This is a genomic window from Elizabethkingia occulta (assembly GCF_002023715.1).
In the GTDB taxonomy this organism is placed as follows: domain Bacteria; phylum Bacteroidota; class Bacteroidia; order Flavobacteriales; family Weeksellaceae; genus Elizabethkingia; species Elizabethkingia occulta.
This window is the reverse complement of the sequence record NZ_MAHX01000002.1, coordinates 230,686-288,356: the sequence shown is the minus strand read 5'-3', so window position 1 is coordinate 288,356 and position 57,671 is coordinate 230,686. Positions and strand designations below refer to the sequence as shown.

At 35.6% G+C, this 57,671-nt stretch carries 62 protein-coding genes (2 of these 62 only partly in view); 44 read left to right on the top strand and 18 right to left on the bottom strand.

From position 1 onward, the window contains the following. A protein-coding gene (gene uvrA / locus BAZ10_RS01365) for an excinuclease ABC subunit UvrA (protein ID WP_078770495.1) crosses the window boundary here: on the top strand, positions 1-944 show its 3' end. It extends 1,849 nt beyond the left edge of the window; the window shows 944 of its 2,793 coding nt (coding positions 1,850-2,793); its start codon lies beyond the left edge, outside the window; its stop codon occupies positions 942-944. Between the two features lie 50 nt (positions 945-994). On the opposite strand, the gene BAZ10_RS01360 is transcribed toward uvrA, so the two are convergent. The 5 genes from BAZ10_RS01360 to BAZ10_RS01340 all read right to left on the bottom strand — a co-directional run bounded on the left by BAZ10_RS01360 (position 995) and on the right by BAZ10_RS01340 (position 4,419). Continuing rightward, the gene (locus BAZ10_RS01360) at positions 995-1,585 is read right to left on the bottom strand and encodes a porin family protein (protein WP_045180327.1); all 591 of its coding nucleotides are present in this window, start codon (positions 1,583-1,585) and stop codon (positions 995-997) included. A 15-nt stretch (positions 1,586-1,600) separates the two neighbouring features. Further along, entirely contained in the window at positions 1,601-2,119 is a 519-nt protein-coding gene (locus BAZ10_RS01355) for a hypothetical protein (RefSeq protein ID WP_078770494.1), read from the bottom strand. A gap of 146 nt (positions 2,120-2,265) precedes the next feature. Then, positions 2,266-2,769, bottom strand: a complete 504-nt coding sequence (locus tag BAZ10_RS01350) for an outer membrane beta-barrel protein (protein WP_078770493.1) — start codon at positions 2,767-2,769, stop codon at positions 2,266-2,268. A gap of 151 nt (positions 2,770-2,920) precedes the next feature. Next, positions 2,921-3,397 (bottom strand): hypothetical protein, encoded by a 477-nt coding sequence (locus BAZ10_RS01345; protein ID WP_065080673.1) that lies wholly within the window; start codon positions 3,395-3,397, stop codon positions 2,921-2,923. 62 nt (positions 3,398-3,459) lie between these two features. Further along, on the bottom strand, positions 3,460-4,419 hold the full coding sequence (locus BAZ10_RS01340; protein WP_078770492.1) for a PhoH family protein: 960 nt from the start codon (positions 4,417-4,419) through the stop codon (positions 3,460-3,462). A gap of 114 nt (positions 4,420-4,533) precedes the next feature. On the opposite strand from BAZ10_RS01340, the gene BAZ10_RS01335 reads away from it, so the two are divergent. From BAZ10_RS01335 to BAZ10_RS01320, 4 genes are read left to right on the top strand one after another with little or no spacing between them, the layout of a single operon-like run. After that, positions 4,534-5,361: an SAM hydrolase/SAM-dependent halogenase family protein gene (locus BAZ10_RS01335; protein ID WP_078404666.1), complete on the top strand. Its 828-nt coding sequence runs from the start codon at positions 4,534-4,536 to the stop codon at positions 5,359-5,361. A 40-nt stretch (positions 5,362-5,401) separates the two neighbouring features. Next, a complete protein-coding gene (locus BAZ10_RS01330; RefSeq protein WP_059324023.1) occupies positions 5,402-5,947 on the top strand; it encodes a CopD family protein in 546 nt (181 codons plus the stop codon). Positions 5,948-5,950: 3 nt separating this feature from the next. Beyond that, positions 5,951-6,754 (top strand): class I SAM-dependent methyltransferase, encoded by an 804-nt coding sequence (locus tag BAZ10_RS01325; RefSeq protein ID WP_078770491.1) that lies wholly within the window; start codon positions 5,951-5,953, stop codon positions 6,752-6,754. A 33-nt stretch (positions 6,755-6,787) separates the two neighbouring features. After that, entirely contained in the window at positions 6,788-7,870 is a 1,083-nt protein-coding gene (locus BAZ10_RS01320) for a serine hydrolase domain-containing protein (protein ID WP_078770490.1), read from the top strand. Between the two features lie 11 nt (positions 7,871-7,881). Here BAZ10_RS01320 and BAZ10_RS01315 read toward each other — a convergent pair whose 3' ends face one another. Beyond that, positions 7,882-8,403, bottom strand: coding sequence for a hypothetical protein (locus BAZ10_RS01315; RefSeq protein ID WP_078770489.1), 522 nt, complete (start codon positions 8,401-8,403; stop codon positions 7,882-7,884). A 138-nt stretch (positions 8,404-8,541) separates the two neighbouring features. Here BAZ10_RS01315 and BAZ10_RS01310 point away from each other — a divergent pair, with 138 nt between their 5' ends. From BAZ10_RS01310 to hisIE, 17 genes are all read left to right on the top strand, one after another. Next, positions 8,542-8,892: a hypothetical protein gene (locus BAZ10_RS01310; protein WP_059324027.1), complete on the top strand. Its 351-nt coding sequence runs from the start codon at positions 8,542-8,544 to the stop codon at positions 8,890-8,892. 51 nt (positions 8,893-8,943) lie between these two features. Beyond that, positions 8,944-9,819 (top strand): pirin family protein, encoded by an 876-nt coding sequence (locus BAZ10_RS01305; protein ID WP_078770488.1) that lies wholly within the window; start codon positions 8,944-8,946, stop codon positions 9,817-9,819. A gap of 235 nt (positions 9,820-10,054) precedes the next feature. After that, positions 10,055-10,357 carry a GNAT family N-acetyltransferase gene (locus BAZ10_RS01300; RefSeq protein ID WP_078770487.1) on the top strand — a complete coding sequence of 101 codons (303 nt, stop codon included), beginning with the start codon at positions 10,055-10,057 and terminating at the stop codon, positions 10,355-10,357. Between the two features lie 18 nt (positions 10,358-10,375). Next, positions 10,376-11,260, top strand: a complete 885-nt coding sequence (locus BAZ10_RS01295) for a pirin family protein (RefSeq protein ID WP_078770486.1) — start codon at positions 10,376-10,378, stop codon at positions 11,258-11,260. Positions 11,261-11,378: 118 nt separating this feature from the next. Beyond that, positions 11,379-12,617, top strand: coding sequence for a beta-ketoacyl-ACP synthase II (gene fabF, locus BAZ10_RS01290; protein WP_078770543.1), 1,239 nt, complete (start codon positions 11,379-11,381; stop codon positions 12,615-12,617). 72 nt (positions 12,618-12,689) lie between these two features. After that, positions 12,690-14,099, top strand: a complete 1,410-nt coding sequence (locus BAZ10_RS01285; RefSeq protein WP_078770485.1) for a DHA2 family efflux MFS transporter permease subunit — start codon at positions 12,690-12,692, stop codon at positions 14,097-14,099. A 231-nt stretch (positions 14,100-14,330) separates the two neighbouring features. Further along, positions 14,331-15,185, top strand: a complete 855-nt coding sequence (gene hisG, locus BAZ10_RS01280) for an ATP phosphoribosyltransferase (protein ID WP_165690083.1) — start codon at positions 14,331-14,333, stop codon at positions 15,183-15,185. A gap of 113 nt (positions 15,186-15,298) precedes the next feature. Then, positions 15,299-16,618 (top strand): histidinol dehydrogenase, encoded by a 1,320-nt coding sequence (hisD, locus tag BAZ10_RS01275; RefSeq protein WP_078770483.1) that lies wholly within the window; start codon positions 15,299-15,301, stop codon positions 16,616-16,618. Then, positions 16,605-17,633, top strand: a complete 1,029-nt coding sequence (gene hisC / locus BAZ10_RS01270) for a histidinol-phosphate transaminase (protein ID WP_078770482.1) — start codon at positions 16,605-16,607, stop codon at positions 17,631-17,633. Before hisD ends, hisC begins: the two co-directional genes overlap by 14 nt. Positions 17,634-17,661: 28 nt before the next feature. After that, the gene (gene hisB / locus BAZ10_RS01265; RefSeq protein ID WP_078770481.1) at positions 17,662-18,795 is read left to right on the top strand and encodes a bifunctional histidinol-phosphatase/imidazoleglycerol-phosphate dehydratase HisB; all 1,134 of its coding nucleotides are present in this window, start codon (positions 17,662-17,664) and stop codon (positions 18,793-18,795) included. A gap of 86 nt (positions 18,796-18,881) precedes the next feature. After that, entirely contained in the window at positions 18,882-19,235 is a 354-nt protein-coding gene (locus tag BAZ10_RS01260; protein ID WP_078770480.1) for a four helix bundle protein, read from the top strand. Between the two features lie 91 nt (positions 19,236-19,326). Beyond that, positions 19,327-19,905 carry an imidazole glycerol phosphate synthase subunit HisH gene (gene hisH / locus BAZ10_RS01255; RefSeq protein ID WP_078770479.1) on the top strand — a complete coding sequence of 193 codons (579 nt, stop codon included), beginning with the start codon at positions 19,327-19,329 and terminating at the stop codon, positions 19,903-19,905. 15 nt (positions 19,906-19,920) lie between these two features. Next, positions 19,921-23,118 (top strand): S41 family peptidase, encoded by a 3,198-nt coding sequence (locus tag BAZ10_RS01250; protein ID WP_078770478.1) that lies wholly within the window; start codon positions 19,921-19,923, stop codon positions 23,116-23,118. Between the two features lie 9 nt (positions 23,119-23,127). Next, positions 23,128-23,844, top strand: a complete 717-nt coding sequence (hisA, locus tag BAZ10_RS01245; RefSeq protein WP_078770477.1) for a 1-(5-phosphoribosyl)-5-[(5-phosphoribosylamino)methylideneamino]imidazole-4-carboxamide isomerase — start codon at positions 23,128-23,130, stop codon at positions 23,842-23,844. Positions 23,845-23,874: 30 nt separating this feature from the next. Continuing rightward, complete coding sequence (locus BAZ10_RS01240) at positions 23,875-24,531, top strand: N-acetylmuramoyl-L-alanine amidase (RefSeq protein WP_078770476.1); 657 nt, start codon at positions 23,875-23,877, stop codon at positions 24,529-24,531. 76 nt (positions 24,532-24,607) lie between these two features. Beyond that, positions 24,608-25,366 carry an imidazole glycerol phosphate synthase subunit HisF gene (gene hisF, locus BAZ10_RS01235; RefSeq protein WP_078770475.1) on the top strand — a complete coding sequence of 253 codons (759 nt, stop codon included), beginning with the start codon at positions 24,608-24,610 and terminating at the stop codon, positions 25,364-25,366. Continuing rightward, the gene (hisIE, locus tag BAZ10_RS01230; protein WP_078770474.1) at positions 25,357-25,944 is read left to right on the top strand and encodes a bifunctional phosphoribosyl-AMP cyclohydrolase/phosphoribosyl-ATP diphosphatase HisIE; all 588 of its coding nucleotides are present in this window, start codon (positions 25,357-25,359) and stop codon (positions 25,942-25,944) included. The genes hisF and hisIE overlap by 10 nt, the downstream gene beginning before the upstream one ends. Before the next feature lie 252 nt (positions 25,945-26,196). On the opposite strand, the gene BAZ10_RS01225 is transcribed toward hisIE, so the two are convergent. The 5 genes from BAZ10_RS01225 to BAZ10_RS01205 form a co-directional block, all read right to left on the bottom strand. Beyond that, positions 26,197-26,670, bottom strand: a complete 474-nt coding sequence (locus BAZ10_RS01225) for a GNAT family N-acetyltransferase (RefSeq protein ID WP_078770473.1) — start codon at positions 26,668-26,670, stop codon at positions 26,197-26,199. Between the two features lie 13 nt (positions 26,671-26,683). Next, positions 26,684-27,043, bottom strand: coding sequence for a hypothetical protein (locus BAZ10_RS01220; RefSeq protein WP_078770472.1), 360 nt, complete (start codon positions 27,041-27,043; stop codon positions 26,684-26,686). A 22-nt stretch (positions 27,044-27,065) separates the two neighbouring features. Further along, positions 27,066-27,743, bottom strand: a complete 678-nt coding sequence (locus BAZ10_RS01215; RefSeq protein ID WP_078770471.1) for a TIGR02117 family protein — start codon at positions 27,741-27,743, stop codon at positions 27,066-27,068. Between the two features lie 201 nt (positions 27,744-27,944). After that, positions 27,945-29,468 carry a hypothetical protein gene (locus tag BAZ10_RS01210; RefSeq protein ID WP_078770470.1) on the bottom strand — a complete coding sequence of 508 codons (1,524 nt, stop codon included), beginning with the start codon at positions 29,466-29,468 and terminating at the stop codon, positions 27,945-27,947. Positions 29,469-29,517: 49 nt separating this feature from the next. After that, positions 29,518-29,706 (bottom strand): hypothetical protein, encoded by a 189-nt coding sequence (locus BAZ10_RS01205; RefSeq protein ID WP_236709580.1) that lies wholly within the window; start codon positions 29,704-29,706, stop codon positions 29,518-29,520. A 446-nt stretch (positions 29,707-30,152) separates the two neighbouring features. Between BAZ10_RS01205 and BAZ10_RS01200 the strand changes: the two genes are divergently transcribed. From BAZ10_RS01200 to BAZ10_RS01140, 13 genes are all read left to right on the top strand, one after another. Next, positions 30,153-31,055 (top strand): sulfite exporter TauE/SafE family protein, encoded by a 903-nt coding sequence (locus tag BAZ10_RS01200; protein WP_245803713.1) that lies wholly within the window; start codon positions 30,153-30,155, stop codon positions 31,053-31,055. 367 nt (positions 31,056-31,422) lie between these two features. Then, complete coding sequence (locus BAZ10_RS01195) at positions 31,423-32,082, top strand: hypothetical protein (RefSeq protein ID WP_078770468.1); 660 nt, start codon at positions 31,423-31,425, stop codon at positions 32,080-32,082. 66 nt (positions 32,083-32,148) lie between these two features. Next, on the top strand, positions 32,149-32,883 hold the full coding sequence (locus BAZ10_RS01190; protein ID WP_078770467.1) for a DsbA family oxidoreductase: 735 nt from the start codon (positions 32,149-32,151) through the stop codon (positions 32,881-32,883). Positions 32,884-33,035: 152 nt separating this feature from the next. Continuing rightward, a complete protein-coding gene (locus tag BAZ10_RS01185) occupies positions 33,036-36,530 on the top strand; it encodes a glycosyltransferase family 117 protein (protein WP_078770466.1) in 3,495 nt (1,164 codons plus the stop codon). Between the two features lie 416 nt (positions 36,531-36,946). Beyond that, positions 36,947-37,471 (top strand): DinB family protein, encoded by a 525-nt coding sequence (locus BAZ10_RS01180; RefSeq protein ID WP_078770465.1) that lies wholly within the window; start codon positions 36,947-36,949, stop codon positions 37,469-37,471. Between the two features lie 60 nt (positions 37,472-37,531). Further along, positions 37,532-38,377 (top strand): methylated-DNA--[protein]-cysteine S-methyltransferase, encoded by an 846-nt coding sequence (locus BAZ10_RS01175; protein WP_078404604.1) that lies wholly within the window; start codon positions 37,532-37,534, stop codon positions 38,375-38,377. Between the two features lie 10 nt (positions 38,378-38,387). Next, positions 38,388-39,101, top strand: a complete 714-nt coding sequence (locus BAZ10_RS01170; RefSeq protein WP_078770464.1) for a 2OG-Fe(II) oxygenase — start codon at positions 38,388-38,390, stop codon at positions 39,099-39,101. A 1-nt stretch (position 39,102) separates the two neighbouring features. Next, positions 39,103-39,348, top strand: coding sequence for an Ada metal-binding domain-containing protein (locus tag BAZ10_RS01165; protein WP_078770463.1), 246 nt, complete (start codon positions 39,103-39,105; stop codon positions 39,346-39,348). After that, entirely contained in the window at positions 39,335-39,943 is a 609-nt protein-coding gene (locus tag BAZ10_RS01160) for an alpha-ketoglutarate-dependent dioxygenase AlkB family protein (protein WP_078770462.1), read from the top strand. The genes BAZ10_RS01165 and BAZ10_RS01160 overlap by 14 nt, the downstream gene beginning before the upstream one ends. Positions 39,944-39,982: 39 nt before the next feature. Next, positions 39,983-40,558, top strand: a complete 576-nt coding sequence (locus BAZ10_RS01155) for a DUF1572 family protein (RefSeq protein ID WP_078770461.1) — start codon at positions 39,983-39,985, stop codon at positions 40,556-40,558. Then, positions 40,558-40,902: a tRNA-binding protein gene (locus BAZ10_RS01150; RefSeq protein ID WP_078770460.1), complete on the top strand. Its 345-nt coding sequence runs from the start codon at positions 40,558-40,560 to the stop codon at positions 40,900-40,902. The genes BAZ10_RS01155 and BAZ10_RS01150 overlap by 1 nt, the downstream gene beginning before the upstream one ends. Positions 40,903-40,973: 71 nt before the next feature. Next, positions 40,974-41,792 carry a 4,5-DOPA-extradiol-dioxygenase gene (gene ygiD / locus BAZ10_RS01145; protein ID WP_078770459.1) on the top strand — a complete coding sequence of 273 codons (819 nt, stop codon included), beginning with the start codon at positions 40,974-40,976 and terminating at the stop codon, positions 41,790-41,792. A gap of 44 nt (positions 41,793-41,836) precedes the next feature. Continuing rightward, positions 41,837-42,355, top strand: coding sequence for a YceI family protein (locus tag BAZ10_RS01140; RefSeq protein ID WP_078770458.1), 519 nt, complete (start codon positions 41,837-41,839; stop codon positions 42,353-42,355). A gap of 85 nt (positions 42,356-42,440) precedes the next feature. On the opposite strand, the gene BAZ10_RS01135 is transcribed toward BAZ10_RS01140, so the two are convergent. Continuing rightward, positions 42,441-42,851 carry a hypothetical protein gene (locus BAZ10_RS01135; protein ID WP_078770457.1) on the bottom strand — a complete coding sequence of 137 codons (411 nt, stop codon included), beginning with the start codon at positions 42,849-42,851 and terminating at the stop codon, positions 42,441-42,443. Positions 42,852-43,068: 217 nt separating this feature from the next. On the opposite strand from BAZ10_RS01135, the gene BAZ10_RS01130 reads away from it, so the two are divergent. After that, the gene (locus BAZ10_RS01130) at positions 43,069-43,467 is read left to right on the top strand and encodes a hypothetical protein (RefSeq protein ID WP_078770456.1); all 399 of its coding nucleotides are present in this window, start codon (positions 43,069-43,071) and stop codon (positions 43,465-43,467) included. A 4-nt stretch (positions 43,468-43,471) separates the two neighbouring features. Further along, a complete protein-coding gene (locus tag BAZ10_RS01125) occupies positions 43,472-44,413 on the top strand; it encodes an MBL fold metallo-hydrolase (protein ID WP_078770455.1) in 942 nt (313 codons plus the stop codon). 114 nt (positions 44,414-44,527) lie between these two features. Here BAZ10_RS01125 and BAZ10_RS01120 read toward each other — a convergent pair whose 3' ends face one another. Beyond that, the gene (locus BAZ10_RS01120) at positions 44,528-45,697 is read right to left on the bottom strand and encodes an MFS transporter (RefSeq protein ID WP_078770454.1); all 1,170 of its coding nucleotides are present in this window, start codon (positions 45,695-45,697) and stop codon (positions 44,528-44,530) included. Positions 45,698-45,855: 158 nt separating this feature from the next. On the opposite strand from BAZ10_RS01120, the gene BAZ10_RS01115 reads away from it, so the two are divergent. From BAZ10_RS01115 to BAZ10_RS01105, 3 genes are read left to right on the top strand one after another with little or no spacing between them, the layout of a single operon-like run. Continuing rightward, a complete protein-coding gene (locus tag BAZ10_RS01115) occupies positions 45,856-46,728 on the top strand; it encodes a bestrophin family protein (RefSeq protein ID WP_078770453.1) in 873 nt (290 codons plus the stop codon). Between the two features lie 24 nt (positions 46,729-46,752). Further along, complete coding sequence (locus tag BAZ10_RS01110; protein ID WP_236709582.1) at positions 46,753-47,406, top strand: DUF1345 domain-containing protein; 654 nt, start codon at positions 46,753-46,755, stop codon at positions 47,404-47,406. A 9-nt stretch (positions 47,407-47,415) separates the two neighbouring features. Then, positions 47,416-48,396 carry a helix-turn-helix transcriptional regulator gene (locus BAZ10_RS01105; RefSeq protein ID WP_078770452.1) on the top strand — a complete coding sequence of 327 codons (981 nt, stop codon included), beginning with the start codon at positions 47,416-47,418 and terminating at the stop codon, positions 48,394-48,396. Positions 48,397-48,423: 27 nt separating this feature from the next. Here the strand turns inward: BAZ10_RS01105 and BAZ10_RS01100 are convergent, their stop codons facing one another. Further along, entirely contained in the window at positions 48,424-48,912 is a 489-nt protein-coding gene (locus BAZ10_RS01100) for a DinB family protein (protein ID WP_059324066.1), read from the bottom strand. A 140-nt stretch (positions 48,913-49,052) separates the two neighbouring features. Here BAZ10_RS01100 and BAZ10_RS01095 point away from each other — a divergent pair, with 140 nt between their 5' ends. Continuing rightward, on the top strand, positions 49,053-50,372 hold the full coding sequence (locus tag BAZ10_RS01095; protein ID WP_078770451.1) for a M16 family metallopeptidase: 1,320 nt from the start codon (positions 49,053-49,055) through the stop codon (positions 50,370-50,372). 4 nt (positions 50,373-50,376) lie between these two features. After that, positions 50,377-52,422 carry a M16 family metallopeptidase gene (locus BAZ10_RS01090; protein ID WP_078770450.1) on the top strand — a complete coding sequence of 682 codons (2,046 nt, stop codon included), beginning with the start codon at positions 50,377-50,379 and terminating at the stop codon, positions 52,420-52,422. A gap of 218 nt (positions 52,423-52,640) precedes the next feature. Here BAZ10_RS01090 and queG read toward each other — a convergent pair whose 3' ends face one another. Beyond that, positions 52,641-53,576 (bottom strand): tRNA epoxyqueuosine(34) reductase QueG, encoded by a 936-nt coding sequence (gene queG / locus BAZ10_RS01085; RefSeq protein WP_078770449.1) that lies wholly within the window; start codon positions 53,574-53,576, stop codon positions 52,641-52,643. Between the two features lie 85 nt (positions 53,577-53,661). Here queG and BAZ10_RS01080 point away from each other — a divergent pair, with 85 nt between their 5' ends. Together BAZ10_RS01080 and BAZ10_RS01075 are read left to right on the top strand one after the other, a co-directional pair. After that, positions 53,662-54,465 carry a 5'-nucleotidase, lipoprotein e(P4) family gene (locus BAZ10_RS01080; RefSeq protein WP_078770448.1) on the top strand — a complete coding sequence of 268 codons (804 nt, stop codon included), beginning with the start codon at positions 53,662-53,664 and terminating at the stop codon, positions 54,463-54,465. Positions 54,466-54,478: 13 nt separating this feature from the next. Further along, on the top strand, positions 54,479-54,766 hold the full coding sequence (locus BAZ10_RS01075) for a rhodanese-like domain-containing protein (RefSeq protein WP_078770447.1): 288 nt from the start codon (positions 54,479-54,481) through the stop codon (positions 54,764-54,766). A gap of 80 nt (positions 54,767-54,846) precedes the next feature. On the opposite strand, the gene BAZ10_RS01070 is transcribed toward BAZ10_RS01075, so the two are convergent. From BAZ10_RS01070 to BAZ10_RS01065, 3 genes are all read right to left on the bottom strand, one after another. Next, a complete protein-coding gene (locus BAZ10_RS01070; RefSeq protein ID WP_078770446.1) occupies positions 54,847-56,337 on the bottom strand; it encodes a hypothetical protein in 1,491 nt (496 codons plus the stop codon). Between the two features lie 32 nt (positions 56,338-56,369). Next, a complete protein-coding gene (locus tag BAZ10_RS18915; protein ID WP_165689634.1) occupies positions 56,370-56,546 on the bottom strand; it encodes a hypothetical protein in 177 nt (58 codons plus the stop codon). 338 nt (positions 56,547-56,884) lie between these two features. Continuing rightward, positions 56,885-57,671, bottom strand: the 3' end of a protein-coding gene (locus BAZ10_RS01065) for a fimbrillin family protein (protein WP_078770542.1). Its footprint extends 791 nt past the window's final position; only the last 787 of its 1,578 coding nucleotides appear in the window; its start codon lies off the right edge, out of view; its stop codon occupies positions 56,885-56,887.

Below are 57,671 nucleotides of genomic sequence, written 5' to 3'. Positions count from 1 at the left end.
TCCCATTAGAAAGCTTAGTTGTAGTAACAGGTGTTTCAGGAAGTGGAAAATCTACATTAATGAAAGATGTTCTGGCACAAGCTGTTCAGATAGAACTTGAATTAGGAGGTAAAAAAGCGGATTTTGATTCGATAACATTCCCGAAAAAGCTGATTCAGAATATCGAAATGATTGATCAGAACCCAATCGGAAAATCATCCCGCTCCAACCCCGTGACTTATCTGAAAGCTTACGATGATATACGTGATCTTTTTGCTAAGCAAAAAATGTCCAAGCATATGGGACTGAAAGCGAAACATTTCTCTTTCAATGTAGATGGTGGCCGTTGTGACGAATGTAAAGGTGAAGGTGTAATTACCGTTTCCATGCAGTTTATGGCAGATATTGAACTACAATGTGAAACCTGCCATGGCACCCGTTTTAAAGATGAAATTCTGGATGTAAAATTCGACGAAAAGAATATCTCAGACATCCTTAATCTTACGGTAAACGAAGCTTTGGATTTCTTTAGAGACAATCATCAGGATAAAATTGTTCAGAAACTAAAACCGCTTCAGGATGTAGGATTAGGCTACCTTCAATTAGGCCAGTCCTCTTCTACTCTTTCCGGAGGTGAAGCGCAAAGGGTAAAACTGGCATCTTTCCTTGTAAAAGGCACAAGTCACGACAAGACTTTATTTATATTCGATGAGCCTTCTACGGGTCTTCATTTCCATGATATCAACAAGTTAATGATTTCATTACAGGCATTGGTTAATCTTGGTCATTCTGTTATTGTTATTGAGCATCAGCCGGATATTATTAAATGTGCAGACTATATTATCGATATAGGTCCGGAAGCAGGTAAATATGGTGGTGAAATTGTATTTGCAGGAACTCCTGAAGAACTGATAAAAAACAAAACCTCACATACCGCAAGGTTTATAGAGGAGAAACTAAAATAAATATAAAAGCCTGCAATGCAGGCTTTTATATATTTGTTGTAATATATTTCCTATTTAAAGAATACAGATAAACCAACTCCTACTCCAAAGGAATTTACATTTGTTGTAACACCACTGTTCTTACTTGAAAACTGAGAATAAGATAATCCTAAATCAGCTGCAATACTTGGTGTAAAGAAATATACAAAACCTCCTTTTACTTTCCATGCAAAACCATCAAATGTGGTTTCATTTGTTCTTCCTCTGTATTCTTCCTTTTCAGTTATAGAAGAATAACCAATACCCGCACCTAAATAAGGCTTGATTACAGTGTTATCTGTAAAGTAATAGGTGGCAGTAGGTAAGATAGCAAATGTGTTATTTGTACTCTTAGCATCATCATATTTTGTAGTCGTACTTGTAAAGCCTAAATCTAAACCAACAGATAGCTTATCAATTACAAAATAACCAGCAGAAGGTGTAATTGTAAATGAATTAACCTTCGGGCCATCCATAGAAACGTTATTGCCTTTAAATTTAGTTGTTACATTGTTGAATCCTAAAGTAGTAGATCCCCCTACAACCCAACTTCCTTTTTCTGTTTGTGCACTTGCAGCAAATCCTAATAATGCAAATGCACCAATTAATAAATTTTTCTTCATATTATAGTATTAATTTTATTTAAATGTATAGGCGTATCCAAGGTTTACAGAACCAATTGTAGTTCCTTCTTTGCTCATTCCCTTATAAGAGATATAGAGTTCATTATTTTTCAATTGATATCCTAATCTAGGTTGAAAGTAAAAAGCACCTGTTGTACCTTCACCTCCAACTACAAAAAATGCATACCCTAAGTCCGCACCAATAAAAAAGTTAGGTTCGAAATTATACTTTGCTGTTGCTGCTACAGGGATAATTGCTATATCTTCTGGTTGAAGTGTAAATTTTCCTCCAGAATACTCTATTGTATAATCTTTGACAAAATAATGGGAATATCCTGTGGTAAATCCAGCTTTAAAGTTTGTATCAATATTAAACAAGTAAGCCATATCAATACCAACATTAAAACTCGCTACATCTGCTAAATTGCCAGTTGGAACTCCTATATGAGTACCTAATTTAAAATTCCCTTTAGTTTGTGCATTTGCTGCAAATCCTAATAATGCAAATACACCAATAAATAAATTTTTCTTCACAATTGTTTAAATTATTATTTCACCGCGCGAAGATATAAAATATAATTAATCCTTTTGTGATACTTTATAATTTAGAATCCTTCTTTACTAAAAACAAAAACCCTCCGCTTTTCAGCGGAGGGTGAATATCTATATTAAAATGTAATTTACTTCAGTTTAAAGTTAAATCCTAAATTTACGGATCCAATATTTCCACCATCAACAGAAATACCTTTATAACCTAAATAAAGCTCCCAGTTTGGCTGCTGATAACCAATTTTTGGCTGATAATAAAATCCTCCTTTAGTAACATCAGAATTAGTAGAAATCCCATATCCTAGATCTGCACCAATAAAAAATTTAGGGTCAATAGAATATTGTGCAGATGCTGCAACTGGAATGAATCCAAAGTCTTTTACTTTTACATCATATCCCATAATGCTAATATTTTTCCCAAAAAAATGATGATATCCGGTTGCAATACCTAAATCAAAATTTTCAGCTACTCTCCATTGGTAAGCTGCATCTAGTCCTAAAGTAAAATTAGAAACATCCGAAGCGTCACCAACAGGGATACCTACGTTAGCTCCAATTTTGAATTGTCCAGTAGTTTGTGCACTTGCAGCAAATCCTAATAGTGCAAAAGCACCCAGCAATAATGTTTTTTTCATAATAGTTTAAAATTTTATTTCACCGCACGAAGATATAAAAATATTTTATAAGTTAAAATATCTTAATATTTTGTTATCATTGTGTGCTATGATATAAAACAAAAAACCTTCGTTTTTCAACGAAGGTTTTATTTATAGTAAGTGATTTTACTTATCTAAATTTAAAGTTAAATCCAAGGTTAACAGAACTGATACTTCCATTATCAGATACTCCCTTGTATCCTAAATATAATTCCCAATCAGATTGCTGATAACCAACTTTTGGCTGGTAATAAAATCCTCCACCTGATGATCCCTTACCTGTAAGAAATCCATAACCAAGATCTGCTCCGATAAAAAACTTCGGATCAATAGAATATTGTGCAGATGCTGCTAATGGAATAAATCCACCATCAGACCAACCACTCTTACCAAAAAAATGCTGATAACCCGTTGCAATACCTAAGTCAAAATTCTCTGCCAGTCTCCACTGATAAGCCGCGTCCAATCCCATAGTAAAACTTGATACATTGGATACGTCACCAACAGGGATACCAATATTAGCTCCAATTTTCAATTGTCCGGTAGTTTGTGCACTTGCAGCAAACCCTAACAGTGCAAAAGCACCTAACAATAATGATTTTTTCATAATATTAATTTTATAACTGTAGGTTATCAATTACAAATACTATGCTAAAATATGTTAAAATTTTATTTTTCCTGCATTCTACCTTCTTCACTGCTATAAGCCTGAATAATTTTTCTCACTACCGGGTGTCTTACCACATCTTCATCAGTCAGATGTATAAAGCCTATTTCATCAATATTTTTAAGAATAAACATCGCTTCTTTTAATCCGGATTGTTGATTTTTTGGTAAGTCTATCTGGCTAGGGTCTCCTGTAATAATAAATTTGGCATTCATCCCCATACGGGTAAGAAACATCTTCATCTGAGAATGTGTTGTATTTTGTGCTTCATCCAAAATTACAAAAGCATCATCCAGTGTTCGCCCACGCATAAAAGCCAAAGGAGCAATTTCTATTACCTTTTTCTCGATATAACCTTCCAGCTTTTCAAAAGGAATCATATCCCTCAAAGCATCATATAAGGGTTGCATATATGGATCAAGCTTCTCTTTCATATCTCCGGGAAGAAAGCCCAGGCTCTCACCTGCTTCTACTGCCGGACGCGTTAAGATAATTCGCTTAACCTGCTTATCTCTAAGAGCTCTTACTGCCAATGCTACACTTGTATAGGTCTTACCTGTTCCTGCAGGTCCTATAGCAAAGACCATATCCTTTTTCTCGGAAACTTTAACCAGCTTTTTAAGGTTAGTTGTCTTAGCCTTGATAATTTTTCCGCCAACGCCCTTTAGTAGAATATCACTGTCAAAAACAAGTTGTTTCTCATTTTCATCCTTTATTTTCAGGATGCTTTCTACATCTTTTAGCTCGATGCTGTTATTATTTGATATAAAAGAAACAATGTCGTCCAGCTTTTCTTGCAGCACTTTTAGCGCTTCACTATTTCCCATAGCAAAGATAAAATTGTCTCTTCCGGTAACTTTTAATGTTGGAAATGAGGACTTAATCAGATTGAAATACTGATTCTGCACCCCATAAAACTGCTTGGTATCTATATCCTTCAGTTCATAATTTAATTCATACATCCAATACTTGTTTTTACGTGTGTAACTAAACAAATATAACGATTCCGAAAAAAATACAGATAAAAGAATTGTTAATTTATCAGGACTGCTCTGTATTTTCTATCTTTGCAGTATATGCCGATTATTACACTAACTTCTGATTACGGAACACTCGATTACCGGGTTGCTGCTATTAAGGGTAGTATATACAATGAACTGGCGACTATAAACATAGTCGACATTACTCATCAGATACAGGCATATAACCTTCAGCAGACAGCTTATATCATCCGAAGTTCTTACAAATATTATCCAAAAGGAACAATACACATCATTAGTGTGGATTCTTTTTACCATAAAGACCGGAAGAATATTATTGCCAAAGTAGATGATCATTACTTTATTTGCGCTGACAATGGACTTCTAAGCTTAATGTTTTTCGACATTAATCCGGATGATATCTATGAAATAACACTTGGAAGCCGTTTTGATGATCAGGTAAGCTTTACCTCAACAGATATTTTCGTTCCTGTTGCTGCACATTTGGCAAAAGGCGGAATCCCGGAAGTTGTTGGTAAAAAGACAGGTGAAATAAAGGAAAATTCCTTCCCAAGAGCTATTCTAAATGAGACTGAAGGTATTATCGTAGGGGAAATCATGTATATCGATAATTTTGGGAATGCTATTTCTAACGTCAGCAGAAATTTCTTCAACAATACCTTAAAATCTTACGATAGTTTTGAATTGAAGTTCAGGAACTTTGTCATGTCTAAAGTAAACAACCATTACACCGATGTTGTAGAAGACTGGGAAAACGAACCTCAGTACCATGGAAGTGTTTCTGCTATCTTCAATGAAAGTGATCTTCTGGAAGTTGCCATTTATAAAGGCAGCAGCATAAACGGAGCCTCCAGCCTACTTGGGCTTAGTGTTGGTGAACGTATCTTTATAGAGTTCAGCTAAGTGTTTGTATCATTCATAACCAATAATTTATTATTCTAAAATGGCCTACCTCATTATCAAAGCATTACACATTATCTTCATGGTAAGTTATTTCGCAGGGCTTTTCTATACTGTACGATTATTTGTTTACTATAAAGATACCGACGCATTCGACAATCCTAAAAGAGATATTCTTCGTGAGCAATATGCCTTTATGGCCAGTAGGTTATGGAATATTATTACTGTGCCAGGTGGTACTCTCATGCTGATTTTTGGTATTACAATGATCTGTATGAATCCGGCATTATTCAAGATGCCATGGTTTCATTTAAAGCTTACAGCATTAGTAGGTCTGGCTATTTATCATTATTGGTGCTGGAAGAAAGTAATCCAGTTGAAGAAACTTAATAATGCAACACTACCTTCCAAAAATATTGCACTAAGACAGGCTAATGAAATTGCTACATTCATTCTCTTTTTTGTAGTGTTTACTGTTATTTTAAAATACGCATTACTTGAGTACTGGTGGCAGCTGGCTTTAGGATTTGTAGGACTTGTTATTTTTATTACTTTAGTGGTTAAGTTAGTTAACCGCAAAAGAAAGTAATAAATGAACCCTGAAGATAAGTATTTAGAAGTCAATAAAGAATCCTGGAACCAAAGAGTAGACACTCATTTCGATTCTGAATTTTATGACGTAGAAGGTTTTCTTAAAGGAAATACTTCCCTCAATAGTATAGAATTGGATCTGCTTGGAGATATCACCGGAAAAAAAGTACTACACCTTCAATGCCACTTCGGACAGGACAGTATTTCTCTTTCACGGATGGGTGGAGAGGTTACAGGAATTGACTTTTCTGATAAGGCTATTGAAAAAGCAAGAGAATTGGCTTTGCAAGCAGGTACTGACACCAAGTTCATCTGTAGTGATGTCTACAATCTTCCTAATGTTTTACACGAACAATTCGATATTGTATTTACCAGTTATGGTACCATAGGCTGGCTACCCGATTTAGATGAATGGGCCAGTATTATTAATCACTTTCTGAAACCCGGCGGGCAATTTGTTTTTGCAGAATTTCATCCGGTAGTATGGATGTTTGATGATGATTTTAAAGGAATTGGTTACAATTACTTTAAAAGTGATGCTATTGTGGAAACCAATACAGGTACTTACGCAGAGAAAAAAGCAGAAATGCAACTCAAAAGTATTTCATGGAATCATAGTTTATCTGAAGTTTTCACAAGCCTTATGGGGAATAAAATGCAAATTCAGGCATTCAATGAATTCAATTATTCTCCTTATAATTGCTTTAGCCACACAGAAGAATTTGAACCTAAAAAATTCAGAATAAAACATCTGGGCAACAATATTCCTATGGTCTATTCTCTTTTAGCAATAAAACCAGAGTAAGCGTAAAACATTAAAATCATAAATATTTATCTAATGAAAAAACGATTATCTTTTTCATTTCTGTTACTAATTCTAAATCTTAGTGCTCAACAGCGTTTAGAAAAAACTGCTGATAGTATTATCAAGGCTAACCACATCCCGGAAATGGCTTATGCAGTTGTAACACCTGATAAAATATTGATACAAAAGGTAATCGGCCATCACCGGATTGAGCAAATCAATGAAAAGCCAAATGCCAACATCAATGATTTTTTTCATTTAGGATCCAACACAAAGGCTATTACAGGCTTTATTGCTGGTTATTTAACCGAACAAAATAAGATTAATTGGGACACAAAATTTTTCGATTTGTTTCCTGAACTAAAAGATAAGAGTAATCCTCAATATCAAAACATTACACTTAGTCAACTTCTGGAACATAAAGCCAAAATACAGGCTTATACATCAGGAGCCGAATACCAGAAACTTCCTGAATTTAACGGAAACAAAGTTGAAAAAAGGCAGGCTTTCGCTAAATATGTCCTAACACTCCCTCCGGTAGAAAACGATAAACCCTACAATTATTCTAATGCAGGTTATAGTGTTGCTGCCCTAATGCTGGAAAAAGCCAGTGGAAAAACATGGGAGCAATTGGTTCAGGACGTTTTAAAGGACAAATTAAAATTACAATATAACCTGGGGTGGCCCAACAGAACTAACATCAATCAGCCATGGGGACATTGGATAGATACTAAACTGGTTAGTATCCCTCCGGAAACCAAATATGATCTTAGTCTGGCAGAACCTGCCGGAGATATCAGCATGAATATTATCAATTATTCAAAATTCATCCAACTCAATTTACAGGGACTGGCAGGAAAGGATAACTTTTTGAAAGCGAAAACCTATCAGTATTTATTCAATTCATCCGACCACTATAGTATAGGCTGGGGAAATTTTATTCAAAATAAGACTAAATATTCAGAGCACTTAGGCACGGACGGAACTTTCTTTGCTTATACACATATAAACAGATCGGAACCAAAAGCTTATATTATTTTAATCAATAATGGTAGTGCGCAAGCTCAGGATGGTTTATTTAAATTTTTAAAACTTCTTAGGAAGCAATATCCTTAAAAGAAACAGCTTTACTTTAATCTCCCCAAAACATCTGAAAAGCTTTTTTCGCTATTTTCCGGAGAAAAAAGCTTTTTCTTTACCTCATCTAAATTTATTTTCTTCAAATAAACGGGTAGTACATATTTTCGGATTACTTTTTCAATCTTATTCCAGTCAGCGATATTTATTCTATGATCAAGCAGTTCCATTACTTCTTTTACATCATAATACTCAGGAAGTTTTTTATATTTTTCAATAATTAGCATCCAGTCACCATAAGTGAATAAACGATCTTCTTTTTTCTGAAGTTCAAGTGCTTTTAGCTTCATCATATTAAAATTAAGCAACACAGGTATTACAGCATCTATTTCTATACACTTCCCTATTCTGGCATAATCTTTTGGAAATTCTTCAATCGCTTCATCTTCTATTAGTTTGCAAAAACGTGGTATTTCTCCTCGCAGAGAATCACAATATTTCTGTTGTCCTTTTACAGAAACAGCAGCTATCATAACAAGCAAGAATAAGCTTAGCCCTATATACTTCTTCATAAGGTAAATATACTGTAGTTTTTATTTAATAGAAAACAGCTATCGTTCCCTTCTATTAGAAAACCTGCACATCTTATCCTACATCAATTCATTCGCTTTTCTGTCATTATATCTTTGTACTACAAAATGAGAGTTATTATGAAAACTTTAGAAATGCTTTTGGTAACCAACCAACAAATCGATTTCAGCCAGTTCAACAACTGGAAAATCACATTAGTAGACAATATAGAAACTGCTATTGAAAAAATTCAGAGCATTGATTTCAATCTCATTGCTTTGGAAAACAATTTTGACAAAGATTCAGTTTCTAAATTACAGAAAATAGCAGGCTTTCAGCAAAGCGATGTACTTGTATTTTCTTTTTCATCTGCTGCAGATATTATTGAGAAAAGTAATCAGATTGCAGAAGATTTAAAAATACAAAAACAGCAAAACTATTCTTTTACAGATAATATGTTTGCCAGCCATCCTCTGTATTGCAGCAACTAATTCAGCAATTGGCAAAATTAATTCACAATCACAACTTATAAATCAGACATCATGAACACTAAAAAAATAGAAGCAGTAATAGCACCACAAGGAACACATTTCGTAGGAGATGGATTCCGTGTGCATAACTTTATCCCTGGCGTATCAGGACTTAGTATGCAACGTATGAGCCCGTTTATTATGTTGGATTACAACTCAAAATTTGTCTTCCCGCCTAGTGAACATTTAAAAGGTGTTGGCGTGCATCCACACAAAGGATTTGAAACCGTTACTATAGCTTATAAGGGGCGTGTTGCACACCATGACAGCAGTGGTGGTGGCGGAGTTATTGGTGAGGGAGATGTACAATGGATGACAGCTGCCTCCGGTATATTACACAAAGAATACCATGAAGAAAACTTCAACCGTACTGGTGGTGAGTTTCAGATGGTACAATTGTGGGTAAATCTTCCTGCAAAAGATAAAACATCAGCTCCTAAATATCAGGCAATCACAAATGCCAATATGACAAAAGTTGATCTTCCTGATCAGGCTGGAAGTATTGAGATTATCGCCGGAAATTATAATGAACACAAAGGCCCGGCCTTTACATTTACTCCGGTAAACTTAATGAATGCTAAGTTGAATGCAGGTGGAAAAGCAAGCTTTAGTTTCCCTGCAAATTACAACACTGCAGCATTGGTTATTGAAGGAAGTGTAAAAGTAAACGGGATCGATGCGCCAACCGATAACTTTATACTTTTTGAAAACAATGGTGAAGATTTCACTATTGAAGCAACAGAAAATGCAATTGTTCTAATTATGAGCGGGGAACCTATCAATGAGCCCATTTTTGCTCATGGTCCGTTTGTAATGAATACCCGTGAAGAAATTATTCAAGCTTTTGATGATTTTAACAGAGGAAAATTCGGAACTTTACAAGACTAATATTTTATAAACCACAAAAGAAACAAAAAGAATAAGATTCATTTTAAATTTTAATTTAAACAAATGTTGGCTTCGATATTTCGCCAGGTTCACTATAAACTCAGCTCAGCCTGACACCTCAAAATAAAAGGAAGATACTTTCGAAGCTTAATATTTTCAGAAAAACTTTTGTTTCTTTTGCGGTTAAAATAAACTATTACATGAATATCGCTAAACATATCTAAAAACAAATATTATGAAACCAGAATTTGAAAACATCCCGTTGATTAAAGCACCTCAACAATACGAAATTGAAATAGATGGCAGTAAAGCCTTTATTACTTACAGGGAAAGCAACAGCACTATTACCCTTCTTCATACCGAAGTAGAACCTGCATTACAGGGAATGGGTGCATCTACAGCTGTAATCGAGAAAACATTGGCAGCAATAGAAGAAAGCGGCAAAAAGCTCAACCCACTTTGTCCTTTGGTAGTTGCTTATATCAAGAGACATCCGGAATGGAAAAGAATCGTAGCCGATAATGTAACTTCTTTATAAAAATTAAAACAAACAAACATGTCAAATATAGGAATCATCATCCCGGAAAGGGCAGCAGATATTGGTAATTTTATGGTAGGAAGACTCCTTCCTTTTATTGAAAAAAGATCAGTAGGACCATTCGTTTTTATCGACCATATGGGGCCTGCAAACTTAAAAGATTATCAAAATCTGGATGTACCGCCACACCCACACATTGGCCTTTCTACATTAACTTATTTATTTGAAGGTTCAATATTCCATCGTGACAGTATAGGCTCTGCAGTAGAAATTCAACCTGGCGCTGTTAACTGGATGACTGCAGGGAAAGGTGTTGTACATTCAGAAAGAACTCCTGAATATCTTCGTCATACCGATAAAAGATTACATGGATTGCAAATCTGGGTTGCTCTTCCAAAGCATCTTGAAGGTAGTGAGCCTAGCTTTCATCATATAGAAGCATCTGATATACCTACATGGGAAACAGATGGGGTACACTATAAACTAATCGCAGGTGAAGCTTTTGGTAAAACATCACCTGTTCCTGTACACAGCAAATTATACTTCGTAGAGATTAAAACCGGAGACAAACCTGCTAAAATCAGCATAGGAAATGATCTTTATGGTGAAAGTGCATTGTACATTCTGGAAGGTAATATCAAAAGTGAGGGCAATACTTATGAACCAAAATTCATTTTAATAGCAAAAGATGCAAAATTATGTGAATTTGAAATGGATGCGAATACCACTGTTTATATTTTCGGTGGAGAACCTTTTCCGGAAGAAAGATATATTCACTGGAACTTCGTAAGCTCTGACAAACAAATAATTGAACAGGCAAAACATGACTGGAAAGATCAAAAATTCCCTAAAGTACCAGGAGAGACAGAGTTTGTACCTCTACCTGCAACATCTTTAAAATAAAACTTTTTATAAAGCTTTTTTAGCGCAATATATATTATCTATAGCATAGTTTATGCTTCTTGCCGTATATTTGCATTTCGTTTTTTTAAAAGCCCAGATTTATTATATAAAGTTTACAATGAAAAGAGTTGTTGTTACAGGATTAGGAACTATAAATCCTTTAGGAAGTAACGTTGAAGAATTCTGGAGTAATATTACCGCCGGAAAAAGTGCAGGAAATAAAGTAACACATTTTGATTCTACCCGTTTCAGAACTCAGGTAGCATGCGAAGTAAAAGGTTTTGACCCGCTAAAATATCTAGATAAAAATGAGATCAAACGTAGTGATCTCTTTACACAATATGCATTATACAGTGCTGCTCAGGCTATGGAAGATGCCAATTTTGATCTGTCCAAAATGGATCCGTTCGATTTTGGTGTAATCTGGGGAACAGGACAAGGCGGAATGCAAACCTTTGAAAATGAAGTTGAGAATTATATAAATGGAGACAAAAATCCACGTTTCAATCCTTTCTTTATTCCAAAATTATTAGTCAATATGGCTTCAGGCCTTATTTCTATGAAATTTGGTTTACAGGGAATCAACTATACTCCTGTATCCGCATGTGCTACAGGAAACAGTGCTATTATGGATGCTTTTAACTACATCCGTATTGGTAAAGCAAAGGCTTTTATCACCGGAGGATCAGAAGCTGGAATTACTCCGGCTTCTTTCGGAGGTTTTGCTGCATTAAAAGCGATGACTGCCCGAAATAATGATCCACAAACTGCCAGCAGACCTTTTGATAAAGACCGAGATGGTTTTGTTATGGGAGAAGGTGGAGCTGCTTTGATATTAGAAGAATATGAGCATGCAAAGGCAAGAGGTGCAAAAATATATGCTGAGGTAGTAGGTGCTGCAATGACTGCAGATGCTTATCATATTACCTCTCCACATCCACAAGGTTTGGGTGCTTCTAAATCTATGCAACTGGCTTTGGAAGAAGCGGGAGTAAAACCTGAAGAGCTTGACTATCTGAACCTTCACGCAACATCTACTCCAATTGGTGATATTGCAGAAGTTAATGCTGTGAAAACAGTATTCGGAGGATCAAAAAACCTTCATGTAAGCTCTACAAAATCCATGACTGGACACCTGCTTGGTGCTGCAGGAGCTATTGAAGCTATTATTTCTATTAAAGCAATTAATGATAATATTGTTCCGCCTACAATCAATATGACAGAACCGGATCCTGAGATTCCGGAAGAAATACAGATTGTATTTAATGAATCATTACACAAAGAAGTGAAAACAGCGATGAGTAATGCATTTGGTTTCGGAGGACATAACAGTACAGTAGTATTTAAAGAGCTTTAATTAAAGCTCTTTTTTTATTATTAAATTTGAGAGAAAGAGACGTTTAACAATACAAGAGTAATCTAAAACACGATGAATGCTCAGAATAAAGATTTAAACAATACTTATAAATTTCTGCCCTGGATAGCTGCTCTGGCAATTTTCATGCAGTCGCTGGACGGAACCATTCTTAATACCGCACTACCTTCCATTGCGCAAGACATGAACCGTTCTCCCCTTACCATGCAATCCATTATCATTTCTTATGTCTTAATCCTTGCCCTACTAATACCGCTTAGTGGTTGGTTATCGGATAGATTTGGTTCCAAAAAAATATTTATATGGGCTGTCGGAATATTCACTGTAGGCTCATTACTCTGTGCCCTCTCCACGAATTTAGGTTTTCTTATACTCTCCCGAATTATTCAGGCGATTGGAGGCTCCATGATGGTTCCGGTTTCCCGTCTGGCAATCTTATATACTTACTCCAAGGACAAACTATTGGGAGTTATTAATTTTATTACAATTCCCGGACTGGTTGGTCCTATTATCGGTCCTACACTAGGTGGCTGGCTCGTGGATGTTGCCAGCTGGCACTGGAATTTTCTGATCAATATTCCTATCGGAATCGCCGGAATACTTTTTGCCCGAAAATATATGCCTGATTACGTAAATAAAGGCAAAAAATTTGATCTTACCGGAATGCTACTGTTTAGCGGCTCTCTACTACTCCTGACAGTTGCTATAGAGCTTGGCTCCGAAAAAGTGATCAATGGCTGGTGGCTTATTTTGGTATTTGCTACAGGTATTCTTTTAATGAATATGTATTACCGCCATTTCAAAAAAGTAGATAACCCTCTCATAGATCTTAATCTGATAAAAATAAGAACATTAAGAATTGGTGTTTTTGGAAACCTTCTTACCCGACTGGGAATTGGCGGAATGCCACTACTTTTACCTCTTTTATTTCAGGTTGGCTTTAAACATACAGCCATTATATCGGGGATGATGCTTATCCCGTCAGCTATTACAACTATTATGGTAAAACCATGGGTTGTTCCTATTGTAAAAAAACTTGGGTATAAAAAAACATTGATTATCAATACCATTCTCATTGCTGTTATTATTTCATTATTTGCTATACCAGATCAAAATACACCATTGCCATTACTGATTCCACTCTTGGTTATATACGGAGCTGTAAACTCTATTCAGCTGGCAACGATGAATACACTTTCCTTGTCGGATCTGGATAATAAAAATGCCAGTAATGGCAATAGCCTCCTAATGGTTATGCAGCAATTATCCATGAGTCTGGGAATATCAGTTGGTGCTTACCTTCTGAATAAATATGGTGATCTGCCTTGGGTAGATCATTCAAATTCTATAACCGTGTTTCGCTATACTTTCCTTACCATGGGCGTATTAACGGCATTAGCCAGCCTTATATTCTTTCGCCTAAAAAGCTCCGATGGCGATAGTTTGACTGGTGTAAAGCACTAATTAAAAAAAATTATCTAAAATATTTTGCAGTTCAAAAATAAGTTATAGATTTGCATAGTAGAAAAACAAAAAATGAAATTCAACGCTGTACATCATCACCATCATCATTCTTGCAACAGGCGAGTTGATTAGTTGTGTGTACACCTAAGATATATAAAACCCGTCTGAGCAGTCATGACGGGTTTTTATTTTTCTGCATTGCTGCTCAGATCCAAACATCAAAAATTAGACATGAATCTGAAAATTGCAATCCAGAAAAAAGGACGACTTAGCGAAACTTCACTTAAACTGCTTGAAGAATGTGGCATCAATATTTCCAACGGAAGCAGAATCCTAAAGGCCACAGCAAAAAATTTCCCAATCGAAATCTTATTTCTTCGTGACGACGATATCCCTCAATATGTAGAACAGGGAGTTGTAGACATAGGTATACTTGGTGAAAACGAGGTACTGGAAAAAGATAAAAATATAGATATTATTTCCAGACTGGGTTTTGCAGCCTGCAATCTTTGCCTGGCTATTCCTAAAGATGAAGAATACAGCGGAATCAGCTATTTCGAAGACAAAAAAATTGCTACTTCATATCCTAAAATCCTGACTAAATTCTTTCAAGAACAAAACATCAATGTACAGATTGAAGAAATTGGCGGCAGTGTAGAAATAGCACCAAGCATAGGGCTGGCCAATGCAATATTCGATATTGTAAGTACAGGTTCTACCCTGCTGACGAACGGATTAAAGCAAGTAGAAACAGTAATGAAAAGTGAGGCTGTTCTGGTAGCAGGTAAAAATCTTCCGGAAGCACAGCAAAAAATTCTCGACCGTTTATTATTCAGAATAAAAGCCGTTCAGAACTCTGCAGAAAACAAATATATTCTACTGAATGCCCCCAGTGATAAACTACAGGAAATCATAGATGTTTTACCCGGAATGAAAGCACCTACCGTACTCCCATTGGCCACAGCGGGATGGTCCTCGGTACACTCTGTAATTAAAGAAGATACATTCTGGGAAATTATAGAACAGCTAAAGGATCTCGGTGCGGAAGGTATTCTGGTATTGGAAATTGAAAAGATGATACTCTGATAAAGTACGAAGTTAGAAGTACGAAATACGAAGTATAAAATTTACTAATTCACCTATTGACACATTGATTTTATAAAATCAGATAACTACACCCCTTATAACTTACACCTCTCATGCAAACTTATATAAATCCGCCTCTTTCAGAATGGAAAAATCTTATTCAGCGCCCTGTACAAAAGACTGAAGACTTGCAGAATATTGTACTGACAGTTTTTGAAGATATCAAAAATGAAAAGGACAAGGCACTAATTGATTACACTAAAAAATTTGATAAAGCAGATCTAACTAATATCAGAGTAACAGCTGATGAAATAGAAACGGCAATAGCTTCAGTTTCTGAAGAACTCAAGCAGGCCATTCAGATCGCAGCTTCTAATATTGAGAAGTTTCACGCTTCACAAAAAGAGAGTAAAAATATTATTGAAACCACTGAAGGTGTAAACTGCTGGCGAGAGGCAAGACCAATTGAAAACATAGGTATTTATATTCCCGGAGGAAGTGCTCCACTATTTTCAACGGTTCTTATGCTGGGAATTCCAGCTCGGTTAGCAGGTTGTAAAAGCATTACATTGTGCACCCCACCTGATAAAAATGGAAATATAAATCCGGCTATACTTTATACAGCCTACCTTATCGGAATTAAAAACATCTATAAAGTTGGTGGTATTCAGGCCATAGGAGCTATGACTTTCGGAACGGAGACTATTGAAAAAGCGGATAAAATATTTGGTCCCGGAAATCAATATGTAACTGCAGCAAAGCAGGTTGCTCAGAACTTTGGTGTGGCAATAGATATGCCTGCCGGTCCGAGTGAAGTTCTGATAATAGCAGACACTACATCCAATCCGGAATTTGTAGCTGCAGATTTACTATCCCAAGCAGAACACGGCAGTGATTCTCAAGTCATACTCCTGACAACAGATGAAAATATTCTCCAGCAAACTCTTTCTCAGATAGAAAACCAACTTACTCAGTTACCACGAAAATCAATAGCATCTCAGGCACTTTTACAGAGTCGTGGTGCTGTATTGAATAGTATTGAAGAATGTATAGCATTCTCTAACCTCTATGCGCCGGAACACTTGATTCTTGCTATGGAAAGTGCCGAAAACTACACCGATAGCATTACTTCCGCAGGATCAGTATTTCTGGGGAATTTCTCGTGCGAGAGCGCCGGAGATTATGCATCAGGAACCAATCACACCTTACCAACTAACGGATATGCCCGAAATTACAGCGGCGTATCACTGGATAGTTTTGTTAAAAAAATCACATTTCAGAAAGTTACCGAAAAAGGGATTCAGAATATAGGACCAAGTATTGAAAAGATGGCTGAAGCAGAAGAACTGTTTGCACACAAAAATGCAGTTTCTGTTCGCCTGAAATCGTTTAATTCCCAAAACAACACAATTATAAAAGATGAAAAATTTTAATTTAGAAAGCCTGATTCGTCCCAATATCCTGAAACTAAAACCCTACTCTTCCGCAAGAGACGAGTATAATGGTGATACGGGTATTTTTCTGGATGCCAATGAAAACCCTTTCGGTACTCTTAACCGTTACCCCGATCCCTATCAGAAAGAAGTAAAGGAAAAGCTAAGTGCTTTGAAAAACATTCCTGTATCTCAAATTTTTCTGGGTAATGGTAGTGATGAAGTCATAGATCTGGTGTTCAGAATTTTCTGTACACCAGGTAATGACAAGGCTTTGGTATTTACTCCTACTTATGGAATGTATGAAGTATCGGCAAATATCAATGATACTGAACTTTTACAATTACCTCTCAATCACAACTTTCAAATTGACAGAGAAGCAGTTATCCCATTTCTGAAAGATGAAAATCTAAAGCTTATTTTTATATGCTCTCCCAATAATCCTACAGGAAACAGTATAGAAAATGTAGATTTTATCCTCGAAAATTTCAACGGAATCGTATTTGTAGATGAGGCTTATATAGATTTTAGTTCTCAAAAAAGCTGGACCGAAAAACTTGAGCAATATCCTAATCTTATTATTAGTCAAACTTTTAGTAAAGCTCGCGGATTAGCTGCTGTACGTGTTGGTATTGCTTATAGCTCTCCGGAAATCATTTCTCTGTTAAATAAAACAAAACCACCCTATAATGTAAGTCAACTCAATCAGGAAGCTGCTTTGATAGCTTTGGTAGATGATGAAAAATACCAGTCGGAAATAAAAACCATTCTTGAAGAAAAAGAACGCCTGGAAAAGGCACTTTTGAAACTTGCAGTGATCAAAAAAATCTATCCGTCTGATGCCAACTTTATTTTGGCCGAAGTAAATGATGCTGATGAAATTTATAATAATTTAGTTCAGCAGAAAATTATTACTCGAAACAGAAATAGTGTAATTGCCAATTGCATAAGAATTACCATAGGAACAACAGAAGAAAACAACCAGCTGATTGCAGCCTTGAAACCTTATAACTAATAATCTTATAACTTATAGCCTTAGAAAAATGAAAAAAGTCCTATTTATAGACCGTGATGGAACTTTAGTTTTAGAACCAGAAGATTATCAGGTAGACAGTTTTACAAAATTAGAATTCTACCCTGAAGTATTTCAGTATCTTTCAAAAATTGCACGTGAGCTCGATTATGAGCTGGTAATGGTTACCAACCAGGATGGATTAGGCACTGATGTTCACCCTGAAGAAAACTTCTGGCCGGTACACCAGTTTATTATCAAAGCTCTTGAAAATGAAGATATCTATTTTTCAGAGGTTCTTATTGATAAAACATTCCCTTCTGAGAATGCCCCTACCCGAAAACCAAATACCGGATTACTTACCCGCTATATTAATAACCCTGAATACGATTTACAAAACTCATTTGTTATTGGCGACAGGATTACTGATATAAAGTTGGCTAAGAATTTAGACTCAAAAGGAATTTTCATTGCTAATGATGAGAATCTGGGAGCTGAAGAAATATCAAAAGAAGAGAGTCTTGAGCAATATATTGCTCTGAAAACAACTTCATGGAAATCGATCTATGAATTCCTGAAACTGGAAGCACGTACAGCCTCGGTTGAACGAAATACCAATGAAACTAAAATAAAAATCAATCTGAATCTGGATGGTACCGGAAAATCTAATATACAAACCGGACTTGGATTCTTTGATCATATGTTGGATCAAATTGCCCGCCACGGACAAATGGACTTAGACATACAGGTGTCTGGTGACCTTGAAGTAGATGAACACCACACCATAGAAGATACCGCTATCGCATTAGGAGAAGTTTTCGCCAAAGCTTTGGGTAATAAATTAGGAATTGAACGTTATGGCTTTACCTTACCTATGGACGACTGCCTGGCTCAGGTAGCCATAGATTTCGGTGGAAGAAACTGGCTTGTATGGGATGCAGATTTTAAAAGAGAAAAAATTGGAGAGATGCCTACAGAGATGTTTTATCATTTCTTCAAGTCTTTTACCGACGGAGCAAAGGCCAATCTCAATATCAAAGCCGAAGGACAAAATGAACACCACAAAATAGAAGCTATTTTCAAGGCTTTTGCTAAAGCTATAAAATCTGCTGTAAAACGTGATCCGGAAAAAATGATACTTCCCTCTACCAAAGGAATGTTGTAAAATTAGAAGTACGAAATTAGAAGTACGAAATGTAAAATAAACGATTTAAATTAAGCTAGAAGTACGAAATAAAAAACTGATAAATTATGAAAGAGTTTGATCTAAAAATACGCACGCAGCAGTATGCTATCAATATGTTGTTTTTTCTGGAAACTCTTCCACATAAATATCCTTATACAGCTTTTACCAATCAGTTAACCCGAGCAAGCTTATCTGTAGGAGCCAATTACGGAGCTGCGCAGAGGGCAAAATCAAATGCTGATTTTATTAATAAATTAAAAATTGTAGAGGAAGAAGCTGATGAATGTTTGTATTTTCTTGAAGTACTAAAAAGTTTCAATTCAAACTACTCGGATAAAATATCTATTCTTCATCAGGAAGGAGAAGAAATTCTAAAAATAATTGTAACAATAATCAATAAAGCCAGGAATAATCAATAAATGATTTTTCACATTCATAATTCTAATCTCTTACTTCTAACTTCGTAATTCGTACTTCTAACTTTTAACTTCATAATTCTAAATTAAAAACATGATTGCTATTGTTAAATATAATGCAGGAAACGTAAAATCTGTTTACAATGCAGTAACCCGACTGGGTTACGATGCTATTATTACCGATGATCCACAGATCCTGCAAAATTCTGATAAGGTAATATTTCCCGGAGTTGGAGAAGCTAGTTCTGCCATGAAATATTTACAGGAAAGAGGACTGGATAAAATTATCATTAACCTGAAACAGCCAGTTTTAGGAATATGTCTTGGCCAGCAATTGCTTTGCAAAAATTCTGAAGAAGGGAATGTCGATTGTCTGGGTATATTCGATGCCGGAGTTCGAAAATTTCCGGCCGAAGATATAGTTCCGCACATGGGCTGGAATACTCTTACCAATCTAAATAGTGTTATTTTCAACAATATTGAAGAAAATAAAGATGTTTACTATGTACACAGCTATTATTGCGAGCTTTCCGAAGATACAGCTGCTGTAACAAACTACATTCTGCCTTTTTCCGCATCATTTCAGAAAGGAAATTTCTATACAACGCAGTTCCACCCTGAAAAATCCGCGTCAACAGGTGAAGAAATCCTAAAGAATTTTCTAAGTTTATAAAAAAATTAACTGTATATGAAAAAACTTTATGTTTCATTGTTGGCTGCCTTTGCTATTATTCAGATTTCGGCACAAGAAAAGTCTTATTTTTTATCGGGCCCTTCACTAAGTCCGGATGGAAAAACTGCTTATTTTTCTTATGATGGAGATATCTGGAAAGTAGACTCCAATGGTGGGAATGCCTCCAGAATTACCGCTCTAGAAGGAGAAGAGATAAATCCACGTATTTCCCCCGATGGAAAATGGCTTGCATTCAGCTCCAATCAGTATGGAAATTATGATGTATATGTAATGCCAGCCGAAGGCGGAACAATAAAACAGTTAACTTTCCATACCGGTAAAGACGAAATGGAAAACTGGGGATGGGATAGCAAAACCATTTATTTTACTTCAAGCAGAAATAATAATTTCGGCAGTTTTAAAACAACTATAGAAGGGAAAACTCCACAAAAGCTTTTCAATAACTATTTCAATAATACTAATGGTCTGGCAGAAACTCCTGCAGGAGAATATCTTTTCACAAGTTCTATGGAAAGTGCTAACCAGACTTACCGTAAGCGTTACAAAGGAGAAAATAACCCTGATATCCTGGGCTATAGTCCAAAGACTAACTCTTTTAAACAATATACCAACTACGAAGGAAAAGATTTCAATCCAAGTGTAGATAAAAATGGTGTTATTTATTTTATCTCTGATGAGAATAATAATGAATACAATCTTTATAAAATTGAAAATGGTAAAAAGCTCGCATTAACTCAGTTTGATACCTCTATCAAAAAACCTTTTGTTGCAGCAAACGGATCTAAGGTAATCTTCGAAAAAGACTATCAGCTTTACATATATGATGTAGCTTCAAAAAACACAAAACTTCTGAATGCCAGTCTGAATACGAATAAGACACTGGCAAAAGAGCAGAACTTTAGTGTAGACAATACTATTTCCTATTACGATGTGTCACCAGACGGTAAAAAAATGGCTTTTGTAAGCCGAGGTGTACTATTTGTTTCTGATGTTGAAGGAAAATTTACACAACAAGTTTCTGATGGCAAAGAGCGTGTAATGGAAGTAAAATGGTTAAAAGATAACCGCACATTACTTTTCAGTCAGACCGATAAAGGTTACCAAAACTGGTTTACAATTTCTGCAGACGGAAAAGGGCAACTAAAACAATTAACTCACGATGCCCGTAATAACCGAAGTATCACACTTAATAATGATCTTTCAAAAGCGGTTTATCTAAGTGGCCGTGACGAAGTCAGATTACTGGATTTAAAAACTTTTAATTCCAATACTATTGTAAAGGATGAGATTTGGGCATTCCAAAACTCGAGACCTTCTTTTTCACCGAATAATGAATATGTACTATTCTCTGCAAAAAGAAATTTTGAACTTGATATTTTTGTTTACAACATTAAGAAGGGCCAGACCATAAACCTTACCAATACCGGAGTTTCCGAAGAGGATCCTTATTGGTCTCCAAATGGCAAATATATTTACTTTGCAAGTGACAGAACCAACCCATCTTACCCTTTGGGCATGCAGAAATCCAATATTTACCGTATGGCCCTGGATTGGTTCGATGAACCCTATAAATCTGAAAAGTTTGATAAACTTTTTACAGAAGAAGTAAAAGAAACGAAGCCTGCAGACACTGCAAAAGATACAAAGAACAGTAAAGACAAAAAGGCTAAAGAAACTAAAAAGGAAGAAGTTACAGATAAAAAAGAAGAGAAAGAACCTGTAATTAAAGAATTAAAGGTTAATCCGGAATATGCCCTGGAAAGAATTGAAATGGTAACGGACAGATATGGCTATCAGGAAGATCCAACAGTTTTTGCTGATGATAAAAAAGAAATTCTGTTGTATAATTCCAATCAGGATAACGGAAAAAGACAACTCTTTAAAAAGGTTTTCATAGATTTTGAACCTGCAAAATCCGAGAAGGTATTTGACAAAGCAGCTTATTATATCACAAAAAATAATAAAAACCTTTTTGCATTAATAGAAGGCAATGTTTATAAAATGTCTTTAGCCGCTTTAAAGCCTGAAAAGGTAAACATCCAGTATACTTTCAATAAAGACCTGGCTTCGGAATTCACCCAGATGTATGATGAAACCTGGACAGGTGTTGAGGAGAACTTCTATGATGAGAAATTCCACGGCATTAACTGGAAAGCTAAAAAGGAACAGTATGCTAAATATGTTCCGTATGTAAACAACAGAAATGATCTGAGAATTTTATTGAATGATCTTTTGGGTGAACTGAACTCATCACACACAGGATTCTCTTCAGTCGGAAAAGAAGAAACAAAACAGCTGAATTACTTTACAAACGAAACAGGAATTATCTTTAAGAAAGATCAGCCTTATACAGTAGAAAGTATTGTACGTAAATCCCCGGCATTCTTATCGGGTGTTGATATTAAACCGGGAGATCAGTTAGTAGCCGTAAATGGTAAAAATATTGATACTCGTGAAAACCGTGAATCTTATTTTGCTACTCCTAAAAAACTGGATGAACTGGTTCTTACTTTCAGCCGTAGTGGAAAAAACATCACAACCAAAGTGCACCCTATTTCGAATATGGAGCTAAAAGGTCTGCTTTATGATGATTGGATTTTCACCAACCGCCAACGTGTCAACCAGCTTAGTAACAATCGCATTGCTTATTCGTACATGAAAAACATGTCTACAGATGAGCTGGACCGATTCCTTCTGGACATGGTGGAACAGGAAAACAGAAAAGATGCTGTTATTCTTGATTTGCGATATAACACAGGTGGAAACGTTCATGATAAAGTACTGAACTTCTTATCACAAAAACCTTATCTGCAATGGAAATATCGTGAAGGAAAAATGACGACACAACCAAACTTTGCTCCTTCCGGAAAACCAATAGTACTATTAATAAACGAAAGCTCTCTAAGTGATGCAGAGATGACAGCAGCCGGATTTAAAGCCCTGAAACTTGGAAAAATTATAGGTCAGGATACTTACCGCTGGATCATCTTTACTTCAGGAAAAGGTCTTGTAGACGGATCTTCTTACAGATTACCTTCTTGGGGAACTTACACTCTGGATGGGCAAAATCTTGAAAAAACAGGTGTAAAACCTGATATTTATATTAAAAATACCTTTATGGACCGGTTACAAGGAAATGATCCACAACTGGATCGGGCCATTCAGGAGATATTAAAAGACCTGAAAAAATAAAAAAACAAAATGCGAATAATCCCGGCTATAGATATTATTGAAGGAAAATGTGTGCGCCTGTCACAGGGAGATTATGACACTAAGAAAATTTATAATGAAAATCCTCTGGAGGTAGCGAAGGAGTTTGAAGATCACGGTATCCAATATTTACACCTTGTAGATCTGGACGGTGCTAAGTCCAAACAGATTGTAAACTATAAAACTCTGGAACAACTGGCATCAAAAACATCATTACAGATTGACTTCGGTGGAGGTATTAAATCCCAAAAAGATATAGATATTGCTTTTGAAAGTGGTGCTAAGCAGATTACCGGAGGAAGTATTGCGGTACAGGAACCCGATCTTTTTACGCAGTGGATTGATATTTACGGATCAGAAAAAATTATCCTGGGGGCGGACTGCAAAAACCGCAGGATTGCTACCCATGGCTGGCTGGAATCTTCAGAACTGGATGTTATAGATTTTATCCGGGATTATAAGCAAAAAGGAATTTCTTACGTTATATGTACAGATATTGCAAAGGACGGAATGCTGGAAGGAACATCCAATGAGCTGTATAAAGAGATATTAGCCGATACAGAAGTAAAACTTATTGCTTCCGGGGGTGTTTCCGGAATTGAAGATCTCTATCTTCTTAAAGAATTAGGATGTGAAGGTGCTATTCTGGGTAAGGCTATATATGAAGGAAGAATAAAACTAAAAGAACTTCGTGAGTTGATTTCATAAATGAAGTTTTGCAAATTTTAAAGTAAACGGATGAAATATATAAAACTGTTATTTATACTGCTTTTATTTTCTGCAGGGGCAAAAGCGCAAACGGAAACCATCAACATTATTCAGAGGCCAATAGAATTTAATCAGGAACGAATTGATCTTAGCCTCGATTATATGCGGACTCACTACGGTATTGTACAAAAAGTACCAACGATTACACCATCTATGATTGTTCTTCATTATACAGAAGTCGGAACATTAGAGCATAACATCCGGTATTTTAACAATACCTACCTGAACGGACGCAGGAACCTGTCCCGTGAAAGTGCGCTGAATGTTTCTTCACAATTCATTATCGATCATGATGGTAGTATCTATCAGCTTATGCCTCCTACTCAGTTTGCAAGACATACAATAGGGCTCAATTACTGTGCAATAGGCATTGAAAACATTGGTGGCAGCAAACAACCTTTAACAGAGGCTCAGGTAGAAGCCAATGCAAAACTGATACGTTATCTTACCAAAAAATACGGAATACAGTATCTTATAGGCCACTCTGAATATGGTGTTTTTAGGAATTCTCCTTTATGGAAAGAAAAAAATCCAAATTACTTTACAGTAAAGTATGATCCCGGAGCTGGTTTTATGGAAAAAGTGAGAGCCAAAATTCAGGATCTTCATCTTAAAAGTGCACCTTAATAACTGATTATAAAGTCGCAACAATAACAAAAGCTTAGAATACAGACTAATAACAAAAAGAGATAACAAAGAAAACATGCTAAAAAAAAGAATCATACCCTGCCTGGATATAAAAGACGGAAGAACCGTAAAAGGTATTAATTTCGAAGGCCTGCGCGATGCTGGCGATCCGGTAGCTTTGGCTCAAAAATATGTAGAAGAAGGTGCAGACGAATTGGTATTTCTGGATATTTCTGCTACACAGGAAAAACGCAAAACATTATCCGATCTTGTAGAAAGAATTGCGCAAGAAATTAATATTCCGTTTACTGTAGGTGGTGGAATTAATTCAGTTGAAGATGCAGCAACTATTATAAAAGCAGGTGCTGATAAAATATCTGTAAATTCTTCTGCCGTAAAAAATCCACAGCTGATAAGTGATCTTGCGGCTCGATTTGGCAGTCAGTGTGTAGTAGTTGCTATAGATACTAAAAGTATTGATGGTACAGAAAAAGTATTTGTAAGCGGGGGGAAGACAGAAACAGAATATGAAACTCTGGCTTGGGCAAAAAAAGCAGAAGAACTGGGCGCCGGAGAAATCCTGTTAACCTCAATGAATGCCGATGGCACAAAAGCAGGATTTGCATTGGATATTACACAGCAAATTTCCCAATTGGTCAATATCCCTGTCATTGCATCCGGAGGAGCCGGTAAAATGGAAGACTTCAAAGAAGTTTTTGAAAAAACCAAAGCCAGTGGTGCTTTAGCAGCCAGTATATTTCACTTCGGTGAAGTTCCGATTCCACAACTCAAACAATATTTAACCCAACAAAACATTCCGGTAAGATGGAAATAGATTTTAATAAAAACAAAGATGGTTTAGTTCCGGTTATTATCCAGAACTACCTGACCGAGCAGGTTCTTATGCTGGGTTATATGAATAACGAGGCTTATAACAAAACAGAAGAAGAAGGAAAAGTTACCTTTTTCTCCCGTTCAAAAAACAGATTATGGACTAAAGGAGAAACTTCCGGTAATTTTCTGGAAGTAAAAGAAATCTTATTAGATTGCGATCAGGATACTTTACTGATAAAAGTAAAGCCCAATGGTCCTACCTGCCATACCGGTAGTACCTCTTGCTTTGGTGACCAATCTAAAAAAGGCTTCGTTTACGAATTGCAGCAGGTCATTTCTGACAGGATAGATAATAACATCGAAAGTTCATATACCAACCAGCTGTACAGAAGAGGTATTAACAAAGTAGCTCAGAAAGTTGGAGAAGAAGCTGTAGAAGTTGTCATTGAAGCAAAAGACAATAATGATGAGCTGTTCAAAAATGAATCGGCAGATCTGCTTTACCACTATCTTATTCTTTTAAAAGCGAAAGGTTTTTCACTAGAAGATATCGAAGCGGTATTACGCGAAAGACATTAATAAGTACGAAATCAGAAGTTAGAAGTACGAAGTCGGAAGCAGGGCTAACACTTTTAACCTAGTTAATTGTCAGTGGATATAGTCTTTTATTTTCGACTTTAGGTGCCTAATAGAGATCAAATATTTATCGCATTGATAAGTACGAAGTTAGAAGTACGAATAAAAAAGAAAGAGGGACATTTAATACACATGTATTTTATATAAAATAGGATCTCTTTTCGTTAAATAGCACGGTCTTTTCCGTGCTATTTTTTATACTATTGATTTTTCCATTTTATAATTCGTCAATTCAATTCCTTTAAGCATCACATGTCGTTCTTTTATAATTTTGAACCCTATTTTTTCAAAAAAAGGTTTTGCTGTTATACTGACATCAGCTATAAGGCTTAATTGTTTTTCAGTTATTGCTTTTTCTTCTATTTCCATATATAGTTTTTTAGCAACTCCTTTGCTTTGGTAATCTTTATGGACATATAAAAAATCTATATAAAACCCGTCTTTTAAAGATATAAATCCTATAATTTCATCTTTAAACTCAGCAACCAATAAATATTGATCTGATAAATTATTATTCCATCGCTCGGTATTTTCTATACCTGATACCCACACTTTTATCTGGTCATTATTATAATCTTTCTTACATACAGCAGATATCGTGTCCGAACACATTCGCTGGATAATACTTAATTCACTATTCTCAGCTTCTCTGATCGTGATTTCAAACATATTTTATTCTTCTCTAAAACTCTTCCCATCCGCCATTTTGCGGATCATATTTTACGAACTCTTCTGTATCTGTAAATTCTGAAGCCGTCATTCCTGCTTCAAAAATAGCGTCTTGATTCCATGTTGCAATAAAGTATAGCCCTCTGTCGGTAAGCAATACATCTACCCCATGTTCGTTATTTTTATATTCCAAACCGGAATCGCCTTCTTTAATGAATTCATATCCATAGTTTACGAGTCTCTTTTTTAGTTTACCAGACTGTTCTTCTGTAAAAGGTTCAAGATTTTCTTCGTGATCGAAAAAGTTTTCATCTTTTGACAGTTGCTCCCGCTCTTTGGTTTCATTTCTGAATAACTGAATATCGTAACTCATGTTGATTACAAAGTTTTAGAAATTATTTATAATGTTGGAAAATTCCGAAATCACTTGGTGTCCATAATGCAGCTTTTTGTCCGGCAACCTTCAATCCATTATTAGCCCATGTATTGCAAGTATACAGAAAGTTATAGCTCCCTCTGGCATCATAAAAAGCATCGTCATTTCCATATACTGCATTAGTAGGTATAAATATATAGCTCCCTTGCTGGTCTTTATCAAACTTATCGTCCACAAACGTTACAAGTCTTTTGTATTGTGCTACAGTAAGCATAATCTTTTTACAATCATCCCCTTCTTTCACGCTTTTGTAATAGGTAGCGTGCATTGCAGACTGTCCCATCCAAAAAGCCGCTTTAAAAGCTGTAGAAAATTTCAGATCTGCCCATGTTGGGGTATCCAGATAAAAACCCTTATCTCCCCACCCAAAAGCAATATAATTAAAGTCTGTGCTTTTTCCTTTTGTCTGTGAAAAAGGAATCTTCTGACTCCAGTCCATTAATTCATTTTTTACCGGAACAACAAGGTCTGTATGAACACCATTGGTCATAATGTATGCCTCTATTATTTTGGGATCATCCGTTTTCTCTGCTTTTACCGGAATAAAAGGGATAAAATACCCCAATAACAAATACAAAATGACTATACCAATAATGCTACCCACCAATTTGAGCGACCATACTAAAACTTTACGCATATACTTTTATCATATTAACATCTTATAAAAATAAAATTTTAATCCGGACATTTTACATTTTTCCATTTTATTTCCAAAAACAATTCAAATTTTCTTCTCTAATTACATTTTATTTAAATAAAAATAGGTTGGAAAGTATTCCAACCTATTTTCTAATATCTGTAAATATACAGTTACAAGAATCTTATATGTAACATTAAACTATGGAGTACATGGCGTGCTTTGTATTCCTATTGCATCACCCTTTATAACAGTAGCTCCAACTCCTACTACCTGAGATACAATTGTATTAATTCCTGTAGTATTCCAAGTTACAGTATTAAAGCTATTTCCAGACGTTAACTTCAGTGGGAATAAACGACCCTGAGAGGATTTGGAACCATACATCGAGACTTTTCCATCTCTGTTTATAACAACTCTTACTACCGGCTTATCGCGGACGCCATTCATAAACCATACTTTTGGTATTCCACCCTCTTCATATTTGGAACCATCTGCAAAAACAATTCCTGTACTTGCTGCGAAATAAATCTCGTCCTGAGCTATTTTAGTACCATTGATTGTAATGTTAAATGAATCATCTAACGTATATAAATCAAATATTAAACCTAAATCTGTAGGGGGCAATGTTAAAGTTGTACTTACAGGAGATGAAGGATTCGATCCCCCAGGATAGTTCATTGCAAAACCTCTCCGGTACAATTCCTTTCTGCAAGGACCAAATTTTACAATTAGATTATATTGATTTCCTGGAGTAATATTTACGTCGGGAACTGTAAAATTATCCTGAGGTGTTCCGCCTACAATTAGTGTCCCGATATCCAATCGTGCCGGATTAACATTTTTATCATTATTGGATATAAAAAGATTAGTATCACTGCTTACTTTTTGGCTATCCATAGTTTTAAAATTAACAACCGGAGTACTGGATGCGGAAGCATTGTAGGTAAGACTTCCATCAGATAATTTTATATCTGCAGATGTTCCTACCGGGCTGATTCTCGCATTGTCCACTAAAGAAATATTCCCAACCCCTGTAGCATCTATAACAGTAGTAATCTTAGTAAACTTATGTTTTAATACAACACTTATATAGTTATTTCCATTACCGGAAACCATCATATTTTGTTTAAAATACATAAGATCCCCGCTTACGCCGCTTAGCTTGTCTGCAGTCAAGGTTCTGGGAGTATTAGCTACTGAAGGTACTGTAGAAGTACTATTAACAGAATACGCTACAAAAGTGTAGGTTTGACCACCATCTAACATAAAACCTTGCTGGTCATTTGTGTTGTTGGTTTTATAGGTAAAAGTCTTTTCATCCACAAAACTCCCATCAATTCTGTATACCGCAACTTTATATATAATATTATTACCTAGTTCTGTTATTGAAGGTGTACCAGCTACAGGGTTGATCGATGCTTGCGTTCTGGATACAGGACGCTCCGGAATTAGTGTTACCGTTGCATTAGATATACCATCAAAAGGAACCACAAACTGCTGGATACCTGTTACATTTGCTTTTGAACCTTCTATAGCAGCTGTTTTGGCTATGGAACCTTCTTCAATTTCTGCTCCTTTCAAATTCACAATTACGTTGAAAGGACCTCCGTTATTATTATTTTCATCAGTAATAGCATTATCTGTACCTCTACACGATGTTACCCATATACATAACGCTATGAATAAAACATTATATTTTCTTGTGTTTATATTTTTTGTCATTTTGTAATACTTAGTTAGTTAAAAAGAGATTTACCTTTAGTTTCTATAGCTATAACCATTCAACATCATGTATTTCGTCATCTTTTATTTCCCATTCATCTTTTACCTGACCATTTATATTTGGAGGAACAGTATATGCCGAACCAGCAGCAATTCCCTGCTCTATTTCTAAAAACTCTACTTCAATCATAGGTGGCAAATACTCCCTTTTTAAAGGAGTTACTTTTAATTCATTCATTGTAATCATTTTGTTTATGTTTTTGTGTTTTTTATTTGTGTGTATTCCAAGCTCTCTTTAAGGCATTATTTATCTTTCTCCATAATCATTACAGGGAATAATTAAAGAGGCAGAAAGAATACTAATGCTTAAATTGTATTAATCGGAAAGTTGGCATTGGAGTAATTGGTTTCTATTCAGGTAGACTATATAGACCTAAATAAACTATGCAGATTATTACCTGAAAGAGATTGTCATTTTACTGAAGATCATCATAATATTTGTTAGTGTTTTAATTTGTGCTGCAAAATTACTCTGTCTTATAAAGCAAAAAAATGACAGATATCTGTCATTTTTTTATGGTAAGCATAAATATTTAGTATAAACTCTGTATCTGTTTTTATGTCACAATTCAATGACTATTTTACTTCTAAAGCACTAATAATCGGAAAAACTTCAATCATATTTTGGAACACCAAAAATTTCTGTATTTTAGCGCCTGCTACACTAAACTACTTACAGGAGACACTTACATGACAGAAAGCTTTGTACTTTTAATGCTATTAGGATTTGGTATCGGAACTTTAGGAACATTAATCGGAGCCGGCGGCGGTTTTATTCTTGTACCTATTCTCATTCTTTTTTACCCTGATTTGTCGCCGGAAAGTATTACGGCAATCTCAATGGCAGTGGTGGCTGCTAACGCATCAGTGGGCTCTATGGCCTATATGAGAACTAAAAGAATAGATTATAAAGCCGGAATTATCTTTGCAATTGCAACTATTCCGGGATCTATACTAGGAGTTCTGACCACCAAACATATTCCGAAACATCAGTTTGATAATATTTTTGGCTTTGTGCTCATCATTCTTTCCATATTCCTTTTTCTGAAAGGCGGGAAGGAAAAGAAAAATAACCCTGAGAAGAAAGTTACTGGCCGTATTCATCAAAAAATCACCGATAAATATGGTGAAACTTATGAGTATATCTACAATATGAAATACGGAATAGCCCTAAGCATATTTGTAGGTTTCTTCTCCCCTCTTCTGGGAATCGGTGGTGGTATTATCCATGTACCGGCTATGGTAGAATGGTTACAGTTTCCGGTACATATTGCAACTGCAACTTCGCATTTCATTCTGGCGATTATGTCCACTGTTAGTGTTATTGTACACTACTTTGAAGGCAGTTACAACGATCCTAAAATCCTGAAAATGGTTGCAGCTCTTATTTTAGGAGTTATTCCGGGAGCTTTTCTTGGCGCTTATTTCTCCAGAAAGGTAAAGGGAAAATTCATTATAAAAGCCCTGGCTATTTCTCTGGCGCTCGTTGGTATCCGTATTCTGATTGCCAGTCTGCATCTCTTATAAACCTTTAAAAGTACAATACGCTACATTGTCTTTTGCATCTTTTTTTTGAGTCGTTGAGAATTCAAAAGCAATGAACGCAAAGCTTTTTATTAATTAATCCGTTTTATTAAAGAAAGCAAAGCCGCTAACGCTTAGCAATGGTCACAGAGAATATATTTTAAATATAAGTTATCATAAGTTGAAAGATCTATACCCTATACACAGTATATTGTTCAATATATATAGCACTTTTGCATTAACCTAAACGAATACTAAATTCTATTCAACTAAATTTTCCACCCTTTCGGTAAACAAAATCTTCCGGTCAGTTATTTGTTTTTGATAAGCTGAGTGTATTTGCTGAATTTTACTTCATCAAATAAAAACTATGGAAACATTTATTAAAACACTTATCTACATTCATGCATTCTTCGGAGGTATTGGGCTTATAGCAGGATTTGCAACTATTATTGTAAAAAAAGGTTCATCCAATCACAAACTCTTTGGAAAGGTATTTTCCGCAGGAATGCTTGTCAGCTCTTTACTATCTCTTATTGTTGCTCAAATGCCTCATCACAAAAATCTCTTTTTATTCCTTATCGGAATATTTACTATTTATATGATTCTTGCCGGAAATGCAGCATTAAGTTTTAAATCCAGATCAAAAGAATCTGCATCCGTTAAAGACTATGCAATATCATATATAATGCTTCTTATCGGAATTCTTATGGTTATTATGGCTGTTATCAACTGGTCAGTAAACCAACAGTTCTCTATACTATATCTTATCTTCGGCGGTCTTGGTATCCTAATGAGCAGCAGAGATATTTCATTCTATAAAAATCTGAAGAATGTCCGGAACAAATGGATTCACCATCATATCGGGAAAATGTCCGGAGCACTTATAGCATCTGTAACAGCATTTATTGTAGCAGGGCTTCATTACGGAAATATCATTGGATGGCTTGCTCCTACCGTACTGGGATCATTCTATATTTCTTATTGGATCAGGAAAACTAAAGTAAAAACAAAGACTTCTAATTATTGATTTCATAGATTAATATTATAGTTGACATTGCCCCTCTTTCGATAGTATCTTTGTATAAAAATAAATATGAGCACAGATAATAAATTACATATTGAAGTTTGGAGTGATGTGGTATGCCCTTTCTGCTTTATCGGAAAAAAACATTACGAACAGGCTTTAGCACAATTCGAGCATGCAGATGATGTTGTATTGGAATGGAAAAGTTACCAATTGGATCCTGAATTTGTACAACCTGAAGAAAGATACAATCTTGAACAAGGTCTTGCTAAAAAATACAACAGACCTGTAGAAGCAATACATGCAATGCAACAACAGATTGTCAATACAGCTAAAGAATCCGGATTGGATTTTGATTTTGAAAAAGCGGTTACCTTTAATACATTTCAGGCCCACCGAGTACTTCATAAAGCTAAAGAAAAAGGATTGGGTGATAAAGCAAAAGAAGCATTCTTTTCAGACTACTTCGAAAAAGGACAAGACCTTGGTAATACAGATGTATTGAAAGCTGAAGCACTAAGAATAGGGCTTACTGAGGACGACTTCAATGATGCCATCAGTAATGATGAGTATGCTTATAAAGTAAAACAGGATATTCAGGAAGCATATGAGCTAGGCGTAACAGGAGTACCATTCTTTGTTTTCGACCGCAAATATGCAGTATCGGGAGCACAACCTTCAGATGCATTTCTTAATACACTGAAAGCTTCCTATGACGACTGGAAAGCGAAACAAAAAACAACATCGTTTATTAACGTTTCGGAGCAAGGTGCTTCATGCGATATTAACGGAAATTGTGATTAAATAAATATGAGGCCTCACAGATATTAAATCTGTGAGGTTTTTATTACAACTACTACAACAGATAGAATTTCCTAAAAATAATTATTGAATTTTTGATTTTTCATTCGAAATATTGAGTTATTTTAGCACCAAAACTATTAATTCACTTTTTCATGAAAAATTGGACATTCAGAAAATGGAATAATTCCTTAGGCTGGCTTATATTCGGGATTGCGCTGATTACATATTTCTCTACAATGGAGCGCAAACTTAGCTTCTGGGACTGTGGCGAATATATTGCTTCCGCCATAAAGTTACAGGTAACACATGCTCCTGGTGCCGCTTTATTCCAGCTTATAGGAGCAACTCTTTCTGCTTTTGCATTCGGTAACGGGCAAAATTATGCCTTAATTATTAATGGAATGTCAGCAGTATGCAGTGCATTTACTATTCTATTTCTATTCTGGACAATTACTCATTTTGCCAAAAGCTTTTTCCAAAATCCTAATAAAGAACTTAATGCTAACCAAAAATTCAGCATCCTGTTTTCCGGGATTATCGGGGCATTAGCATTTACATTTAGCGATACTTTTTGGTTTTCTGCTGTAGAAGGAGAAGTATATGCTATGGCAAGTATGTTTATTGCACTTATTCTATGGCTTATCTGCAAATGGGAAGAAGACTTTAACCAGAAAGATAATCAACGCTGGATTATCCTGATTTTCTTTATCACAGGACTTTCATTAGGTGTTCACATGATGTGTATGCTTGCTGTTCCTGCTGTCTGTCTGATCTATTATACCAAAAAATATAAATTTACGTGGAAAGGTTTTCTGTTGGCTAACCTTATTACTTTAGTCATTCTTGTAATGGTATTCAAAGTTGTTTTTCCAACATTAATGACGATATTCTCCAAAAGTGAAATTACTTTTGTCAATGGATTTGGATTACCTTTTAATTCAGGAACCATTTTTTCTTTTTTAGCATTAATTGCTGCATCTTACTATATATTAAAATTCGCACGCAAAAGGGCGAGCAATATACTGCAGACTATCACTCTAAGTTCCGTATTTCTTATCATAGGCTTTTTCTGCTGGATGGTTTTACCAGTTCGTGCCAATGCCAATCCGGCAATCAATCTTAATAATCCTGATAGTGCTATTGGTCTTTTGGATTACTATAACCGTGTTCAATATGGAGATTGGCCCACCACTTATGGGGAGAATTATACAGCATATTTAGATCCGGACGGTATTGAGAAAAATGATGACGGAAGTTATAAAACAGTAAAAACAGGTAATGTTTATGTAAAGAATGAGCAAACAGGCAGATACGATTTAATAGATATCCGTGACAATCTGGTCTATAATAAAAATCAGATGAGCTTTCTACCGAGAATGTTCAGCAATGATAAAACTGTTATTCCTAATTACATTTCTTTGTATGGTGCGCCGGAGTTTAGCTTCAATTATGATAATGAAAATATTGCCAATGACAAAGATGCCTATGCAGCATTTGAAGCCTTAAAGAAAAAATATGATGAAGGAAGTATTACTTATCAGGATTATGTAAATGCCAAAAAGTATAACCTCATCCATGTTAAAAAAACCAGCTTTGGACAGAACCTCAACTATTTTGCTTCCTTTCAGAATGGTTATTATTTTGTTAGATACCTGTTATGGAACTTTGTAGGTAAACAAAACGACATTCAGGGAGAATTACAGGATAACCGCGGAAACTGGATTAGCGGAATCTCTGCTCTGGATAACATTCTGTATGGTGATCAGGAGCAGCTTTCATCTCAATTCAGAAATGAATCTACTGTTAAATTCTTTTTTATTCCTTTAATTTTAGGTTTAATTGGTTTCTTCTTTCAGTTAAATAAAGATTTTGGAAGGTTTTATGCCATATTATCTTTATTTATACTAACAAGTGTCGGGATCATCTATTATACCGGAGTAAAACCTTTTGAGCCTCGTGAACGAGATTATGCCGTGGTTGGTTCTTTTTATGCCTTTGCAATATGGATAGGATTGGGAGCTACAGCCCTTTTTTATCTTGTACAGCAAAAACTCAGAAAAACAAATCTCAGTTGGGCTGTCGGAGCTCTTCTATTAGGAATACCCCTTATGATGGGTTTTCAGAATTACCGCCCTCACGACAGAAGTCAGAAAACTGCAGCGTATGACAGTGCTTATTCTATACTGAAGTCCTTACCAAAAGACAGTGTAATGATTACCTATGCGGATAATGATACCTATCCTACTTTTGGGTTACAACAAACCGAGAACTTCCGTGACGATGTAAGAATTGTACATCAGGCATTAGTATCAAAATCCTGGTTTATTAATCAGACCATGAGAAAAGTAAATAATTCCGAGAAGCTTCCTCTACATTTGACACAGGAAGAATATCAGGAGGGAACCAATGAGCAGGTATACCTGATGAGTAAAGAAGAATGGAAAAATATATTTGACAATCTGGATGCTCAGGGAGAAAATTCAAAAGCACTAGCTTCGTTCAGAAAATATATAACACAGGATTCCATGACATTTAAAGAAGCCATTGCTTTCCTGAAAATGAAATCTGAAGACAAAGACCAGATCTTACAAATGATCTTCGCAGGCGATAAATATGCAAAATTAAACTTCCTACCTGTTCATACTTTTACCCTTCCTGTAAATACTAAAAATGCAGTAGAAGCAGGAATCATAAAACCTGAAAGTGCAGCACATACTGAGAAAAATCTGGTGGTAGATTACACGGACAATACCATGTACAAATACAATGTTTTCCTGATGGATTTGCTGGCTAATTTCGACTGGAAAAGACCTATAAACTTCTCTGCAACCGGAATGGCAGATCCGGCGGATATGTTCTTTTTAAAAGATTATCTGCAGTTTGACGGATTCTCTTACCGTTTAGTTCCTATAAAAACAACACAGGAAAATACCACACGTGGTGATATCGGACGTGTAGATGCCGAAGAACTCTATAAAACAGTCAAGAATTTTAAATGGGGAAATTTCAAGAATCTTTATAATCATTATGACGACATTGCAATAAGCAATATTATGAGCTATCGCTTAACAGCTTCCCGAGCAGCACAAGCGTTGGTAGATAAAGGAGATCGTAAAAGAGCTCTGGAAATATTAGATTTAGCTTCCACAGAAATCCCTTTTGAGAAGTATAATGATCCCCGCTCCGTAGATGATATGGTTTATTCTTACTTATTGGCAGGTAATGAGAAAAAAGCATTGGAACTGGCAGCCAAAGTACAAAGCAATACATTACAGGACTATAAATACTATAGAAGCCTGGATAAAAAGCACCAGAATACATTGAAGAGAGATATAGCATCACAACCTTACTATTACTCGATGATTGCCAAGAGCATTGCTGATGCGTATGTTAGAAACGGAGAAAAAGAAAAAGGTTTAAAATATCTCCTGAATGCATTAAAACCTGTTGATTCGGAATTTAGATCTTATTTGGTACAGCTTCAGAATACAAAGGCTGAGAATAAGCAGAAAAAGGTAGATCAGGTACAGGAAATTACACCTTTCTACGAGTATTTATTCGATGCAATGCAGCCTTATGACTCTTCTTATGCATCCAACAGAATGAAACAAATCAATGCCGACATTATGAAAGCGTTGAATCATTAATAAGTGAATGGTCAATAGGTGAAGAGTGAATGCTCTACTTCTAACTATTGTCTACATTGTACTTTTTACGTGATACATTGTACAAAAAAAACTTTTATTAAATCATTGAATCGTCAATAAGTGAATAGTGAATGCTCTACTTCTAACTTCTGTTTACATTGTACTTTTTACATGATACATCGTACAAAAAAACTTTTATTAAATCATTGAATCGTCAATACGTGAATAGTGAATGCTCTAACTTCTGGCTACATTGTACTTTTTACATGATACATCGTACAAAAAACTTTTATTAAATCATTGAATGCTCAATAAGTGACTAGTGAATGCTCTAACTTCTAACTTCTAATATCTACCTTCTGTCACATTGTACAATACAATTAAATCTCCTAATATTGTATCTAAAATCCTGATATATGAAAAAATCCAATATCACAAAAATGCCCGGGTATTATGACCGTTATATCAATCTGGTAGATGACATTGAAATTCTGGATGCTTTCGATCAGAGTATTCAGCAAATTGATCAGATAGATATAGAGCAGTTACTTCAACTGGGAGATAATGTCTATGCCCCTGAAAAGTGGACTATTAAACAAATTATACAACATGTTATAGATACTGAAAGAATTTTTACAGAAAGGACTACACGCTTTGCACGTCAGGACGGTGTTACACCCCAAGGATTCGATGAAAATCTTTTTGCTGATAATGCTAAAGTCAATCACCGCACACTGGAAAGTTTGTTAAAAGAATTAAAAAGTGTCCGTATGGCCAGCAAGGCAATGTTTGAAGGTTTTGACGATGAAACAATACAGCATTCCGGCAATAACTATAATACAGAAATGTCCGTTCTGGCAATGGGCTTTACAATGGTTGGTCACCAGATTCATCATTTTAATATCATCAGAGAAAGATATCTCCCTTTATTACAAAACTAAGCAAGATTCGGGTTTTATTATAGTACAGCTTATCAGAAATTTGTTTCAAATATAACAGAGATGAAACCACAATCCGATATTAACTTTCAGCGTGTTGCGGAAGCTATAGAATATATCCAGCAACACTTCAGAGAACAGCCAAGTCTGGAAGACATTGCAGAGAATGTACATGTAAGCCCCTATCATTTTCAGAGAATTTTCAGTGACTGGGCTGGTACTTCTCCAAAAAAATTCCTCCAGTATATTAGCCTCCAGCATGCTAAAGATCTGCTAAAACAAAACGCAACATTAGCTGATGCAGCTTATGAAACAGGGCTTTCCGGAACGGGAAGACTGCATGACCTTTTTATTAATATAGAGGGAATGACCCCTTTTGAATATAAAAATGGAGGCGAAAGCTTACACATTAATTATAGCTTTTTCGATAGCGCTTTTGGTTCTGTTTTTATAGCTTCTACTACTAAAGGTATTTGTGCTATGGCTTTCTATGAAAATAAAACAGAAGCTATCCAGCAACTGAAAAAGCAATTCCCAAATGCTTCACTACAGGAGAAAAGAGATATTCTTCAGGAAAATGCTTTATCAATTTTCAGCAAAGACTGGCAGCAGATCAATAAAATAAAACTGCACCTGAAAGGAACAGATTTCCAGCTAAAAGTATGGGAAGCTCTTCTTAAAATACCTTTGGGTGAGTTAACAACTTATGGATACCTTGCAGAACAAATCAATAATCCAAAAGCTTCCAGAGCTGTAGGAACTGCTATCGGAAGCAATCCTGTAGCATTTCTTATCCCTTGTCACAGAGTAATTCAGTCTACCGGAAAAATCGGGGGCTATATGTGGGGACCTACACGCAAAACGGCTATTATTGGTTGGGAGCAGGCAAGAGTAAATGCTGATTTTTAGTTCCTGAATCATGACAACACTTATCCAAAAGATAAAGGATATAGATTGGGCAGAAATAACAGAAAACATGCATCAGAACGGCTATGCTGTTATTCCAGGTTTACTTGAAGATGAAGAATGTGAGCGTTTAAAAGCCGATTATGAAAAAGCCGGTCTATACAGGAAAAGAGTAATAATGAAACGTTACAGATTCGGATTAGGCGAATATAAATACTATGACTACCCCCTGCCCGACATTATTCAGAATATACGAACTCATGTCTATCCACATCTGGCTCCAATTGCCAATACCTGGTTTAGAGCTTTACAGATAGACAAGCAGTTTTCTCTAAGTCATAACGTACTGTTAGATGAATGTCATACAAATGAACAGAAAAAGGCTACTCCGCTAATTCTAAAATATACTAAAGGAGGCTTCAATACCCTGCATCAGGATCTTTATGGTGATATCTATTTTCCTATACAGGCTGTTTTAATGCTTAATCAACTCGGAAAAGATTTCACTGGTGGAGAATTTGTGCTTACCCAGCAGATACCGAGAGCACAGTCAAAAGCTATTGTTCTAAATCCTAGCAAAGGAGATTTACTGATTTTCACTACTAATTTCAAACCCGAAAAAGGTGCAAAAGGCTATTACAGAGTCAACATGAAACATGGCGTAAGCGAAGTAAAAAGCGGTAACAGATATACATTAGGTATTATATTTCACGATGCGCTAACTTAGCATGATAAAACATACTGAAATTTCTGACAGAGAGCTTATAAGTAAAATTAAAAAAAGAGAAGTTGAGTTTGGAGGGAATGCCAGACTCAAAATATATGGTACTCTATCCTGTAAATCCGGAAAACGGATGAAAAGAGAGAACAGAGTTTTCTTCTCTTCAGAAAATGAAGCTATTGAGAACGCATACCGCCCATGTGGGCATTGCATGAAAGAACAATACAGCAAGTGGAAAAATGGAACTATTTGAACGCGAAACAGACAACACTCTAAACTTACTTCCAAAGGACGGAACAGTTAATTATTACGGAAAAATATTTTCTAAAGAAGAGGCCGATCATTATTATCATCTGTTATTATCCGAAGTTGAATGGCGGAATGATGAAGCTATAATTTTCGGAAAAAAAATTCTGACAAAAAGAAAAGTTGCATGGTACGGAGACATACCTTTTGAATATACCTATTCCAATGCTACCAAAACGGCACTTCCATGGACAGAAAATCTTTTGATTCTAAAAAAAATAGCCGAAGAAACTACCGGTGAAACCTATAACTCGTGCCTGCTGAACCTTTACCATTCCGGAGAAGAAGGTATGGCATGGCATAGTGATGGTGAAAAAGATTTAAAAAAACATGGAGCCATAGGTTCTATGAGCTTTGGAGCAGAAAGGAAATTTGCTTTTAAACATAAAAAGACACAGGAAAAAGTAGAACTTATATTGGAACACGGCAGCCTTCTTGTGATGAAAGACCAAACTCAGGACTTCTGGCTGCACAGGCTTCCGCCAACTAAAAAATTCTTTAAGGAAAGAGTAAACTTAACCTTTCGCACCATTGTTGAATAGAAGTTATTTCTTATCTTTAATAGATTAATTCTTACCAAGATGAGCAATGAAGGTTATTTACAAAGTGTAAAAAAACAATTTTCTTATTACAAAGCTCTGGCAGAAAAAACTTTTGCACAACTTACTGAAGAACAACTATTCTGGCAATACAATGAAGAGAGCAACAGTATTGCTATAATTGCTAAACATTTGGCAGGCAATATGCTTTCCAGATGGACAGATATATTCACCACAGACGGGGAAAAGGAATGGAGAAATCGTGATACCGAATTTGAAAATGATTTCCATACCAAAAACGAACTTATTGAATTCTGGGAAAAAGGCTGGAATGTTTTCCAAACGACCCTGGAATCGCTTACTGTCGAAGATTTAGAAAAAATTATCTATATCAGAAATCAGGGACACACTGTTTTAGAAGCCATCAACAGACAGCTTGCCCACTACCCTTATCATGTAGGTCAAATTGTTTTTATCGGCAAAATGATATGCAATCAGAACTGGGAAAGTCTTTCTATTCCAAGAAATACTTCTGCCAATTACAATCAGAATATGTTTAACAAACCCAAACACAGAGAACATTTTACAGACGAAACATTAAATACAAACAAAAAATAATGAACATTAAACCTGAGATTACCTGGTCGGATTTTGAGAAGATTGATATACGGGTGGGAACAATTATTTCTGCAGCAGTTTTTGAGAAGGCCAGAAAACCAGCCTATCAGCTGGAAATAGATTTCGGGGAACTGGGAATAAAAAGATCCTCTGCCCAGATCACCGATCTTTACAATACAGACACACTAGTAGGACAACAGATTATAGCTGTTGTAAACTTTCCTAAAAAACAGATAGCCAATTTTTTCAGTGAATGCCTTGTACTGGGCATTGTAGGCTCTAATCAGGTCATTACATTATTACAACCAGAGCAAAAAGCTACTAATGGATTACCTATAGCGTAGAAGTTATCATACATCAATGAACACGTTATCAGTTCCGTTGTACTTTTGCTTTATCAAATGAGACAAATACAATGGAACTTAATCATTTAAAATCATTCACCAACGGACTTCCCAATACTGAAAAAATGCCGGTCCTATTTCTGGGACATGGAAGCCCTATGAATGCCATTGAAGAAAATGATTTTGTGAATGGTTGGAGAAAAATTGGTCAGTCAATTCCAAAACCAACTGCTATTATATGTATTTCTGCTCACTGGGAAACATCTGGCACCAAAGTAACAGCTGTACCCAATCCAAAAACCATACACGATTTTTATGGATTCCCTCCAGAACTTTTTGCTGTTCAGTACCCTGCTCCCGGAAGCCCGGAACTGGCAACTGAACTGTCAGATGTAATAGATTCTGCAACGATAGGATTGGACAAAATGTGGGGACTGGATCACGGAGCATGGAGTGTTATAAAATTTCTGTATCCGAATGCTGATGTTCCGGTAATTGAATTCAGTATAGATGTTCACAAATCTCCCAGAGAACATTATGAACTTGCAAAAGAATTACAATATCTGAGGCACAAAGGAGTCTTAATTGTAGGGAGTGGCAATATAGTCCATAACCTTCGGATGATGAACTGGCGCGATCCGGAAACTGGTTACGACTGGGCAATAGAAGCAAACAATACTTTCAAGAATTATATATTGCAGGACAAACAGGAAGAATTACTGAAATTTCAGACTATCAGTTCTGCAAATCAGCTTTCTGTACCAACACCCGAACATTATATACCCTCTCTCTATGCTTATGCATTAAGAGAAAATAATGATAGCATAAAATTATTTAACGATCAGTTAATTTATGGCTCGATAGGAATGCTTTCCTTTCAGATAGGATAAAACAAACTTTAATAAAATATTTAATCACTAAAATTTAAGAAATTATGGCAACTAAATGGAACTTAGACCCTTCACATTCTGAAGTACAATTTAAAGTAAAACACATGGTAATCTCTACTGTGAGTGGCGAATTACAGATTTTCGATGCGGCTATCGAAGCTGAAAATGATGATTTTAGCCATGCAAAGATTAATTTCTCTGCAGACGTAAACTCTATCAACACAAAAAACAAAGACAGAGATAATCACCTGAAAAGTGACGATTTCTTTGCTGCTAATCAATATCCGGAAATTAAATTCACGAGCACTACTGGTATAGAAAATGGTAAGATTGCCGGAGATTTAGAAATTAAAGGTATTAGTAAGCCAGTTGTATTAGATGCTGACTTTGGTGGTGTAATCAATGATCCTTTCGGATTTGTAAGAGCAGGTTTCGAAATTTCAGGAAAAATCAACAGAAAAGATTTCGGACTTTCTTGGAGCCAGACTACTGAAGCTGGTGGCTTAGTCGTTTCTGACGAAGTTAAGCTTATTGCTAATGTAGAATTTACAAAAGCCCAGTAAGAAAATATTCTGAATAAAATAAAAGCTTCTCGTTTTAGTGAGAAGCTTTTTTATTTGGTTTAACGTTCTGTGAAGTTTCGATTATCTATTTAGCAGCATTCTGAGCAGCATCTGTCCACTCTTTGCTGGCTTTCATCAGATAATCACTAAATTGTTTTTGCTCCTCTGGCTTTAATTTTGAAGCCCAAGCAGCAGCTCCCTGGCTCCATGTTTGGAACTTGGTTGCTAATTCTGTTAGTTTAGCCTGATCTTTATTTGCGATAGCTGTTTTATAATCAGTAAGTAATTGCTGATATTCTGCTAATCCTTTGTTCACATCTTCATTAGAAAATTTCGGAACTTCTGCCTTAACTTCTGTAGTTGTAGTTGAAGTTGTAGTGCCAGATTCCGTTTTGGTAGTAAGTGAATCTGTTGATGTAGTAGTTTTTGTTTCTGTCTTTTTATTACATGAAACTACAAGAGCGAAAACAGCCAAAGGCAAAATGATTCTCTTCATATATTTTGTATTTGTTGGTTAACTATATCAAATGTAGCACTTTTTATATTCGTTACACATGTTTTTTATCTTTATTCGATGGAAACTTTCTATGGAAATATTCATTTACATTATATTTTTCCATAATCCGTGATTTAAAATTATCTAAAATAAGCCGCAACAGGTTCTTCTTCGGCAAACCGTAAAAGATGATTATCTTTGTCCGGAAATTATAAACATGGTAAAGAAAATTATAACATTATACCTTTCTATCTGTATAGGCAGCTTTATTCTGGCCGGAATATTACTTTATGCAAATATCGGAAATGAGAAAAAACTTTATGGTAATTTGTTCGATCAGTATCAGAGTGCTATCTATAAAGGAATTGCAATTATGTGCATTTCTATTATTCCTATATTTTTGAATATATATCAGTGGATAAGACAAAAACCTCTATTAAGATTTATCTCTTTTTTCCTGTGGCCGGTAATCATTTACATTTTTGAAACTGCCAGAAGTACTCCGCAACAGTTAAAAAATACTTCCATTACTTTCTTTAGTGTTTTTGCATGTCTTCTTTTAGGCTATATTTACTTCCAGAGAACGATAAAAAAAGAACAAAATCCTGTAAAATAAACCCATGAAAAAAATATTACTTAGCCTGTTTTTATGTTCACAAATATTTTCAAATGCTCAATCATTTGATCTTATTCCTTTAGGTGTACATGGCGGTGGAGAAGAAAATAATTTAAGTTCTTATCTCATCGGTGAATCCGGAAAAAATTCATTTTTGTGCATGGATGCAGGGACAGTAAGAGCTGGTATAGATAAAGCTATAGAAAAAGGTGTATTTTCCGTAAGCAATGAAACTGTACTGAAAGATTATATCAAGGGTTATTTTATTTCCCATGGGCATCTTGATCATTTATCCGGTATGGTAATCAATTCTCCGGATGACAGTAAGAAAAATATCTATTCTATTCCAGAAACTGCCGAAATACTAAAAAACAGGTATTTTACGAATGATGCCTGGATCAATTTTGCAAATGAGGGGGACAAACCCACTCTAGGCAAATATACTTATAGAAAAATGGATACAAATGCTCCTTTTTCTATTGAAGGGACTAATTTCACTGGTCGCATTTTTCCGCTAAGCCACGTAAATCCATATAAGAGTTCTGCAATTCTGGTTTCCAATGCACAACAGGAAGGTGTTCTTTATTTGGGAGATACGGGTGCTGACAGAGTGGAAAAAAGCAATGCACTGCAAAACCTTTGGCAAAATATTGCACCACTGGTAAAAAACAAAAAGCTAAAGGCTATTCTTATTGAGGTTTCTTTTGAAAATGAGCGTGCTGAAAATGCTCTTTTCGGGCACCTTACACCAAAACTTTTAAATGAGGAGCTTTCTATTTTGGCTAAAACTGCTCAGCAAAAAGACTTGAAAGACTTAAAAATTATTATCACCCACCTAAAGCCAGGAGGTAACCGAATTGAGACTATCAAAAAGGAACTTACAGAAAATAATCTGCTAAAAGTTCAGTTAATTTTCCCGGAACAAGGAAAGAAAATTCAGCTATAGTTTTCAGACTATAGTATATCTTCAACAAAAGATTTTTCTTAAAATATAAAATGAGCCCTACAGAAAAAAACTTCTGTAGGGCTTATTTATATTGTTATATCGTGTATCTGAATATTAACGGGTAAGGTGTTTGTATTTTTTCAGAACAATTGTTTTATAAAATGCATATGTTAGCATTACTCCCATTATCGCCATTCCTGAACCTACAAGTACCGGAGTATTATAAGCAAATCCTAAAGTAATTGGAATACCACCTAAATATGCACCTAATGTATTTCCCATATTAAAACTTGCCTGTCCCGCTGCTGCTGCCAGAGTTTCTGCTCCTTCAGCAGTACGTATCAGCATTATCTGTATAGGAGCTCCTATGGTAAATGATATTAATCCTGTAATAAATGCCATTGGGTAAGCTGTCCATTCTATTGGGGAAGTAAAATATACTACTACAAGACAAACAGCCATAGAGGAGAAACAAATCATCGCTGCTTTGGTTGGTGAAATAGAATCTGCAAGCTTTCCCCCCAATAAATTACCAAAACACATCCCCAATCCTACTAGAATCATAATAAAAGGAACTTTTCCTGCCGCTATTCCCGAAACGTTTGTAACTAATGGTGCTATATAACTGATCCATGCAAAGAGACCACCTGTTCCTACAGAGATTAAAACAATCAGTAACCAGGCTTCCGGTCTTTTAAAATAAGAAAGTTGTGAGAAAATATTTTCAGAATTACCTGAAGCTATATTAGGCAACCAAAAGAAAATTGATAAAGCAGTTCCTAATCCCAGAAAACAAATAATTCCATAGGTAAGCCTCCAGGAATAATGATGCCCAAGAAATGTACCTAAAGGAACTCCCAAGAGGTTTGCGATTGTCATTCCTGTAAACATAATGGAAATATATTGAGCTTCCTTACCTTTAGGTGCCATTTTAGCGGCAACCACAGATCCTACACCAAAGAAGGCTCCGTGTGGTAATCCGGACATAAAACGGGTAATCTGCATACTCCAGTGATTTGGAGCAATAGCAAAAAGACCATTGAATACAAAAAACATCAACATCAGTAAAATAAGTACTTTTTTCGGTGGAAATTTACTGGTAAATAAAACCAGAACAGGTGCTCCAACGAATACTCCTAATGCATACAATGCAATAAGATGTGCCGCTACAGGTATATTCACACCTATATCTTTAGCAATATCTGGTAAAATACCCATCATTGTAAATTCCGTCATCCCGATGGATAAACCACCAAAAGCAAGTGCTAATAATCCCTTTTTCATCACCTTAATATTTCTGTTCGTTTTTTGAAGGCGCAAATTTACGACCTTTCGTAGCAATATCTACCAAATTGATATAGATTAAGTCTATTAAGATTTATTCATACTAAGAATGCAGTTTAAAAAATCGGAAAAGAATCGGAAAAATTATATTTTTGTGTATGACTATTTATAATACAAAAGAATGGTTTAAGGCTGTAGTATTCATCCATAAAACCGATACCTTCAGAAAACTTGTTCCTTATATTATTTTCATGGGTATTATCTCCTGGGGAATTGCTTATTGGGAGCTGGAGAGTCTTAAGCTTTCTGACAAAAGCTGGGTGAAAAATATTACCACAGTTCACAGCCTTCTGGGATTCGTTTTGTCTTTATTACTTGTTTTCCGTACCAATTCGGCATACGATCGTTGGTGGGAAGCCAGAAAACAATGGGGAGCTCTAACCAATACATCCAGAAATCTGGCTATAAAGCTCAATGCTTATCTACCCAAAGAGGATACTAAGAACAGGAATTTCTACAGAAAGGCTATTGCACTTTACCCACAAGCTTTATTTTCTTTTTTACGTTCCGATTATTCGACTTTTATGCTTGATGATATCCAGCATCCGGAGCTTAACTTTAACTCCAAACATGGACCTAATCAGGTTGCAAATCTTATATACAATAACGTTAATCAGTTGTATAAAGACAAGGTTATAAGCGATGCACAGTTTATCAATATCAATCAGGACATTACAGATCTCACCAATATATGTGGTGCATGTGAGCGTATAAAAAATACACCTATCCCCTATTCTTACAGCTCATTCATCAAGAAATTTATCGTTCTTTATGTTATTACGCTGCCTTTTGGTTTTGTCTTTTCTATGGGATACTTTGTAACTTTAGTTGTTCCTTTTATTTTCTATATTCTGGCTTCTTTAGAGCTTATTGCTGAGGCTATAGAAGATCCATTTGGTACAGATGCAGACGATTTACCGATTGAGAAAATGGCTGTAAACATTAAAAAGCATGTCGGAGAACTGATTTAAAAATAAACAACCTGAAAGCCAGTCATGAGCTCAATATTAAATATTATAAAAAAAATGCGCCCGATCCATCGGGTGATGCTTGCTATTATTGTTTCAGTCCTTATTTTCATTATTGTACCTTCCGGACTTCCTGTACTTCCACGGATACTAATTACATGGCTGGGTTTTGCTATAACCTACATCATCATATGCTGGACTACAATATATACGATGAGCGTTACTGAAATAATAAGAAAAGCCAGTATAGAAGATGGCAGCAAAGCATTTGTTTTCCTGTTCGTTATACTTGCATCCTTTGCCTGTCTATTTACGGTACTCCTTATGGTAATGGGCTTTAGTGATAAAAATATAAGCCAGTGGTTTATGGTTCTTATCGCTATTGGCAGTATGATCTCTTCATGGGCACTGGTACACACATTATATATCTTTCATTATGCACATTTGTATTACAAAACAAAAGGAGGAAAAGGTTTAGACTACCCGGGAGGCGAAAAACCCGATTATCTGGATTTTGCTTACTTTTCTTTTGTTATGGGATGTACGTTTCAGGTTTCTGATGTCGAAATTTCATCCAAAGAAATCCGCCGTGTAGCTTTGTTTCACGGGCTACTTTCTTTTGCACTCAATACTTTTGTTGTAGCATTAACTATTAATATTATTGCAGGCCTTATTCACTAAAAAACTATTATGTCATCAGATATTGTTAAAAGATTTGACCGTATTATGGCCATTTTCATTCATCTGCAGTCCAGACGCACAGTGCGTGCGCAGGATTTAGCGGATCGTTTTGAGGTAAGCCTAAGAACAATTTACAGAGACATAAAAAGTCTTGAACAGGCTGGAATTCCTATTTATAGTGAAGCCGGAACCGGATATGAGCTAATGGAAGGATACAAACTTCCTCCGGTAATGTTTTCCCAGGAAGAGGCTCTAAGCTTTATTGCAGCGGAAAAATTAATGGATAGATTTATTGATGAGGGTCTGAAACAGAATTTTCTTTCAGCAACTTACAAGATAAAATCTGTATTGAGGATGTCTGAAAAAGATTTACTTTCAACTCTGGAAAACCAGATTATTATTCAGAGACCCGAATACACGACTTCAACACAAAAGGCCCCTGACCATACAATGGAAACGCTGTTTAATGCTATTGCACAGCAAAAGCAGGTAAAAATAGATTACAAAGGTGTGCAGGACAGCAAATGCCAGGAAAGGATAATAGAGCCAGTAGGATTATTCTATGAGCAAGGACATTGGTATATACAAGCATACTGCCTCCTGCGTAATGATTACCGACAGTTCCGTACCGACAGAGTATCAGGAATTCAGATAATGGAAATAGGCTTTTCTAAAAAGCATCCACATCTGAAACAACTTCTGCCGGATAAGAAAAATGAACATAAGGGTACCGAAGCCATTATAAGGGTACATAATTCTTTTGCCGGCTACATGAAATGGGACCGCCATTATTATGGCTTTGTCTCCGAAAAAGATTTGGGACAGGAAACTGAAATGGTATTTTCAATAAGGGATATGGATAATGGATTTCCCCGATGGCTGCTGATGTTTGGGGATCGCCTTACCATCGTAAAACCTGAATCTCTAAAAAAAGATGTACAAAACTTACTGGAAACCCAGTTAGAAAGAATAAAAAACTCCGGCCAATAACCGGAGTTTAATTTTTTGTTAAGGTGTTTATCTTTCCCAGAAAAAAGGAGGTTCAATTCCTAATGCTCTTAAATAAACATATCCCTGAGCTCTGTGGTGAACTTCGTTATCTATAAAATACAGGATATTATCTTTTATAGGGAAATTGTACTCTCCAAAAAGATTAAACGGTTTAGAGAAGTCTTCCGCAGGAATCTGATTGTATAAATCAATAATTTTTGGAGTTTCTTTATCCCATTGTGCTAATAATTCAGCTTTTGTAGTCATATTCATATCATGACTAAATGGTTCTTCAGCTCTCTTTACAATGCCGCTAAGCCCTGGCGTAGCAATAGAAAGGAGTTCTTTTACCATATCAGAAAAAGGACGCATACCTTCCACCGAGAATTCAAATAATTCTTTTTCCGGAAATTTTTCAATTACTCTTCTTGTAAGATTTCTGTGTCCTAACCAGTGGTTAAGCAAATCTTCTTTACCGATAAATGTTTCCTGTTTTGAAATTTGTGTAGTTTCCATATTGTTTAAGATTAAATTTTATTTCTGTATCAAAGTTAATAGGGGGTTGTGACAACAGTTTGTCAACAGCATTTTTTTATATTAAAATGTAACAAAAAAGAATTTTTAACTACTAATTGTAAACAATTATCTAATTAAATATGAAAAAAGGAATATTATCATTTGCTTCATTAGCCTTTTTAGGAGCGCTGATGAGTGCTCAGGAAATTAAATTTGAGGAGTACGATCTCCCAAATGGTTTGCATGTAATTCTGCATCAGGATAACTCTGCGCCAGTTGTTACTACGGGAGTTATGTATCATGTTGGTTCTAAGGATGAAGTAAAAGGGAGAACAGGTTTCGCTCATTTCTTTGAACATTTATTATTTGAAGGTACTCCAAATATTAAAAGAGGAGATTGGTTCAAAATTGTTTCCTCCAACGGTGGAACGAATAATGCCAATACTACACAGGACAGAACCTACTATTATGAAACATTCCCTTCTAATAACGAACAGTTAGGGCTTTGGATGGAAGCGGAAAGAATGCGCAGTGCAATAATTAATCAGATAGGTGTAGACACACAAAGAGAGGTTGTGAAAGAAGAGAAAAGAATGAGAATAGATAATGCTCCATATGGAGGAATTATTTATCGTACATCTATATATCCACATCTTTTTGATAAACACCCATATGGAGGATCTGTTATTGGTTCTATGGAAGATTTAAATTCCGCTAAACTAGATGAATTTCAGGCATTCTATAAAAAATACTACGTTCCAAACAATGCTACTTTAGTTGTTGCCGGAGATATTAAACCTGCACAGACTAAAAAATGGATACAGGAATATTATGGTAGCATTCCAAAAGGAGCCGTTAGTCCTAAGAACTTCCCGAAAGATGAACCAATTGTCAAAGAAAAAGAAGTTACAACAACTGACGCCAATATACAGCTTCCTGCATATGTTTTTGCTTACAGAACATTATCTAATAAAGAAAGAGACGCATATGTACTCAATATGCTTTCGGCTTATTTAAGTGGAGGTAAATCGTCTGTTCTTTATAAAAAGTTAGTAGACCAGGAAAAAAAGGCGCTTGAAATTGCTTCAATTTCAGACGGACTTGAAGATGCCGGAGTATTTTCTTTCTTTGCGATCCCCATGGGGCAAACATCGAAGCAGGCACTGCAAACAGAAATAGATGCAGAAATTAAAAAATTGCAGACAGCATTAATTTCTCAGGAAGATTATCAGAAACTTCAGAATAGATTTGAAACTCAATCTGTAAATCAAAACTCAAGTATTCAGGGCATTGCAAGTTCTTTAGCTACAAATCATGTATTGCTAGGCAACACTAACCTAATTAACAAAGAAATAGAAATTTACAGATCTATCACAAGAGAAGATTTGCAAAATGCCGCAAAAAAATATCTGAATCCTAACCAAAGAGTTATCATTAATTACATTCCTGAAAAAAAATAAACACATGAAAAGACATATTACATATATCGCTGCTAGCTTTCTTATTTCAGGAATGATGACAGCACAGAATATAGATCTTAACGCTATGCCTAAACCAGGGCCTACGCCAAGTATTAATATTACTTCTCCACAATCCTTTAAACTAAGTAATGGTCTTACTGTTCTTATAGTAGAAAATCATAAACTTCCAAAGGTGAATGTAACCCTCAGAATGGACAGACCTCCTGTATACGAAGGCAAGGTAGTTGGAGTTAATAGTATCATGGCGAGTCAGTTAGGCAATGGTACGACAACAATGTCTAAAGACGATTTTAACAAACGTGTTGATTTCCTTGGGGCTACAGTAAATTTTGGTTCAGGAAGCGCTTATGCCAATTCTTTATCTAAATATTTCCCTGAAGTTTTGGGTCTAATGGCTGATGCCGCAATTAATCCTAAATTTTCTGAAGAAGAAATTCAGAAATCCAAAGAAAGATCTCTCGAGAGTCTGAAAAATAATGAAAAAAATGCTCAGTTTCTTTCTTCTAAAATTTCCAATGCAGTTACATATGGAAAAAATACAGCAAGAGGAGAATTTCAAACAGAAGAAAGCATTAAGGCCATACAACTAAAAGATGTTCAGGATGCTTACAACAAATATTTTACACCAAACAATGCATATCTTGTTGTAGTTGGAGATATTAAATATACTGAGGCCAAAAAGCTTATTGAAAAGAGTTTTGGTAACTGGAAAAAATCCAGTTTCACCGTACCAAATGTAGAGCCAGCAAAGAACGTCGCAAAAACAGAAGTTGATGTTATCAATGTTCCAAGTGCTGTACAATCTGTTGTCTCAGTACAGAATATCACAACACTAAAAATGAAGGATCCTCAATATTTTGCAGCTACACTTGCTAATTATATTCTGGGCGGTGGTGGAGAAGCTCGTCTTTTCATGAATCTTCGTGAGAAAAATGGTTTCACCTATGGAGCTTATTCCTCATTTGATACTTCCAAGTATTCTCCTTCTTTTTCGGCTGGTGCAAGTGTAAGAAATGATGTAACTGATAAAGCTGTTAAAGAATTTATTAATGAATTAAATGGAATCTCAACTATAAAATCTGAAGAACTTGCCAATGCAAAAGCAAAGTTAAAAGGAGATTTTATCCGTTCTATGGAGAGACCTGAGACCATTGCTAATTTCGCAGTTAACTCAGCTATCCAAAACTTACCGAAAGATTTTTATACCAATTATCTTAAATCTATTGATAATGTAACGGTAGCTGATGCTCAGAATGCTGCAAAAGTTAATATTTTACCAAATCAGAGCAGAATATTCATCGCCGGAAAAGCGGCTGATATTTCTGAAGGATTAGAGAAATTAGGTTACCCTGTAAATTATTATGATAAGGATGCTAATAAAACAGAGAAGCCTGCTGCTAAAAAAGTAGATGCCAGTGTATCTGTTGCCAGTATTGCTGATAAATACATCAATGCCATAGGTGGAAAAACGGCTATAGCAAAACTAACTTCTATCTCTTCTGAAGGTTCTGCTACTATGCAAGGGATGGAGCTTATCATTAAAAGCCAGAAGGCTCTTGGTGGCAAACTATTGCAAGAGATAAGTGCTATGGGAAATACTGCTCAGAAAATGGTATTTGACGGAAAAGATGGTTATATGATGATGATGGGAAATAAGACACCTCTTCCTGAAGATATAAAAACAGCACTGCTAAAAAATACTTCGCTATTTGAAGAATTAGATTTTGCTAAAAAACCAGAGCTAAAAGTATCTGGTATAGAAAAAATTGGCGGCGAAGATTCTTATGTCATTAAAGACGGAAAGAATATCTATTATTACAGTGTAAACAGTGGATTAAAAACCGGAGAAACCAAGACACAAAAGATGAATGGACAGGAAATGACTATTCCAACTGTTTATAGCAATTATAAAGATGTAAATGGTGTAAAATTACCCCATACTCTTTCTCAAAGCATGATGGGGCAAGATTTAGTAACCAATATCAAGTCGTATACCTTTAATACAGCTAAAGATACTGATTTTAAATAAATTATCCTTTAGAGAATAAAGAAAATCCGGTGCAAAAATTTGTACCGGATTTTTGTTAAATATTGTTTACAATATGCAGATTCTTAAACTAATTTTTGTAAATTAGAAAAACCAAAATCCACAACTGAATATGATTAAGAAAGGTAAATCAGTAAAAAGATTCAAATTCAGAGTAAAAACTGCACCTAAAAGAGTACAACAGAAAAAGCATTGATTTTCTAAGGATTTTTATCCGACAGAAAGTCAATGTTTCTTTTTAGGCCTGCATATTTTGTTCGTTTCACAGGAGATTTCCTGAAAATTTCAGAAAAAACTTCCTGTGTAAGTTCTTTCCACTCTTTTTTGGAAAAGTTCTGCAGCGATTCATTCGGGTCAAAAAGAGGCTGTTGATGTGGTTTTGAGAATCTATTCCAGGGGCAAACATCCTGGCAGATATCGCACCCGAACATCCAGTTCTGCATTTTCCCATGAAAATGCTCAGGAATATCTTCCTTCAATTCTATGGTTGCATAAGAAATACATTTGCTTCCGTCTATGATCTGATTATCCAATATAGCATCTGTAGGACAGGCTTCAATGCATTTTCGGCATTTTCCACAGTGATCTGTTACCTGAATATCCGGAACTAATTCCAGCTCACATATAATCTCTGCCAGAAAATAAAAGGATCCCTCTCCTTTTGTAATAAGATTTGCATTTTTTCCGACCCATCCAATTCCGGATTTTTTTGCCCAGGCTCTTTCTAGTACCGGTGCAGAATCTACAAAAACTCTGAATCCAAATTCTCCTATCTCTTCTTGCAATTCGGCAACAAACTCTCCAAGAATTTCTTTAATTACTTCATGATAATCTTTTCCATACGCATATTTGGAAATTTTAAAATTATCATCTGTATTCAATACTTTACGGGGAAAGTAATTGTATGAAAACGAAATTACGGATTTGCTTCCTTCAACCAGCAAACGAGGATCAAGACGCTTGTCAAAATAGTTTTCCATGTAACGCATTTCACCGTTCAAATTTCTCGTAAGCCAGTTTTCCAGAGAACGCGCTTCATCTTCCAAAAACTCAGCTTTGGAAATACCACAAGCCAGAAAGCCAAAGTCTTTTGCTTTCTGTTTTATAATTGCTGTATTTTTTTCAGCCAGATTCATCGGTGCAAAAATACTGAGAAAATTATACTTCTGTCATTTTACGTTTTCGTAATTTTGCAAAGCTTTGAAAAAGAAATTTTAGATTATGAAGAAAATATTGCTTACAGGAGGTTTAATTTTATCTTTTATTTCCTGCTCTGCTCAAAAAGCAGATCACGACACGAAAGATTTAGTTAATGCTACTGCATGGATGCAAAATGCCGGAGAATATAAAGCCTTAACTATTCAGGCTTATCAGCTAGCACAAATTCGTTTAGCACAAATCCTTACACAAGAGGTATCGGAAAAGCCTAGAGCTATTGTATTGGATATCGATGAGACAGTACTGGACAACTCTCCTTATCAGGCTTATCAGATTGAAAACAAAAAGAATTTCAACCAGGAAGACTGGAACAAATGGACAAGACTTGCTCAGGCAGAACCGATTGCCGGAGCTTTAAATTTCCTGAACTTTACTAAAAATAATGGTGTAGAAATTTTTTATGTTTCCAATAGAAGTGAAGCAGAAAGAGTTCCCACTCTTGAAAACCTTCAGAAGAAAAGCTTTCCATATGCGGATAATAATCACCTTATCTTGAAAACAGATAAATCGAGTAAGGAAAGCAGACGCCAGAAACTTTCTGAAAAATACAATATCGTTTTGTTTTTTGGAGACAATCTAAGCGATTTTTCGGATATATATTATTATAATAATGAAGGCAAAACTTCATCTGAAAAAGTTCTGGAACATCCGGAATTATTCGGAAGCAAGTTCATCATTCTTCCAAATGCAATGTACGGAGATTGGGAAAGCTCTATGTACAAAAAAAATACAGATAAAAAATTAAGCAACGAACAGGTAAAAATGAAGAGCCTGCGTTCTTTTACAACTCAAAATATTAATCAATAAAAAATCTTATAACATGATTGAAGACGTATTAAAAGCAGGAAACTATCATCTTATCGATGTACGCGAACCTATGGAACTTGAAATGAATGGTGCCATCGATGAGGCTACCAATATTCCATTAGGAGAAATTGAAGAAAGACAGGATGAAATAAAAGGTCTTGAAGGTAATGTAATTTTCTTCTGTCGCTCCGGTAACCGTTCCGGAAAGGCTACAGAATTCTTCAAAGCTCAGGGACTTGATAATGTATATAATGGTGGTGGTTATGAAGATATGCAGCAGTCTCTGGACAATGTTAAATAATTAACCACTAAAACAATAAATAAAACTCCCGGCTTTTCCAAGCCGGGAGTTTTTAATATAATTTAAATACAATTTCAGTTTTAAGGAGTACAGGTAATGATTTTTTTTCCGGTTCCCTGTCCCGACATATTAGTTGCACCTTCAACACGCTGAGTAGCTCTGACAGTATTTGATCCTGTTGTATTCCATGTAATTTTATTAAAACTATTTCCATTTAATACAAGAGGAAACAGAGGCCCATTACTTACTTTACTGCCAAACATAGAGACCGATCCATCTTTACCAATCACGACTCTTACCAAAGGAGTATCTTTGGTTCCGGTCATATTATAAATAGGAGGAATACCTCCATATTGCCAGGCCGATCCATCCTGAAATTTAATATTCTGCGGATAAGTTGCATTACCTACCTGGAACTGAATTTCATTAACAGCAAGTTGAACACCATTAATTGTGAGATTAAACGAATTGTCTAATGAGTAAATATCGAATACGAATCCAAAGTCTGTTGCAGGGAATGAAAAATCCTGAGCAACACCATCCTTTACAGCAAATTCTTTTGGATTAATATCCTGCCTGCAAGGTCCAAATCTAAGATTTAGATTATATTTAACTCCGGGAGTAATATTTACTTTGTCAACCTTTAGACTTTTTGATACACCATCAAGTGTTACCGTTCCAATATTTAATATACCTTCCGGGGCTGCCGTATTAGTCTTTGCGATAACCTGAGTTTCATCACTGGTTACTGTTGGCTGATTCTGAGGAGAAGGAAAATTAACCGCTTGTCCACTTGTAATTGAATTGTTATAAGTTATGGCATCTGTCGCAAAATTCAAATCGGCAGAAGTAAATGCAGGAGTAAGAACTGCATTATTCACAACAGAGATATTTCCTACTTGTCTAGCGTCTAACTTCGTTGTAATTCTACTGAATTGATGTCTTAATACAATGTCAAGTGTGTTATCCTTATTACCTGTTACGGTCATATTCTTTTTGAAATACATCAGATCCCCGCTAATTCCTGCTATTTTAGCTGTACTTAAAGGCGATTTGTCTACCATTGTATTTGGTGTACCTGCATTTGTATTTAAAGAATAAGCTACAAAAGTATAATTCCCGTCACCATCCAAAAGGAAGCCATCTGTCTCGTTCTTTTTATAGGTAAATTCTTTGTAATCTTTATATGCTCCATTTTTGTCGTATACAATAACTCTGTATTTTACACCCTCTGCTAATTCTTTCGGAACAACAGTGGCCGCTCGAGATTTAGTGGCTGCCTGAGTCTGTATAGAAGATTTAGAAGTAATTGTTGCGGTTACAAAAGTATCTCCGTCGAAAGGAATAATTTCTTTTTGAACAATTCCGGGATTTATTCCTCTATGATTCGCAGAAGCCTGCATTACCGGTAACTCTTCAATATTTTCAATCCCTTTTAAGTTAATCTTTACATTGAAAGCAGATTTATTTATTCCATTCTCTTCGATACTATTATCGGTACTTCGACATGAAGTTACAGCAAAAGATAGTGCGAGCAGCGAGTAGCCCGCAGCCTGTAATTTAAAATTCATTTATTTGTTTTTTGTGTTAGTTTATAGAGATGCTACCATTCAATAGTACGGTTATCATCATCACCCTGTATCCATTCTTCCTGAACCACTCCACCATTATTAGGTGGAAGTACTTTCGCAGATCCGGCAGCAACTCCTTGCTCCATTTCAAGAAATAGAACTTCCACTACAGGAGCAGAATACTCCTGTTTTTGATCATTTTTCATCATTTCGTCTTTATTATTTGTAAATTATCATCATCTGTTTTCTATTTTTATATTTTTAAAGCAAAATAAATCACCAAAAATACTTTATAATAAAACAACTGACACAAAATTAGATTATTTTTAAATAAATTAAAAATATAAACAATTGATAATCAATGTTTTAAATTAAAACAAAAACAGGTATGCAATTTACACTTTTTATTTAGCTTATAAAAGTAAATTATTCTAAACGAAACAAAAATCATATTATTTATAATGAATACTATTACTATATAAAACATCCTTAAATAAAAAGGCCTCCGGAATACCAGAGGCATTATAGATAATATATTTTTATTAATTTAAGGACACACAACAACTTTTCGTCCAGTTCCTTTTCCTATAAACTTTGTTAAACCTGTTACTAACTGGGTAACAGTTACAGGATTGATTGCAGTAGAATTCCATGTTATCTTTTTAAACAGAGCTCCATTATATAACTCAAGAGGCTCCAAAGTCCCCACAGTAGCTCTTTTCCCCATCATGGAAACAGAACCATCTGGTCCAATTGTAATTCTCACAACAGGACTTGCTGCATTTCCGGTAATATTATAAACCTCCTGAACTCCTTTAGAAGTATCACCATATACTGCTCCATCTGATTTAAAACGAATGTTAACAGGATAACTAGGCACCCCTCCCTGAAACTGTATCTCCTGATTAGATAAATCAACTCCGTTAACGGTTAGGTTAAAAGAATTATCCAATTCATACACATCAAATACAAATCCTGCATCTGCAGCAGGGAAGTTAAAACTTTGAGTAATACGTGTATTTCCGGTATTTCCAGGATCACTCATCGAAAAATCAAATGCTGGAGTTGCCACGTCTGTACAAGCAAATTTCAATTTAAGATTATACTTATATCCAGGCTTTGCAACAATATTAGGTATAGATATCGCAGTTTTTGTTTTTGCACCAACCTGCATAGATGCAATTGTCAAAGTAGCCATATCCGAAGCTGCAGCACCCGGATTAGCAAACAACAAAGGAGAACTCGTCCATACAGCACTAGTAGTAGGATTCCCAGTAAAATTAACTGTCTTACCAATACCAGCTGCACCAAACGTAACCGTCCCATCAGAAAGC

Coding starts and splice junctions, on each gene's coding strand:
- BAZ10_RS01360 (WP_045180327.1), bottom strand. CDS start 1,585: ATGAAGAAAAATTTATTAATTGGTGCATTTGCATTATTAGGATTTGCT.
- BAZ10_RS01350 (WP_078770493.1), bottom strand. CDS start 2,769: ATGAAAAAAACATTATTGCTGGGTGCTTTTGCACTATTAGGATTTGCT.
- BAZ10_RS01345 (WP_065080673.1), bottom strand. CDS start 3,397: ATGAAAAAATCATTATTGTTAGGTGCTTTTGCACTGTTAGGGTTTGCT.
- BAZ10_RS01340 (WP_078770492.1), bottom strand. CDS start 4,419: ATGTATGAATTAAATTATGAACTGAAGGATATAGATACCAAGCAGTTT.
- BAZ10_RS01335 (WP_078404666.1), top strand. CDS start 4,534: ATGCCGATTATTACACTAACTTCTGATTACGGAACACTCGATTACCGG.
- BAZ10_RS01330 (WP_059324023.1), top strand. CDS start 5,402: ATGGCCTACCTCATTATCAAAGCATTACACATTATCTTCATGGTAAGT.
- BAZ10_RS01325 (WP_078770491.1), top strand. CDS start 5,951: ATGAACCCTGAAGATAAGTATTTAGAAGTCAATAAAGAATCCTGGAAC.
- BAZ10_RS01320 (WP_078770490.1), top strand. CDS start 6,788: ATGAAAAAACGATTATCTTTTTCATTTCTGTTACTAATTCTAAATCTT.
- BAZ10_RS01315 (WP_078770489.1), bottom strand. CDS start 8,403: ATGAAGAAGTATATAGGGCTAAGCTTATTCTTGCTTGTTATGATAGCT.
- BAZ10_RS01310 (WP_059324027.1), top strand. CDS start 8,542: ATGAAAACTTTAGAAATGCTTTTGGTAACCAACCAACAAATCGATTTC.
- BAZ10_RS01305 (WP_078770488.1), top strand. CDS start 8,944: ATGAACACTAAAAAAATAGAAGCAGTAATAGCACCACAAGGAACACAT.
- BAZ10_RS01300 (WP_078770487.1), top strand. CDS start 10,055: ATGAAACCAGAATTTGAAAACATCCCGTTGATTAAAGCACCTCAACAA.
- BAZ10_RS01295 (WP_078770486.1), top strand. CDS start 10,376: ATGTCAAATATAGGAATCATCATCCCGGAAAGGGCAGCAGATATTGGT.
- fabF (WP_078770543.1), top strand. CDS start 11,379: ATGAAAAGAGTTGTTGTTACAGGATTAGGAACTATAAATCCTTTAGGA.
- BAZ10_RS01285 (WP_078770485.1), top strand. CDS start 12,690: ATGAATGCTCAGAATAAAGATTTAAACAATACTTATAAATTTCTGCCC.
- hisG (WP_165690083.1), top strand. CDS start 14,331: ATGAATCTGAAAATTGCAATCCAGAAAAAAGGACGACTTAGCGAAACT.
- hisD (WP_078770483.1), top strand. CDS start 15,299: ATGCAAACTTATATAAATCCGCCTCTTTCAGAATGGAAAAATCTTATT.
- hisC (WP_078770482.1), top strand. CDS start 16,605: ATGAAAAATTTTAATTTAGAAAGCCTGATTCGTCCCAATATCCTGAAA.
- hisB (WP_078770481.1), top strand. CDS start 17,662: ATGAAAAAAGTCCTATTTATAGACCGTGATGGAACTTTAGTTTTAGAA.
- BAZ10_RS01260 (WP_078770480.1), top strand. CDS start 18,882: ATGAAAGAGTTTGATCTAAAAATACGCACGCAGCAGTATGCTATCAAT.
- hisH (WP_078770479.1), top strand. CDS start 19,327: ATGATTGCTATTGTTAAATATAATGCAGGAAACGTAAAATCTGTTTAC.
- BAZ10_RS01250 (WP_078770478.1), top strand. CDS start 19,921: ATGAAAAAACTTTATGTTTCATTGTTGGCTGCCTTTGCTATTATTCAG.
- hisA (WP_078770477.1), top strand. CDS start 23,128: ATGCGAATAATCCCGGCTATAGATATTATTGAAGGAAAATGTGTGCGC.
- BAZ10_RS01240 (WP_078770476.1), top strand. CDS start 23,875: ATGAAATATATAAAACTGTTATTTATACTGCTTTTATTTTCTGCAGGG.
- hisF (WP_078770475.1), top strand. CDS start 24,608: ATGCTAAAAAAAAGAATCATACCCTGCCTGGATATAAAAGACGGAAGA.
- hisIE (WP_078770474.1), top strand. CDS start 25,357: ATGGAAATAGATTTTAATAAAAACAAAGATGGTTTAGTTCCGGTTATT.
- BAZ10_RS01225 (WP_078770473.1), bottom strand. CDS start 26,670: ATGTTTGAAATCACGATCAGAGAAGCTGAGAATAGTGAATTAAGTATT.
- BAZ10_RS01220 (WP_078770472.1), bottom strand. CDS start 27,043: ATGAGTTACGATATTCAGTTATTCAGAAATGAAACCAAAGAGCGGGAG.
- BAZ10_RS01215 (WP_078770471.1), bottom strand. CDS start 27,743: ATGCGTAAAGTTTTAGTATGGTCGCTCAAATTGGTGGGTAGCATTATT.
- BAZ10_RS01210 (WP_078770470.1), bottom strand. CDS start 29,468: ATGACAAAAAATATAAACACAAGAAAATATAATGTTTTATTCATAGCG.
- BAZ10_RS01205 (WP_236709580.1), bottom strand. CDS start 29,706: ATGAATGAATTAAAAGTAACTCCTTTAAAAAGGGAGTATTTGCCACCT.
- BAZ10_RS01195 (WP_078770468.1), top strand. CDS start 31,423: ATGGAAACATTTATTAAAACACTTATCTACATTCATGCATTCTTCGGA.
- BAZ10_RS01190 (WP_078770467.1), top strand. CDS start 32,149: ATGAGCACAGATAATAAATTACATATTGAAGTTTGGAGTGATGTGGTA.
- BAZ10_RS01185 (WP_078770466.1), top strand. CDS start 33,036: ATGAAAAATTGGACATTCAGAAAATGGAATAATTCCTTAGGCTGGCTT.
- BAZ10_RS01180 (WP_078770465.1), top strand. CDS start 36,947: ATGAAAAAATCCAATATCACAAAAATGCCCGGGTATTATGACCGTTAT.
- BAZ10_RS01175 (WP_078404604.1), top strand. CDS start 37,532: ATGAAACCACAATCCGATATTAACTTTCAGCGTGTTGCGGAAGCTATA.
- BAZ10_RS01170 (WP_078770464.1), top strand. CDS start 38,388: ATGACAACACTTATCCAAAAGATAAAGGATATAGATTGGGCAGAAATA.
- BAZ10_RS01165 (WP_078770463.1), top strand. CDS start 39,103: ATGATAAAACATACTGAAATTTCTGACAGAGAGCTTATAAGTAAAATT.
- BAZ10_RS01160 (WP_078770462.1), top strand. CDS start 39,335: ATGGAACTATTTGAACGCGAAACAGACAACACTCTAAACTTACTTCCA.
- BAZ10_RS01155 (WP_078770461.1), top strand. CDS start 39,983: ATGAGCAATGAAGGTTATTTACAAAGTGTAAAAAAACAATTTTCTTAT.
- BAZ10_RS01150 (WP_078770460.1), top strand. CDS start 40,558: ATGAACATTAAACCTGAGATTACCTGGTCGGATTTTGAGAAGATTGAT.
- ygiD (WP_078770459.1), top strand. CDS start 40,974: ATGGAACTTAATCATTTAAAATCATTCACCAACGGACTTCCCAATACT.
- BAZ10_RS01140 (WP_078770458.1), top strand. CDS start 41,837: ATGGCAACTAAATGGAACTTAGACCCTTCACATTCTGAAGTACAATTT.
- BAZ10_RS01135 (WP_078770457.1), bottom strand. CDS start 42,851: ATGAAGAGAATCATTTTGCCTTTGGCTGTTTTCGCTCTTGTAGTTTCA.
- BAZ10_RS01130 (WP_078770456.1), top strand. CDS start 43,069: ATGGTAAAGAAAATTATAACATTATACCTTTCTATCTGTATAGGCAGC.
- BAZ10_RS01125 (WP_078770455.1), top strand. CDS start 43,472: ATGAAAAAAATATTACTTAGCCTGTTTTTATGTTCACAAATATTTTCA.
- BAZ10_RS01120 (WP_078770454.1), bottom strand. CDS start 45,697: ATGAAAAAGGGATTATTAGCACTTGCTTTTGGTGGTTTATCCATCGGG.
- BAZ10_RS01115 (WP_078770453.1), top strand. CDS start 45,856: ATGACTATTTATAATACAAAAGAATGGTTTAAGGCTGTAGTATTCATC.
- BAZ10_RS01110 (WP_236709582.1), top strand. CDS start 46,753: ATGAGCTCAATATTAAATATTATAAAAAAAATGCGCCCGATCCATCGG.
- BAZ10_RS01105 (WP_078770452.1), top strand. CDS start 47,416: ATGTCATCAGATATTGTTAAAAGATTTGACCGTATTATGGCCATTTTC.
- BAZ10_RS01100 (WP_059324066.1), bottom strand. CDS start 48,912: ATGGAAACTACACAAATTTCAAAACAGGAAACATTTATCGGTAAAGAA.
- BAZ10_RS01095 (WP_078770451.1), top strand. CDS start 49,053: ATGAAAAAAGGAATATTATCATTTGCTTCATTAGCCTTTTTAGGAGCG.
- BAZ10_RS01090 (WP_078770450.1), top strand. CDS start 50,377: ATGAAAAGACATATTACATATATCGCTGCTAGCTTTCTTATTTCAGGA.
- queG (WP_078770449.1), bottom strand. CDS start 53,576: ATGAATCTGGCTGAAAAAAATACAGCAATTATAAAACAGAAAGCAAAA.
- BAZ10_RS01080 (WP_078770448.1), top strand. CDS start 53,662: ATGAAGAAAATATTGCTTACAGGAGGTTTAATTTTATCTTTTATTTCC.
- BAZ10_RS01075 (WP_078770447.1), top strand. CDS start 54,479: ATGATTGAAGACGTATTAAAAGCAGGAAACTATCATCTTATCGATGTA.
- BAZ10_RS01070 (WP_078770446.1), bottom strand. CDS start 56,337: ATGAATTTTAAATTACAGGCTGCGGGCTACTCGCTGCTCGCACTATCT.
- BAZ10_RS18915 (WP_165689634.1), bottom strand. CDS start 56,546: ATGATGAAAAATGATCAAAAACAGGAGTATTCTGCTCCTGTAGTGGAA.